Raw genomic sequence first — 56,497 nt, 5'->3', positions numbered from 1 at the left:
ATTGAGCAGCGGGCTGAGCACGAAATTGAACAGCAGCGAGACCGGAAAAAACGCCAGCCAGATCGCCACGGCCTGTTTCCAGCGCGGTGGGCGTTGGCCCACTGTGCCGAACCAGCCGTCGATCCCGCTGACCCGATGTTCCGAAGGTTGCGCAAAAAGACCGCTGCCGCGCACCAACCAGGAGCTTCGCGAGGCGGAATGCTCCCAGGCGTGCATGGTTTGCGCATTGGCGAAGCGGAAAATAATCTGGAATTCGTTATCGTCTGGCGGAGGCGCGAGGACACCCGAACCCAGGTAACCGGGAAAGTCGGTGGCCAGTTGTTCGCCTTCATGCAGCCAGGTCATGAGTTCCTGGTAGCGGCCATGGGCCACGCGACGAGCAACCATCAAGGTGACGGGGGTGGTAGACATTGTGTATCTCCGATAAACGAGTGAGATTCCCGGATAGGGAAGTCACATGACAGAGCGCCGGGATAGTGGGCTGCGTCAGCTTGGCGTTTTAGCAAGCAAGGATTATTCCTGAAATTCATGAATAAGCCATAGGGTTTCGTCTACATCAGTGCGAGTCGCAGGGTGTTTTAGCGAAAGACCGGTCCACAGGGGTACAATGCGCCCCACTGTTTCCATGCGATCCCTGTCATGACTGAATCCCTCACTGGCCGCCGCGATTCAAGCGGCCTCAAGCAAGATCTGAAGCAGGAAGAATTGTTCCCGATCCGTGAAGTGTCGCGCATGACCGGCATCAATCCGGTCACGTTGCGCGCGTGGGAGCGGCGCTACGGCCTGATTCAGCCGACCCGCACCGAGAGTGGTCATCGCCTGTATTCCCAGGCGGATATCGATGAGGTGCGCAGCATTCTGGGCTGGATCGAACGCGGCGTGGCGGTGAGCAAGGTCAGCAAGATCCTCGCCAAGACCCAGGCCGCGCGCATTCAGGCGGTGGCACCCGAGAGCGATATTGCGCTGGGCGAATGGGGCGAATGGCAGGCGCAAGTGCGACAGGCCGCCGGCTCTTTCGATGAGCGCCGCCTGGAACAACTCTACGGCCAGGTGTTTTCCAGCTATCCGATGACCGTGGTATTCCAGGACATCCTGCTGCCGGTCTGGCGTGAATTGTTGCTGCATCACGACCGTTTCGGCCAAGTCAGCGAATGGCTGTTTCTGGACAGCTTCCTGCGTGCCCGGACCTTGCAGCGCCAGCAGTTATCGAGCGGCTTGACCGATAGAAAGGTCCTGCTCGCGGGCGTGCCGGGGCAGTGTCGGGAGCTGGAACTGTGGGTTGCGGGATTATTGCTGGGCAGTCCTGACTTCGATATTCAGGTCCTGGCGCTGGGCCAGCCGCTGGAGGAACTGACGCTGGTATGCGGCAAGGTCCGTCCGCTGGCTGTCGTGCTATTCAGCAATCACCCGCCGACCCTTGATTTGCCGCGCCGACTCAAACGTCTGGCGTTGGCACTCGACTGCCCGCTGGTGCTGGCTGGAGAAGGCGCCGATCTGGCACAGGAAAGTCTTGATGGATCGCCGGTCGCGTGCATCGGCAGCGAAGGCAGTTTCATGCAGCGGCGCTTGCGGCAGTTTATCGAGGGGCATCTGGATACGTGATTGCGTGCGGGAGAGGAGTTGCGGCAGCGATCAACGATGCATGGTTGGATAAACGCGCTGGTGTTCCTGAAGAATGTACTGGCGCAGCCGTTCGGTTTCTTCCTTGTTGCGCTGGCTCAGACGATACGCCGCAAGCCCTGACTCGGTGAGGCGCTCGAAAGTCCCACGAAGTGAAATCGGCTCATGTCCGACAGGCACGAACCAGGCGGAGAAGTTTTTCGGCGGCTTGGTCGACCGGCGATTTTCCAGCAGCACGCCTTTGAACGAAACCTCATGAACCCATAACGACGTCGGAGTACCTTTTTCGGTCTCCAGCGGCATGGGCTCCTGCAGCGTCAGGCGCCACGGACGAATTCGCGGCCCTTCTTCGAAAATACTCGGCGCGCCCAGTTCAAGGTGCAGCGCGTGAAATTCGTCCTCCACCAGATGCAGCGGGAACGTCATCTGCTGGTTGGCGAATTGCGCCTGGATCGTCACCTGCTCATGAGCTGCCAGACGGGTGAGCAAATCCTGGATGTGTATCCCACCGTTCACCGTCAAGCTGCGTGTCGCATCGCGCACGTTCAGTTTGGGGTTGTGCTGCATGTTCTGGATAAATTCCAGCTCAGCCTGGGTGAGAAGGGTGTCGTGGGACATTACAGGGCTCGAAAAAACCGGTTATTGGGAAAGCAGACCATTAATTCCACATTATGTTGCATTTGGGTGTTTTTTTAACGCGGCGATCTCCTCTTTGGCAATAGCCAATTCAATTTCCAGTTCAACCACCCGCTGTTGGGCCTCCACCTGTTTGGTGACGTTTTTCTGAATGCCGATGAAATAAGTCAGCTGATCGGCCTCATTGAGCACCGGCGTTATCGACAATTCGTTCCAGAATGGCGTGCCGTCCTTTCGATAGTTACGCAGAATCTGGCGGCACGGCTGGCCGCTGTGGACCGCTTCGCGAATCGCTTTCAGCGCCGGCTGTTGCCGATCGTCGCCCTGCAGGAAGCGGCAATCCTGATAAAGGATGTCGTCCACCGGATAGCCGGTCAGCATTTCGAATGCCTTGTTCGCATAGATCAGAATATTGTCTTCACCTTCCTGCTCGGCGACGACAATGCCATCATTGGAAGCGTCCACCACCAGTTGCAGCAGTTTTGCATTGATCATGAAGAGAGTTCCGAAGCCGGGAGCAGAGACAGCATTCTAGGTCATGGGCTGGCTTGAGGCATAATGTCCGACGTTTTTCCGCTGATACAGGATGATTCATGAAAGTCGCCATTGTTTCCGGTTCTGTCTATGGATCGGCTGAAGAAGTCGCTCGACATGCCGGGAAAATCCTTCGCGACGCCGGTCTCGAAGTCTTGCAGGACCCGCGCGTGACCTTCGAAGGCTTGCAATCCTTCGCCCCGCAAGCTCTGTTGTTCGTGACGTCGACCACCGGCATGGGTGAACTGCCCGACAACATCCAGCCGGTCTACTCGCAGATCCGCGATGTTCTGCCGGCCGCCTGGCGCGGTTTGCCCGGCGGTGTCATTGGATTGGGCGATGCCAGTTACGGCGATACCTTCTGTGGCGGCGGCGAGCAGATCCGCGAGTTGTTCGCGGAACTGGGCGTCATCGAAGTCCAGGAGATGCTGCGCCTGGATGCCAGTGAAAGCGTCACGCCCGAGACCGACGCCGAGCCATGGCTCGCGCGGTTTGTCGAATTGTTGAAAAGCTGATTCAGGCGAATCAAGCGCGACTCGTTGGAGATTCTATGTCTGGGGGCAACCGCCAGGCGCCGCAGAGGTATTGTCTGAACCGACGCCTTCCCGGCTAAAGCCGGTCCCACTGGATCGCGCTGATTGTGTGGGACCGGATTTATCCGGGAAGACGGCATTCCAGTAGGCGCAAATACAGCGGCTGTACGTCCTATCGTGAATGTTGCGTAGATCCGTTGGAGGCTTGCCCGCGAAGAACAATAACGCGGTGGTGCTGATGCACCGAGGCGCCACATTCGCGGGCAAGCCTCGCCAACGGTTCGGTGTAGCTGCGCGACGAGCATCTCTGGCGCCGAATTGGCCTTTTAAGCCGTCAGAATGGCCGCCAGGTCCCCGACGGTTTTGCAGGGTGTGGCTAAACTTTGCATCCAGAGCACACTGAATGCCGAGGAGCCGCCGTGAACCCTACCCAAGTTCTGCACACCCCCGATGCGCCGCTGAATGTAAAAGATCAGGTCAGCCCTGCCGAATGGCAAACCCGCGTCGATCTCGCCGCCTGCTACCGTCTGGTCGCGCTGCATGGCTGGGACGATCTGATTTTTACCCACATCTCGGCCAAGGTGCCGGGCACCGAGGATTTCCTGATCAATCCCTACGGTTTGATGTTCCACGAGATCACGGCATCGAATCTGGTCAAGATCGATCAGGCCGGCAACAAGCTGATGGCCAGCCCCTACGAGATCAACCCCGCAGGCTTCACCATTCACAGCGCGATCCATGAGGTTCGCCATGACGTCGCTTGCGTGCTGCACACGCACACCGCTGCGGGCGTGGCGGTGTCGGCGCAGCAGCAGGGGATTTTGCCGATCAGTCAGCAATCGCTGTTTGTCCTGTCGAGCCTCTCTTACCATCCGTACGAAGGCGTTGCCCTCAATCATGAGGAAAAAGCCCGCCTGCAGTTCGATCTGGGCGAAACGAATTTTCTGATGCTGCAAAACCATGGTCTGTTGACCTGTTCGGCGAGCATCGCTGATACCTTCCTGATGATGTTCATCTTCCAGCGCGCCTGCGAAATCCAGGTCATGGCCCAAGGCGGCGGAGCGCAGTTGATTACCATCGACGGGCAGATTCTCGCGGGAGCGAAAGCCATGGTGGCCGGCGTGACCAGAAGCGCCCAGGGCATGGGCGGAGCGCTTGCCTGGCCAGCTTTGCTACGCAAGCTCGACCTGACCGATTCAGGTTACAAGCAATAATGCCGCTGACCGAGATACCGCTGCGTATCTGGCGCACCCGTGGACAGACGTTTGACTTCAAGGGCCATGCCATTCGTTATTGGACGGCGGGCGAGGGTGAGCCTTTGTTACTGATTCACGGTTTCCCGACCGCCAGCTGGGACTGGCATTTCCTTTGGCAACCCTTGGCGACGCGGTATCGGTTGATTGCCTGCGACATGCTCGGTTTCGGCGATTCAGCCAAACCGCCGCGCCACCTGTACAGCCTCATCCAGCAAGCTGAGCTGCAACAAGCCTTGTTGCAGCACCTGGATGAGACTCGGCCGATTCACGTTTTGGCCCATGATTACGGCGACAGCGTTGCCCAGGAACTGTTGGCGCGTCACCACGAGGGGCGCTTTGCGATGGCGAGCTGCGTATTCCTCAATGGCGGCCTGTTTCCGGAAACACATCGCAAGGTATTGGCGCAAAAACTGTTGCTGAGCCCGGCTGGCTGGATGTTCAGCAGATTGTTCAATCGTGGCCATCTGGACCAGAATTTCAGCAGGATCTTCGGCCCGGATACCGCCCCCAGTGAAAGTGAACTGGACGATCTGTGGAGCCTGATTAAGGCCAACAAAGGTGGGCGAATCCTGCATCGGCTGATTCGTTATATCCCGGAGCGTGTCGAGCAACGTGAGCGCTGGGTCGGGGCCATGCAGACGGAGGGCGTGCGGTTACGCGTGATTGATGGGGCGGTCGATCCTATTTCAGGCGCGCATATGGTCGAGCGCTACCGACAATTGATCCCCGACGCCGATACCGTGCTGCTGGAGGGTATCGGTCACTACCCGCAACTGGAAGCGCCATCGCTGGTGCTTCGCCACTATCTGGCGTTCCGGGCTGCCATCGAGAACGAAGGGGCGGAGACGACCCCAAACGAAGCGAATCCAGCTGCATTATCGAGCACTATTCAGCGAGGATTGGTTTGATTGTGACTGGAAGTCGGGTGGCCGACACTGATGCGAGCGCGTCGCTGCCGACCTTACCTGGAGCTAGTCATGAGTGAACCTGTCCATTTCGACGACAAAGTTGTGATTGTCACCGGTGCTGGCGGCGGATTGGGGCGCGCTCATGCGTTGCTGTTTGCCCGCCATGGCGCTCGCGTGGTGGTCAACGATCTTGGCGGTTCCGCCAGCGGGGAAGGTGCCAACGCCTCGGCGGCAGATCGAGTGGTCAGCGAGATTCGTGAAGCAGGCGGCACGGCGGTGGCTAATCATGATTCGGTCACCGATGGCGACAAGATCGTGCAGAACGCTCTGGACGCTTTCGGCCGCATTGACGTAGTAGTGAATAACGCCGGAATTCTGCGGGATAAATCCTTTGTCAAAATGGAAGACGCCGACTGGAATCTGGTTTATCGCGTGCACGTTGAGGGGGCTTACAAAGTGACGCATGCGGCCTGGCCGCACTTGCGCGAGCAGAACTATGGCCGCGTGATATTTACCTCATCGACTTCCGGTATCTACGGCAACTTCGGTCAGTCCAATTACGGTATGGCCAAGTTGGGACTTTATGGCCTGACACGCACCTTGGCTCTGGAAGGTCGCAAGAACAACATCCTGGTCAATGCCATTGCCCCAACCGGTGGCACGCGAATGACCGAAGGGCTCATCCCGCCCAATGTTTTCGAGTTGCTGAAGCCTGAACTGATCAGCCCTTTAGTTGTGTATCTGGGCAGCGAACAATGCCAGGACAGCGCCGGTTTATTCGAAGTGGGTGGCGGCTGGATCGGCAAAGTCCGCTGGGAGCGAAGCCTAGGAGCAGGCTTCGATCCTCATACAGGGTTCAGCCCGGAAGATGTCGCCGCACAATGGCAAACCATCAGCGATTTCAGCGACGCAGTGCATCCTCGGGATAACGTCGAAGCGCTGAAAGAAATGATGGCGAACCTGCAGAAGTATATGGGGTGAATCAAGTTGTCTGATTGCGCAGCTAACCGGCCGATAAATAGATTGATAATTAGGACGCTTCGCTGCTTGGCGTAAGAATATTCTATATACCAAGTAGTACCTGTCTGAATTTCGCCGGTCGGGTGTTCTGCCTATAAAGTCGCCCAGCCAGTTCCCGATATGTTCGATGAACACCTCATTCGACATAAAAGGAACAGCGCCATGGGAATGGTTGATCGTTATGCAAATATGCCGCCGGTCATTATCAAGCCAAGACTGGAGGACCCAACAATTAAACAAGCCAGTGCCAATACCAGTCGTATCTTGCTGGAGATCGGCGAGAATCCTGTTGCGCTCAATACCCTGTCAATGGAGCAAAACAAGCTTCGGCCATTGTTCAAAGACTTCGATGCAGAAAAGGTCAGCCCTGAAGAGTTGGGAAACTTTGGCAAACAGCTCCTGGCTTTCGGTCTGGTCGATAATCTGACTGCGGACCTGATGGGCCGCGCAGCGCTGGAGTTTGACAAAGACGGTAAAATCACACACCCGGATGTCAAAATAAATGCCCTGGAATTCTTCGCCAAACGTATCGATGAAATGCAGACCAAAATATTGATCGGAGACAAATATTCAAAGTTGCTGTTGCCGGACTACATCAAGACGGTTCATGTCATGAAAAATCTTCAGGTGTTTGCATCCACAGGGGATACCTATGGGACGATGGCCCTGAACAAACGTATAAAAAATGGAGACAAGATCAAGGAGGAACTCCTGCCAGCCAAGCTGAAATCGAAGGTGTGATGGCTTAAGGCCATAGTTTGGCGAGGGGCAAAAAAAAGCCGCTGTATTAACAGCGGCTAAACAAGACGTAGATCCAGGAGCTATAAAATCAACGTCGATACACTCTCAAGTCCGGTACGTCAGAGACGGCAACGTGCCAGCGCAAATCGATGGGATAAACAAGGCAAGTTAATTGAGCGGCCTGCTTAAAGTCCGGCAAGAATAGAGTGTTTAATTGCATTAGAAAACAGTGGTTTGCGACATTAACTGTTGCATGCACGGCAACAGTCGCAGCAGGGGCTCAGTGTATGGCTTTGCTCGACGGCAACTGGCTCAAGCGTTCGATGAGCCTGAGGCGCTGAAGTGGATCGTCGCTCAAGAGCAGGGCGTGTTCCAGATCAAATCGCTCGGCCTGTGGACATTCCAGGGCGTGGTACAGACCGGCCCGGATCAAATGGTCCCCAGTGGTTGCCTGGCCCAGTTCCACCACGCGGTCAGCATCTTTCAACGAGGCCAGCAGGTCATCGTTCAGTTGGTGCAGGTGCCGAAGATTGCGCGAAAGCCGTTGCAGCATGCTCAAGTCCGTGGCGCGAATCATGTGCGCCGAGCGAAGTTGCATGTCTGGCCCGAACTGGCGAACCAGCAATTCCCGGCAGTCTTGCGGGTAGAGCCGCCGTCCGCCACAAGGGTCGAGCAAATGGTCGGCGCCCGGAACCCGCAGCAGAAAGTGACCGGGGAAATTTACCCCCTCAAGTTTGATGTCCAGCCGTCTGGCGATTTCCAGGGCAATCAGCGCCAGGGCCAACGGCTGCCCGCGACGACGCAGCACCACTTTGTGCAACAGCGCCGATTCAGGTTTCGGTGGGTTCCAGTCGTCCTGGGCAAACCCCATCGCATTGAGTTGGCGCAACAAGGGTTGGGCCAGTTCGCAAGTCGGTAGCGAGGGCAGGGCGTTGTTCACCTGACGCTGCAATTGATCCATCTCTGCGCGCAGGTGCAGGGGAAGAAACTGCGGGTCATGTTCGGCCGAAACCCACAACGCAGCCTCGAACACATCACAAGGGCTTTGTTGCAGGCTAGACAGGCAATGCTGGCGTGGCGTCATCGACCCCTCCGCCCGAATCCGGGCAACTGGAATGTTGGCAGCGATGACTTGTTTTAGCCCCCGTCGCAGATTTCGTCCAGTGCCGAATGTACGTGCGGATGTGTTTTATCGGCATGCACCAGCGGTCAATCATTTTTCCCAGCAGCGCCTATAATCGCCTTAGAAAAAAAGTATTCCGGGAGCACTGCCGATGTTCGCTCTCATGCACAGTTCACGCATCGAATCACTGCATCTGGTCGTCGATCCCGAAACCGGCCTGAAGGCAGTGATCGCTATCGACAATTGCCAGCGCGGTCCTGCCTTGGGTGGATGTCGTTATCTTGCTTATCCAGATGAAAATAGCGCCATCGAGGATGCCATCCGTCTGGCTAGAAACATGAGCTACAAAGCGGTGCTCGCCGGTCTGCCGCAAGGTGGCGGCAAGGCGGTCATCATGCGTCCCGCGCATGTTCCTGATCGCGCCGCATTGTTCGAGGCTTTCGGACGCTTCATCGAGAGCCTTGACGGGCGCTACATCACCGCAGTGGACAGCGGAACCTCCAGCGCCGATATGGACTGCATTGCGCAACACACCCAGCACGTGACCAGCACCACCGAAGCCGGCGATCCTTCGGCGCATACCGCCATGGGCGTGTTTGCCGGGATTCGGACCACGGCCATGGCGCGTCTGGGCAGCGACAATCTGGAAGGGCTGCGCGTCGCTATCCAGGGCTTGGGGCATGTGGGTTACGCCCTGGCTGAACAACTTCATGCGGCCGGTGCCGATTTGCTGGTCAGCGATCTGGACAGCGGGCGCGTGCAGCTCGCCATGGAACAGTTCGGCGCCCATCCGATTGCCTGCGAAGCGCTGCTCAGCACGCCTTGTGACATCCTCGCGCCGTGCGGGCTGGGCGCGGTGCTCAACAGCAAGAGTGTTGCGCAGCTACGTTGCGCGGCGGTGGCGGGCGGGGCCAATAATCAATTGACCAGCCTGCAGGTCGCCGACCAGCTGGAGAATCGCGGCATTCTGTATGCCCCGGATTATGTGATCAATTCTGGCGGACTTATCTACGTCGCCCTGCAACATCGTGGGGAAACCCTCTCCACCATCACTGCCCACCTTGCCAAGATCGGACAACGATTGACTGAGGTCTACGCCCACGCACAAGCGGAAAAGCGCTCACCCGCGCGGGTCGCTGACATGCTGGCGGAGCACCTCTTGAACGTCGGCCCACGCCTTACCCGGTGATTGCCGACGCCTGAAAACCTCGCCGCCACAAGTGGTGAGTTTTTCGTATGGCACGCGTATCCCGCGTGTAAGGAGAAAACAATGCCCAACACCAGGCTCAATGTTGCGTATACCCGTTACCTTGCCCCGGATGGCCGTCTGACCGTCGAACTGCCGCCCTGGGCCGACGACTTCAATCTCCTGACCCGTCTCTACCGACAAATGGTCCTGACCCGGCTTTTCGACCAGAAAGCCGTCGCGCTGCAACGCACCGGGCGCATCGGCACCTATGCGCCGACCCTCGGCCAGGAAGCCATTGGCGTTGCCATCGGCAGCCTGATGCATCCTGAAGATGTGCTGATCCCGTATTACCGTGACACCGCCGTGCAGCTTATGCGCGGGGTGCGCATGGAAGAAATCCTCCTGTACTGGGGCGGTGACGAGCGCGGCAGCAACTTTGCCGAGCCGGCCGTCGCTGAGGATTTCCCGCTGTGCGTGCCGATTGCCACTCAGGCGCTGCATGCCTGCGGTGTCGCCAGCGCGTTCAAGATTCGCGGCGAGCATCGGGTCGCGGTGACGACCTGCGGCGACGGTGCGACCAGCAAGGGCGATTTTCTCGAAGCACTGAACGTGGCCGGCGCCTGGCAGCTGCCGGTGGTGTTCGTCATCAACAACAATCAATGGGCCATCTCCGTACCTCGGCGCATGCAATGCGGCGCGCCGACGCTGGCGCAGAAAGCCATTGGTGCCGGCTTCCATGGCGAGCAAGTCGACGGTAACGACATTCTCGCGGTCTACGATCGCATGCAGATTGCTCTGGAACGGGCGCGCAAAGGCAAAGGGCCGGTGCTGCTGGAATGCCTGAGCTATCGGCTCGGCGATCACACCACGGCGGATGACGCCACGCGTTACCGGGCGGCCGAAGAAGTGAAACAGGCCTGGCTGGAAGAGCCGATCAAACGCCTGCAATCGTTCATGGCCAGTCAGGGGATTTGGGACGAAGGCCGCGAACAGGCGCTCATCACGGAATGCCAGGCGCTGGTGCAGCGGGCGGTTGATGCGTTCGACGCAGCCGGTATTCAGCCGCCGGAATCGGTCATTGATCACGTCTACGCCAAATGGCCAGCGGCACTCGCCGAGCAGCGTGAATGGTTCCTTGAGCGGGCCGCACGCCGCGCCGGAGGTGAGCATCATGACCAGTGAAAAAGTCAGCCTGCTGGAAGCGGTGAACCTCGCCCTGCATCGGGCCATGGCCGAAGACGAGAACGTCGTGGTGCTGGGTGAAGACGTCGGCGTCAATGGCGGAGTATTTCGCGCCACTCAAGGCCTGCGCGACAGTTTTGGTTTCAAGCGGGTAATCGATTCGCCGCTGGCGGAAACCATGCTCGGCGGACTGGTCATCGGCATGGCGGCACAGGGTTTGAAACCGGTGGTGGAAATCCAGTTCATGGGCTTTATCTACGCCGCCATGGAGCACCTGGTTTCCCACGCCAGCCGCATGCGTAACCGGACACGCGGAAGGCTGAGTTGCCCGATGGTCATGCGCTCGCCCATGGGCGCCGGCATTCGCGCGCCAGAGCATCACAGCGAAAGCACCGAAGCCTTGTTCGCCCACATTCCCGGTTTGCGCGTGGTCATCCCGTCCTCGCCAGCGCGGGCTTACGGTTTGCTGCTGGCAGCCATCGACGATCCTGATCCGGTGATTTTCCTGGAGCCGACCCGGCTGTATCGCATGAACCCGCAACCGCTGCTCGACGACGGCAAGCGCCTGCCGCTGGACACCTGTTTCACCCTGCGCGAAGGCAGCGATATCACCTTGATCAGTTGGGGGGCGAGCGTCCACGAAACCTTGCAGGCTGCCGCAGCATTGAGTGAACAAGGCATCTCGGCGGAAGTGATCGATGTGGCCTGCGTCAAGCCGCTGGATCTGGACACCCTGGAAGCATCGGTGCGCAAGACCGGGCGCTGCGTCATTGTGCATGAAGCGCCGCGGTCCTGCGGCGTAGGTGCGGAGATCGCTGCCAGTCTTTACGAACGGGTCTTGCTGGATTTGCAGGCACCCATTGCCCGCGTCACGGCGCCGGATATTCCGCCGCCGCTGTATCGACTGGAGCAGCTGTACATTCCTGGCGTCGAAGACATTCTTCACGCCTGCGATCAAGTGCTCAACTTCGCCTGACGGCCCGGATTCAGGAGACTTGCGATGAAATATTTCAAACTGCCCGATCTGGGCGAAGGCTTGCAGGAAGCGGAAATCGTCGAATGGCATGTCAAGGCGGGCGATACGGTCAAGGCCGATCAACTGATGGTTTCAGTGGAAACCGCCAAGGCTATTGTCGATATTCCTGCTCCCTATGACGGCGTGGTCGCCAAGGTCTACGGCGGCGATGGCGACATCCTGCATGTGGGCGAACCCTTGATGGCATTCGAAGGCGAAGGCGATGCGGGAACCGTGGTCGGACGCCTCGAAGGCGGCGGCAGCCAGGATGACCAGTTCTTCGTCGGCGCCGCGCCTTCCACCCGCGAGCATCTGGCCGCCAGGGCGACACCGGCGGTCCGGCAACTGGCGCGGCAATTGGGCGTGGACATCGGCGCGTTGAGCGGTTCGGGCAATGACGGCCTGATCACCCGTGCCGATGTCGAGGGCGCAGCGCAGGCTGATCGCGACCGTTTTGGCGGCGAAAAACTGCGCGGGGTCAGACGCAGCATGGCGCTGAACATGGCCAGGTCCCACGCGGAAGTCGTGCCGGTGACGATCTATGGCGATGCCGATCTGCACCGCTGGTCGCAAGCCCGCGACCCATTGATCAGGCTCGGCAAAGCCATGGCTGCCGCGTGCAAAGTCGAGCCAGTACTCAACAGCTGGTTTGATGGCAAATCTCTGTCCATCAAGCAGCATCAACAGCTTGATCTGGGCATTGCCGTGGACACGCCGGACGGCTTGTTCGTGCCGGTTCTGCGCGATGTGGGCAATCGCGAATCCGCCGATCTCAAAGAAGGCATGAGCCGGCTGCGGGCGGATGTCCAGGCGCGGTCGATCCCACCGAAGGAAATGATGGGCGCGACGATTACGCTGTCCAATTTCGGCACCTTGTTCGGACGCTACGCCAGCCCGGTTGTGGTCCCGCCACAAGTCGCAATTATTGGTGCGGGGGCGATTCGCGATGAGCCGGTAGCAGTCAACGGCGAAGTGCTGGTACACCCGATTTTGCCGCTGTCACTGACTTTCGATCACCGGGCGGTTACCGGTGGCGAAGCGGCGCGGTTCTTCCGGGCGTTGGTGGATGAGCTGGAGAAAGCTGACTGAGCATAGTCACGCGACAAACACCGGCCTCCAACGGATCTACGCAACATTCGCGATAGGACGTACAGCCGATACATTTGCGTCTACTGGAATGCCGTCTTCCCGGATAAATCCGGTCCCACAAAATCAGCGCGATTCAGTGGGACCGGATTTATCCGGGAAGGCGTCGGTTCAGACAATACGTCTGCGGCGCCTGGCGGTTACCCCCAAACATAGAATCTCCAACGGATCTACCTGGACCGGGCCTACTCTGCACCTGGGCCGTTGAGCAACTCATTCAACGCATCCGGTTGGCTCTTGAATGCACGGGCAAAAATATCGCGATTCTTCGCCATATAAATACCCGCTTCTTCTACCTGCGCTTCGCTCAGGGAAGGCACTGCCTTGTTCAACACTGCTGCCAGCAACTCAGCGAGTTCGAGCATTTTGTCATGACGATCAGCTTCGGCTTTATCCATGAACAAACGCTCCAGATCTCGGCTGCTGCGGTATACCACTTCGACGGCCATTCACCACCTCACATGCCTTCACGATAGTTGTCTTCAACGACTACTGTATTTTTATACAGTGCCTAGCATAGGCGATTTTTTCCGCGCTGGATAGTGGCCTTCATGCATCTTTTTCAATCCTGGATGTGCCTTGCGACAACCCGCCACGCTCTCAACCATAGCTAATGGCCTCGTTCCTGCTTGGTATTCAGGCAAATCAAAGTGTCACGCGCGCGCAGCATCATTCAATCTGGAAGTGCTGTTTAATTTTTGTACAGGATGTGTTGGATATGTCAGAACTGAAATGGGCTGAAAAGCTGCGCAAGAACCTGCACGACCAGGCCGACTCGCTCGGCAATCTGTGTGTCGAAGCCTTTCACTATCTGGCGCTGTTCGGGATTGGCGCGATCACGGCCTACGCGGCGGTGACAACCTTTATCGGCATGCTGGAGAAAGGCAGCATCAGCGTCGACGATATCCTGTTGCTGTTTATCTACCTTGAGCTGGGTGCCATGACGGGCATTTATTTCAAGACCAATCACATGCCGATCCGCTTCCTGCTCTATGTGGCGATCACTGCCCTGACCCGGCTCTTGATCGGCGACGTATCGCATCACAACGCGCCTGACCTGGGGATCATTTATTTGTGTGGCGGGATATTGCTGCTGGCGTTTTCGATCCTGGTGGTTCGATACGCGTCGTCGAAATACCCATCGGTCAAGGACAAGGCCGAAAACTGACAGAGGTAATCGTCGGGAAGGTATTCAGGCCCGCTGAACATGCTCAGTGACAGGGCCTGAATCCGGCATCAGGTGGGTGTGGAGATATTGCGCAACATCACGACCGTGATGACACGCCATTAAACGCTTACCGCCAATCTCGGGCGATCGCGCAACCAGTTGCTGCGGATCGGTGGCGGGGCCAGTTGTTTGACGTCGCCGTCGGTCATGGCCGCGAGGATCTTGATGGCGCTGTGTCCTTGTTCGATCGCAATGCCGAATTGCACGCTCTCGATCAAACGCCGCAAGCGCTTGGGATCGTTGCGCTGTGCGGCGCTGATCAAGCGTTTGGCGACAACGCCGGATTCGTTGGACAGGGTCAGCATGATGCTGCCGTCGAGCCCTTGAATGCTCAGGTTCACCCGATAATCAGGGTGGAACGCGTCAGTGATCTGTTGAAAAGGGTTGTCCATTATCGGCTACCTGCTTTATGGGGCTGCATAAATTGACTGGGCTTTTGGCACTTTAGTTCTCGGCTGAAGTGGGTTGATCGGAAATTTCCTACGCTTGCTGTTAGGGCTGAAAACTGGCATCTTCCGCGTTAATGATAATTTTTCGTGTTTGAGAAGTATTGACACATGCACGACTTCTCCGCAGCTGATCGCGACCTGATCAGCCGCCAGCGGCAAATCTCCGAACTCTACGCCGACCATCACAGCTGGTTGCACGGCTGGCTGCGTAAAAAACTCGGTTGCTCGCAGCGTGCTGCCGATCTGGCCCATGACGCATTCATTCGGGTGCTGACCTTGGCTGAGCCGCAAAACCTCAAGGAGCCTCGCGCCTTCCTGACGACCACGGCCACGCGGTTGATGATCGACGCGGGACGGCGGCGCAAGATCGAGCGCGCTTACCTTGATGCTTTGGCGCTGCATGCCGATGAAGCCTCTATTCCAAGTCCGGAAGCCATTCACGCCGCCCTGCAGATTCTGGAAAAGATCGCCCAGATGCTGGAGGGTTTACCGGCCAAGCCGCGTCAGGCATTTTTGCTCAATCGCCTGGACGGCCTGACCTACAGCGAAATCGCCACGGTGTTAGATGTCTCCAGCAGCATGGTCAAGCAGTACATGGCCAGCGTGCTGGTGCATTGTTACAAAGCACTGCATGGTTCGGGCCACCTGGCATGAGCACCGAGTATGAACCGACCGAAGCGATGATCGGCCAGGCCGCGAGTTGGCTGGCGTTGCTGCACGACGATGGGGTCACTGCGGCTGATCGCCAGGCCTTCAATGCCTGGCGTCATGAAGATCCGCGACACTTCCTGGCGGTGGCGCGCATGCAATCCTTGTGGGGCAGCTTCGAGCAGTTGCCGACGGCTCCGGCACGGATGGCTTTGGACCAGGCTTTCGCGCGTTCACCGAGCAAGTCTTCCCGGCGCTATCTGCAAACAATTGCTTTGTGCGGCAGCCTGGCGCTGGCCTGGTTCAGCCTCGATCAGGCACCCATCTGGATGGCCGATCAGCGCACCCACGTTGGCGAACGACGCGAGATCGCCCTGGCTGACGGCAGCCATTTGCAGCTCAATAGCGACTCCGCGATAGACGTCGAATTCGACGAGCGGCGGCGGGTGATCGACTTGCATCGCGGTGAGGTGTGGGTCGAGGTCGCCAAGGATCCGCAACGACCGTTCGTGGTGCGCACCGATCAAGGCACCATTACAGCGCTGGGCACGCGGTTTCTGGTGCGTAGTGGGGCGGATGGCGCGGTTCAGGTCAGCGTGCTGGAATCCGCCATCGCCGCCAACGCCAACAGTTCCGTGGCGGTCCGGGTCAGCGCCGGTCAGCAGGCGACGCTCAAGGATGGTCTGGTGCAGACGCCGCAATCGATCGGCAGTGAAGATCCTGCGGCCTGGACGCGTGGTCTGCTCAAGGTCGATGACCAACCGCTTGCGCAGGTACTGGAAGCACTGGGGAGCTATCGACATGGGCTGTTGCAATTCGATGCGACGGCCCTGCAAGGGATGCGCGTGTCCGGCGTATTTCAGCTGGATGATACCGATGCTGCTTTGGCGACGCTGGCCGACAACTTGCCGATCAAGGTCGAGCACTTCACTGATTTGCTGGTCTGGGTCAAGCCGGCCGAGTAAGCGGGGCTTGAGGGGAACAGGGCACAACGAAAGAGGGCGGGGTCGTTTTGGCGACCCCGCCCTTCTTTATAGTGTTGCGGAATGGTTCAGCTAACGGTTCGGATCATCCCAGCAGGGCGGTGTCTTTAGCCTGCTCTTTTTCCAGAAATTCTTCTTGCAGCAGGGCGTCCGGGTTTACCGACTCCTGTTCTGCGTCATTGATCACGGGAGCGCCCGGACGTTTGGTACGCAGTTTGCCAAAAAGATGTTCAAGGGCGTGGTCGAGTTTTACAGCTGCGCCATCTACGGCCTGATCCAGCGTATCGGCCTTGTGGGTAACAGAAATAGGTTGATGACCTTTTGGTCGGGCTTCCATCTGGCAGCGCATGTCGTGCGGGCCGGGCTTGTCACCGTTTTCATCACGGATGTGAACTTCGATCCGAGTCAGATCTTCGTCATAGCGTTCGAGCGTGCTTTCAACGGTGGTACGTACCCACTCCTCCAGTCGAATACTGCTTTCGATGTGGTTATCGCAATTGACCTGGATTTGCATAGTTCTTCCCTTATAAGGCTTGCTCGTATGAGATCGGACGATACGACCGGTTAACTGGTTCATTTCGTCTGCGCTCATTCACAGTGTTGGCGCCGATGCAGGAACAATTCAACCCATTGAGAAAGAAATATTTCGCTGCAAAAAAATAATCGTCAGCTTTTGAATGTAAATCGCTCTCATTCGCTGTCTGTTTTTCCCGCATGTCCGTCATGGCTATGGAAAACCAAATTTCACAGTGAAGGATCGTTCATGTCACGCCCTGTTAATTCGTTGCATCCCCTGGCGCTTGCCGTGTTGCTGGCGTGTGCCATAACGCCTTTGCACGCTGCCGATTCCGCCGCTGGCCAGCCCGCCAGCGCGGCGCGCAGCTTCGCTATCCCGGCCGGTGATTTAAGCCAGGCGCTCAATGCCCTGGCCGAGCAGGCCAATCTGGTATTGGCATTCGACCCGGCCTTGACCCGAGGCAAGCGCAGCAACGGCTTGCAAGGCGCGTTCGGCACTGACGAAGCTCTCGCCAAATTGCTCGCGGGTAGCGGTTTGCGCGTAACGACTCTTTCGACCAATCGCTATCGAATCGAAGCTGCACCAGCTGCCGCCGAAAGCACCCTGGAGCTGCAAGCCACGGCCATCAACGGTGCGTACCAGAACGAAAGCCCGACCGGCCCGGTTTCCGGTTATGTGGCCACGCGCAGCCGGGTCGGGACCAAGACCGATTCGGCGTTGATCGAAACCCCGCAATCGATTTCCGTGGTCACCAAGGACCAGATGCGTGCGCAGGGTGCGCAGAGCCTCAATCAGATCCTGCGCTACACCGCTGCGGTGGTGCCGGAAACCCGTGGCTCTACCGCTTCGCGACTCGATCAGCTGACCATTCGCGGCTTTTCCCCGGCGACTTACCTCGATGGCCTGCGCATGCCAGGCAGCCGTGATGCGTCGCCGCAGAAGGACTCTTTCGATCTGGAACGCGTGGAAGTGCTGCGCGGTCCATCGTCGGTGCTGTATGGCCAGGCCAGTCCGAGTGGCGTGGTGAACATGGTCAGCAAGTTGCCGACGGAAACGCCGTTCCATGAAATCGGCCTGACCTACGGCACGTTCGACAAGAAGCGTACGACCTTTGATTTTGGCGGCCCGATTGACGATCAAGGCGTGTACTCCTATCGCCTTTCCGGTTTATACGACGATGCCGATGGGCAGCTCGAACACACCGAAACCCGTCGCCAATCCATCGCCTCGGCATTCACTTGGCGACCCAATGAAGACACTTCGCTGACGCTGCTGGCCAATTACCAGGCCGATCCCAAGGGCGCGTCCTACGGGTCGATCCCGGCCTATGGCTCGGTGTTGCACAGCCCGACCGGCCGAGACATCGACGTGGATTTTTATGACGGCGAGAAGAACTTCGAGAAGAGCGACCGCAAGTATTACGCGGTCGGTTACCTGTTCGAACATCATCTGAACGATGTCTGGACCTTGCGCCAGAACGCCCGTTATCTGCGCAGCGAAGGCATTTATCAAAGTATCTATAACGGCAGCGACGCCTTGCAGCCGGACTACCGCACCATGGGCCGCTACACCATCGGCAGCGATGTGAATCTGGATTCCTACACGCTGGATAACCAGGCCCAGGCCAAGTTCGACACCGGTCCTTTGCAACACACCGTGCTGTTCGGTGCTGACTACCAGAACACCAGCACCGATACCAAATCCGGCAACGGCAATGGCCCGTCGCTGGACCTGTTCGATCCGGTTTACGGGCGTCCTGTAACGCCCATCACGTACAGCACCGACGCCACGGCGCGCAGCCAGCAGAAAGGCCTGTATTTGCAGGAACAGCTGAAGTGGGACAAATGGGTGTTGCTGGCGGGTGGTCGTTACGACTGGGCGGACAGCACCAACAGTTCGCAGCGCCTGACCACTGGCGTGAAAAGCAAAAGTTCGACCGACAGCGAGGCGTTCACCGGCCGCCTGGGCCTGGTTTATCTGTTCGATAACGGTCTGGCGCCGTACATCAGCTATTCCGAATCCTTCGAGCCGCAATCGGGCACCGGTTTTGGCAATACGCCGTTTGACCCGACCGAGGGCAAGCAATATGAACTGGGGATCAAATATCAGCCGCCGGGCAGCAACAGTTTCATCACGGCGGCGATCTTCGACTTGCGGCGCAGCAATGTGCTGACCCAAGACCCGATCCCGACCAATCTGTGCAATGGCGCCCGTTGCCAGGTGCAGACTGGTGAGGTGCAATCCCGTGGTTTTGAACTCGAAGGCAAGGCAAGCCTGAGCGATAACCTGGATATCACTGCGGCTTATGCGTATCTGGATAATCAGGTCAGCAAATCCAACAGCACGGTGCGCGTGTCACCGGGCATTGTCGGCGTGGCCAATGGTCCAGCGCTGACGGCAGAAGGCACCACGCCGCCAGGCATTCCGAAACACACGGCGTCGGCGTGGGTCGATTACACCTTCCGTGACGGTCAGCTCAAAGGCGCGGGTGTCGGTGGCGGCGCGCGTTATGTCGGGTCGAGCTGGGGCGATGAAGCCAACTCGCTGAAAGTGCCGGGCTACACGCTATTCGATGCTGCAGCGCATTACGACATCCCGAACATCAACAGCCCGATGGATAACCTGCGCCTGGCACTGAACGTCACCAACCTGGCCAACAAGGAATACGTCGCCTCCTGCTATTACTATTCCTGGTGCTGGTATGGCTCGCAACGCACCGTGCAGGCGAGTGCTACGTATCGGTGGTGATTGTGCGCAGATACCAAGCTCGCTCCCACAGATCTGCATAAAACTGTGGGAGCGAGCTTGCTCGCGAATCGTTTGAACAGCGCGTGACGGTCAGAACGCCACGGAGGTTTGCAGGTAAAGCGTACGCGGTTCGCCAACGTATTTGCCTTTGTTGTTGTCGTCGAACGAGCGGGTGAAGTATTCGTGGTTGAGGAGGTTTTTCACCCCGACGGCGACGTTCAGGTCATTGAGTTGCGGACCAAAATCGTAGCCGGCGCGGGTGCTGAACAGCATGTAGCCGGGAATCTTGCCGGTACTGCCATCGACGCTTTCCGCCGAGGTGTTGGCATTGTCGGCGAACTGATCGCTCTGATACGAACTGTCCAGGTTCAGCTTCCACGGCCCCTCGGTATACGCCACGCCCAAGGTGCCTTTATGTTTGGACGAGAAGGGCACGCGGTTGCCCTTGTTCGGGCCGTCTTCGCGGATGCTGGCGTCGACATACGCGTAAGTGGCGTACACATCGAAACCGGCCAGCGCCGGGCTCAAACCATTCAGCGCATAGTTGATGCTGGTCTCGATGCCCTGATGACGGGTTTCGCCACGAGCAATCACCGTGTCGTTGGTCTGGTTGCTTTCATACTGATTGTCGAAGTTGATCAGGAACGCGCCGATCTCGGCGCGCAAGTTGCCGTTGTCATAGCGAGTACCGAGCTCCCAGGTGCGGGCTTTTTCCGGTTTCACTTCGCCACCGGCCACCCGGTTCGGCATCTGGCTGTACTGCACGCTGCCGAATGAACCTTCGGTATTGGCGTACAGATTCCAGCTGTCGGTGAGGTGATACAGCACGTTCAGTGCAGGCAGCGCGGTGTTGTAATCGCCCTGGTATTTGACGTTGGTGAGGTTGTTGGTTTGCGCTGAATCGATCATCTCGTAGCGAATGCCAGGGGTGAACGTCCACTTGCCGATATCAATACGGTCGTCGATGTAAATCGCGTGGGCCTCGGTCGCGCCGCGCGTATCCCGGTCGTTACGGCTGGCGGTGCTGGGCAGCTCGTTGGATGTGGTTGGCGTGCGGTAGCGCAACTCGTGGCCAGCTTCGTTGATATAGCGATAGCCGACGCCGACTTCGTTCCAGCTTTCACCCAGCGCAAAACCTTGGGAGAAGCGGGTTTCCAGGCCGCGCACCCAGTATTCGCGTGGCGAGAGGGAAACGAATGAACCCTGATCCAGATATCCGCTGCGCAAGGTCTTGGTGAAGAAGGTATTGGCGGTGAACACCCGCGCGTCCTGCTCGTAGCGATAGCCGAAATTGACCAGCGTGCGGCGGCCCCAGAACTTGTCCTTGGGGCGCGTCGATTGATACGGATCAGCCTTGTAATCGGCAACGTTGAGCCCGCCAGGCATGTCCGCTTCGCCTTCGTAGTACTGCGCCATGGCGTTGAGGCTGTTGGCGTCGTCGATCTGGTATTTGCCTTTGAGAATCAGGTCGTCGATCTGCGTGTCGCTGTGTTCACGCCAGTCGCCGCCGCGCACCCCGGAATACAGAATCGCGCCACCCAGGCCGTTGTCGGCGGTGCCGCCCGCCAGCAAGTTGCCGGTGGTCTTGAAGCCGTCGTGGCTGGACGACGGGCTGGTTTCAGTCTGGAAGCCGCCTTTGACCATGGGCGCATCGGGAATCGCGCGGGTCACGAAGTTGACGATTCCGCCGACGTTCTGCGGGCCATACCTTACGGCGCCGCCGCCACGCACCACGTCCACAGCATCCATGTTGCCCATGCTGATCGGCGCGAACGACAACTGCGGCTGGCCATAGGGCGCGAAGGGCACCGGGATGCCGTCCATCAATACCGTGGAGCGCGAGGCCAGGCGCGGATTGAGCCCGCGAATGCCGAAGTTCAGCGCCATGTCATGGCTGCCGGTGCCGTTGTTTTCCGGGGCGTTGACGCCGGGAATACGGTTGAGAACCTCGCGCGCAGTGCTGGCCCCGGAGCGTTCGATTTCTTCGCGCCGGATCACATCCCGCGCGCCGGGGTGCTCGAAGACATTGATCTGCTGCGCCTCGCCGAGCCAGTCGCCGACCACGGTCGACGCTTCCAGCTCGACCGGTGCATTGCCTTGCGCAGCGCTGACCGGTTGCAAGGTGAAACCATCCTGGCCATCGACCCGCGCCTGCAAGCCAGTGCCTTCGAGCAATACGGCCAGGCCTTGTTCCGGCGTGTATTGGCCTTCCAGACCGCGACTCTGCAAGCCGTTGGTGATCTGCGAGCCAAAGGAAATCAGCACGCCCGCTTCACGACCGAACTGATTCAGCGCGGTTTCCAGCGCGCTCGGCGCGATGTGATAAGGCTTGCTGGCAACTTCCGCCGCCTGCACCAGCGGCACAGCGCTCAGCGACAATCCAGCGCCGAACAGGATGTGACGCAGCGAACGGGCGAGGGGAGAAACAAGGCTGGGGCGGGCTGACATGCAGGAGTCCTTTGGCGAGACGATTAAGGTGCTTTTCCTGTTTGTCACGCGAGGTGGGCAAAACAGCTCACTGAGTTTGAAAAAAATCTGCAGCCGGTTGGAGATTCTATGTCTGGGGGCAACCGCAAGGCGCCGCAGACGTATTGTCTGAACCGACGCCTTCCCGGCTAAAGCCGGTCCCACTGGATGACCGTATTCCACCTGTGGGAGCTAGCTTGCTAGCGAAGGCGATATTTCAGGCGCCGAAGATGTGTCGGGTTTGCCGACCTTTTCGCGAGCAAGCTCGCTCCCACAAAAGTTGTCTCCTACGTTGATCGTGTGTGCTAAACCCGCGCCTCGACGGTTACCCAATACCGGGTAAAGCGCCTGACCCGAACCGGCAGGGCGACTTCCAGCAAATCCAGAATGCGTTCGCTGTCGGCCAGCGGGTAACTGCCGGAAATCAGCAGGTCGGCGACTTTGGCGTCGCAATTCAGATGGCCGCGTCGATAGCGGCTCAGTTCGGCGAGAAAGTCCTGCAAACGCATGTGCGCGGCGACCAGCATGCCGTCGGCCCAGGCGCCGCTGCTGGCGTCCAGAGGGCGGATCGCATCCCACGAGTTGTGGCCGAAGCTGACTTGCTGCGCCGCCTGCAACTGCAAGCCCGGTCCCGGAAAGTTGTCGGGCTTGAGCTGCACGGCGCCGCTGAATACGGCGATTTGGGTGCGATTGTCCAGTTGCCGCACGTCGAAGCGACTGCCCGCCAGGTTCGGCTGAATGCTGCCCTCGGCGGTGGTCAGTAGCAGCGGGCGCGGGTCGGCAGCGGCGGTGAGCAAGATCTCGCCTTGCAGCAGTTTGATCAGGCGTTGCCCGGGGTCAAAACGCACATCCACGGCGCTGGCGCTGTTCAAGTGCAATTGGCTGCCGTCGCTGAGTACAATTTTGCGGCGCTGGCCAACGCCATTGTGGAAATCCGCCAGCAACGGTTGCAGCACCGCCTGCTCGCGCAAACCCCAGCCAGCGGCAGAACCGGCGCCCAACAGCAGCAGCTTCAAGGCCTGACGCCGCCCGTTGGATTTCGGCGCATTGATCGCGGCGTGGGCCAGTGGCGAAGACACCCCGCTCAAACGCTGGTTGACCCGCTGGATATGCGCCCACGCGCGCTGATGTTCGGGATTGCTGTTCAGCCACGTTTGCCAGGCTTGCTGGCGGCGCGGTGCGAGGCTGCCGCTCTGCATTTCGATCAGCCAGCTCACCGCCTGCTCGGCGATTGCCGGAGAAATATCGGATTTGTTCAGGGATTCTGCGTTCTGGGTCATAGAGCGAAATAGCAGCGCAGGGCGGCCTTGTGCAGATGGCGTTTGACCGTGGCGATGGAAATGCCCAGTTGCGCGGCGATTTCCCCGTGGCTCAGACCGTCGATCTGCGCCAACAGAAAGGCGCGCTTGACCAATGTCGGCAAACCATCAAGCAATTGATCCAGCTCCAGCAGCGTTTCGAGAATGATCGCCCGCTCTTCCTCGGAAGGCGCGACACATTCCGGCATTTCCAGCAGCGTCTGGTAATAAGCGCGCTCCAGATCCTGGCGCCGGTAGTGATTGCACAACACGCGCTTGGCAATCGTGGTCAGGAATGCGCGCGGCTCGATGATCTGCGCCGTATCACGGGCCATCAGCACTTTGACGAAGGTGTCCTGCGCCAGATCCGCCGCGCTGTGCGGGCAGCCGAGTCGGCGCCGCAACCAGGTCGTCAGCCAGTTGTGATGGGCGTTATACAGGCCTTCGACGGTGTGATTGGGCGCGTAGTGGGCGATGGGCATGAGCGACTGCGGTCCGCGATGAATCAATAATTGCGCAGATTCTGTCAGACTCTTTTGCATATGAGAATATTTATCATTAATATTGCGATCTGCTCGTACAGCTGTTCGTGGCTCTTCCTATATCTGGCTACGAACCGTCGCACTCGATGATCCCGAATCAGGAACCCGCCATGCCGCTCCATGACCGCAGAGACCTTGTGTCGTGCCCGTTCCGGGTTGAGTTTCGTTGATGGACGGCGCAGCCATGGGGAATCAGCAGACCCGCACACAAAACAGCGCGCGAGCGAAGACCCGGCCGAGCAAAGGCGCGGCATTGTCGCTGGCGTATCGTCTGGCAGTGACCTCGCGGATTCTGGCGGCACTGTTTGGCGGCTATCTGGTCGCGGCACTGACCAGCGTTTGCGTCGGCCAATGGATGCCGATGTCCCGCGCTGACGCGGTGGTCACGGGCATGCTGCTGTCATTTCTCGCTTACCTGGTGGCGGTGCTCTGGTGCTTTGCCTGCCGTACCGCATGGCAGGCCTGGATCGGCGTTTTGCTGCCCAGCGCGCTTTTGGGTGCAGCGTTTGCCTGCGGGCGGTGGCTGATATGAAGGAAGGTTTACGGCAGACCATGGCCTGGCTGCACACCTGGATTGGTCTGCTGTTCGGCTGGTTGCTGTTCGCGATTTTCCTGACCGGAACGATGTCTTATTTCAAGACTGAAATCACCCGCTGGACCCAGCCGGAAATTCCTGTGCGCGCGCTCAATACCCAGGCCAGCACCGAGCTTGCCCAAACGTATCTGCAGCAAAATGCCGTGGGTGCGTCGCGCTGGTTCATCAACTTGCCGGACGGGCGCGATCCCAAGCTCGGGGTGATGTGGCAGGCGCCGAGCCAGCCGGGACAGCGCGGCACTTTCGTGCAGAAAAACCTCGATCCGCAAACCGGTGCCGAAGTGCAGGCGCGGGACAGCCGCGGCGGCGAGTTCTTCTACCGCTTCCACTTCCAATTGCAGATGCCGCACCCTTGGGGTCGCTGGCTATCTACGGCTGCGGCGATGTTGATGTTCATCACGCTGATCAGCGGGATCATCACCCACAAGAAAATCTTCAAGGAATTCTTCACTTTTCGCCCGCGCAAGGGCCAGCGCTCCTGGCTCGACGGGCATAACGCAATCGGCGTGCTGGCGTTGCCGTTTCATTTAATGATCACCTACAGCAGCCTGGTGATCTTCATGTCGATGGTCATGCCGGCGAGCATCGTCGCCAGCTACGGCAAAGATACCCAGGCGTTTTTTGCCGACCTGTTTCCCACCTCTGAGAACGTCAAGCCAGCGGGTGTTGCGGCACCGCTGGCGGCATTGCCGACCATGCTAAAAACAGCAGACCAGCAAATGCCGGGCGGGCATATCGGTCGGTTGACGGTGAACAATCCCGGTGACGCCAATGCCACGGTGGTGCTGTTTCCCAGTGGCGTGGACAGCATCGTTCACGATCCCGGCGCTGGCCTGACGTTCAACGGCATCACGGGCGCATTGCAATCGACTGCAATCGAGCGTTCTGCGCCCTTGCTGATTTCCGGCGGTTTCTACGGCTTGCACATGGGGCATTTCGCTGGGCCGCTGCTGCGCTGGATGTACTTCATTTTCGGCATTGCGAGCACCGCGATGATCGGCACCGGGCTGGTGATGTGGTTGAAGAAACGTCGGGTCAAACACGAGAAAACCGGCGTATTGCCGTTCGAATTGCGGCTGGTGGAAGTGCTGAATATCGCCGGCATGGGCGGCTTGATGATCGCCGTAGCGAGCTTCTTCTGGACCAATCGGCTGCTGCCGATGAGTTTCCCCGGACGCGGCGGTTGGGAGATCAATATGTTCTTCATCGCCTGGGGCCTGACGCTGCTGCACGCGGCATTGCGCAATGGGCGTAAGGCCTGGCGCGAACAGCTGGCGCTGGGGGCGTTTCTCTATGCAGGTTTGCCGTTGCTGGATATCGTGACCAGTGGCCGTTATCTACTGGACTCTCTGGCGCATGGCGATTGGGTGTTGCTCGGCTTCGACCTGACCGCATTGGCCACCGGGCTGTTCCTGGCCTGGGCCGCGGGCAAGTTTCGCCCGGCCACGCCGCTGCTCGCTGCCGATGAAACCGGGCACCCGTTGCAGCGCCGCGAGCGGCACAGCGTTGATGCGACGCATCTGGGAGGGGAGACGCGCTGATGCTGCTGGCGACCCTGCTGTGTTACCTGGGATTTAGCGGTTTGTGCCTGTCGATGACGCGGCATTACGGCGAGTTGCTGCACCGCAAACTCAGCATCACCCGAGGACGATCACTGCGCGTGGCGGGCTGGTTGGCGCTATTACTATCGTTGTGGGCGGCGGTGAGTTCGGCGGGCTGGGGGATCGGTCTGGTGCAGTGGTGTACAGCGTTGATGACCAGTGCCCTGATCCTGATTTTTCTTATCCCATATCGACCAAAACTGGTGTTGCTGCTGGCGGCGGCGGGGCTGTTGCTCACTCCGGTTTTGGCCGTCAGTCAGTTGTGGCGTTGAGTCAGTCTCGTCTCAAAACGCACCCCGATACTCTCCCGGCGTCGCTCCGACAACCTGCCTGAAACGGTTGTTGAAATGGCTGGCGCTGGCAAATCCGCAATCCAGGGCGATATCGCCGAACGCTATGCGCGTTGAGCGCAGCAGGTGCCGGGCGTGGGCGATGCGGCGGGCCAGCAGGTATTGATGGGGCGGCAAGCCGAAGCTTTCGCGGAACATCCGGGCGAAATGATATTCGGACAATGCACAGATCCCGGCCAGTTGCCCCAGGCTCAGCGGATCAGCAAGGTGCGCGTCGATGAACTCCACCAATTGCCGACGCAGATGCGCCGCCAATCCACCCTTGAGGCGCAAGCCTTCGCGCAGCCCGACCTGACCGAGAATCGCATGGCTGAGCATGTCGTGGGCCAGGCTGCTGGTGCGCAGACGCTCGCCGGGTTCGCTCCAGTCCAGCTGGATCAACTGGCGAAAGCGCCGCGCCTGTTCGGCGTCATCGATAAAAGTGCTTTCCCGCAGCTGCAACTCGCGAGGCTCACGGTCCAGCAAGGTGATGCAGCTCAGGGCGAACTGTTCCGGGCTTATATAAAGGTGCGCCAGACGAATCTCGCCGTTGATCACCCAGGCCGATTCGTGTCCGGCGGGCAGCGTGCAGAGTTTGTCCGGGCTGCCTTTCTGATCCGGCCGGTCGCGACGAAACGTGCCGGTGCCGCCGTCGATATAGCACGACAGGGTGTGGTGGCTGGGCGCGTGATATTCCTGGGCGTCGTGCCGGTTGTTCCACAACGCCGCGACCAAACCGTCGCCCAGCGCAGCGCTCTGCTCCAGGCGGGCATTGGGGGAACTTTTCAAGGCCTGGAAGACCTGGATGGATTCAATGGCGGGCATGACGTTTCCTCTACGCCTCGCATCCTACTCCGTGGCTCGGCTGCTGCCAGCCTTGTCCGCATCAAATGCGCAAGTTTATGCAAGTGGCGACACAGGCCGCGCCGCAGACTGACGGCTCAAACAGGAGTCGCGTCATGAACATTTCGCTGTATCTACTAACCGTGCTGATCTGGGGCACCACCTGGATCGCCTTGAAGCTGCAACTGGGCGATGTGGCGATTCCAGTGTCGATCGTCTATCGCTTCGGGTTGGCGGCGTTGGTGCTGTTCGCAATGTTGCTGCTCAGCGGTCGTCTGCAACCGGTCAATCGGCGCGGCCAGTTGATTTGCCTGGCCCAGGGCCTGTGCCTGTTCTGCATCAACTTCATGTGTTTCTACACCGCCAGTCAATGGATCCCCAGCGGTCTTATCGCCGTGGTGTTTTCCACCTCGACGCTGTGGAACGCCCTCAATGCGCGGATCTTCTTCAAACAGAAAGTCGCGCGTAATGTGCTGGCCGGTGGTGCGCTGGGCTTGATCGGTCTGGCGTGCCTGTTCTGGCCGGAATTGTCCGGACACACCGCCAGCCGCGAAACCCTGATCGGCCTGGGCCTGGCCTTGCTCGGTACGCTGTGTTTTTCCGCCGGTAACATGCTCTCCAGCCTGCAACAGAAAGCCGGCCTGCGCCCGCTGACCACCAATGCCTGGGGCATGTTGTACGGCGCGGCCATGCTCAGCCTGTATTGCCTGCTCAGCGGTACGCCGTTCACCTTCGAGTGGAACACGCGTTACATCGGCTCGTTGCTGTATCTGGTGATTCCCGGCTCAGTCATCGGCTTTACCGCTTATCTGACCCTGGTCGGCCGCATGGGCCCAGAACGCGCGGCGTATTGCACGGTGCTGTTCCCGATCGTGGCGCTGAACATCTCGGCCTTCGCCGAAGGCTACCAATGGACCACTCCGGCGCTGATGGGGCTGGTGTTGGTGATGTTGGGGAATGTGTTGGTGTTCAGGAAGCCGAAGGCGGTCCAGACCTGTGGGAGCGAGCTTGCTCGCGAATAGGCCAGCACCTCACTTGGCTGGAAAGCCGCCTTCGCAAGCAAGCTTGCTCCCACAGATGCCTGTTAACCCTTCCAGACCTGCGGATTGACCAGGTTCTGCGGCTTCTCGCCGAGCAGGGCGCTGCGCAGGTTGGTGTAGGCGAGATCGGCCATGGCCTGGCGGGTTTCGGTGGTGGCCGAGCCGATGTGCGGCAGGGTCACGGCGTTGCTCAGTTTGAACAGCGGCGAATCGCTCAGCGGTTCTTTTTCGTAGACGTCCAGGCCAGCGCCGCGGATCGTGCCGTTTTGCAGGGCTTCGACCAGCGCAGGTTCGTCGACGACAGGACCGCGAGCGATGTTGATCAGGATCGCGCTGGATTTCATCAGGCCCAGTTCGCGGGTGCTGATCAGGTGTTTGGTCTTTTCGCTTAACGGCACGACGAGGCAGACGAAGTCCGACTCAGCCAACAGCTGATCAAGGCTGCGGAATTGCGCGCCCAGTTCCTGTTCCAGTTCGGTCTTGCGACTGTTGCCGCTGTACAGGATTGGCATGTTGAAGCCCAACCGGCCACGACGGGCCACGGCAGCGCCGATGTTGCCCATGCCGACGATGCCCAGGGTCTTGCCATACACATCGGTGCCGAACTGCGCGGCTTCGACGCTACGCTTCCACTGGCCAGCCTTGGTCCAGGCGTCCAGTTCGGCGACACGGCGGGCGCTGCTCATGATCAACGAGAAACCCAGGTCGGCGGTGCTTTCGGTCAGCACGTCCGGGGTATTGGTCAGCATGATCCCGCGTTCATTGAAATAGCCGACGTCGTAGTTGTCGTAACCCACCGAAATACTCGACACCACTTCCAGTTGGGTCGCAGTGGCAAGTTGCTCGCGGCCCAATGCGCGACCGGCGCCGATCATGCCATGGCATTTGGGCAGCGCTTCGCTGAACTGGACATTCATGTCGCCCAGTTTCGGGTCGGGCACGATCACGTTGAAGTCTTGTTCGAGCCTTTCGGCCATTTCAGGAGATACGCGGCTGAAGGCAAGTACGGTCTTTTTCATCGGGGCAGTCACTCTCGCACGGTTCGAATGGATAGCACGCTAACATTCCTTTCGACCGCTGCCCATCCTTGGATTATCGGGTTGCCATGGGCCATCAAACACCGCCCAAGCATCTGAGCGATGAGGAATCCGTGGGACCGGCTTTAGCCGGGAAGGCGTCAGTCTTCACGCAGCAGATGTGGCGGGCGTGCTGACTTCTTCCCGGCTGAAGCCGGTCCCACATATATGGTGTTTGCCGGGCAACAGCGCGGTGTCAGCAATTCAAGCGATGGTTACCATTGCATGCTTTTGCAGGTCGGCTTCGTGGGCGGCGAGGATTTCCGGCAGGGAACCGCGCAGGTATTCGACCCAGGTTTTGATCTTCGCATCCAGGTACTGCCGCGAAGGGTAGATCGCGTACAGGTTCAGCTCCTGAGAGCGGTAATCGGACAGGACGCGCACCAGCGTGCCATTGCGCAGGCCTTCGATGGCGGAATAGATCGGCAGAATGCCCACGCCCATGCCGCTGGAGATCGCGGCTTTCATGGCGTCGGCCGAGTTGACCAGGAACGGCGAGGACGTGATCGTGACCATTTCCTGGCCTTCGGGGCCGTCGAACAGCCATTTTTCCAGCGGGAACACCGGGCTGACCAGGCGCAGGCACGCGTGATTGAGCAGGTCGGTGGGTTTGATCGGCACGCCGAAGCTTTTGACGTAGGCCGGGGAGGCGCAAACGATGCTGTAAGTGATCCCCAGGCGCTGGGACACGAAGCCCGAATCCGGCAGCTCGCTGGCGAGCACGATGGACACGTCATAGCCTTCTTCGAGCAGGTCCGGCACGCGGTTGCTCATGGTCAGGTCGAACGCGACGTCCGGATGATTGCGTCGATACCGGGCAATGGCATCAATCACATAATGCTGACCGACACCCGACATCGAATGCACCTTGAGCTGACCGGCGGGCCGCGCATGGGCGTCGCTGGCTTCGGCCTCGGCTTCCTCGACATAACCCAGGATCTGCTCGCAGCGCAGCAGGTAACGCTTGCCGGCCTCGGTCAGCGCGATGCGTCGGGTGGTGCGGTTGAGCAGACGAGTTTGCAAATGAGCTTCAAGATTTGAAACGGCACGCGACACGTTGGCGGTGGTGGTGTCCAGCTGCACGGCGGCAGCGGTGAAGCTTCCCGCTTGCGCGACGCAACTGAAAGCGCGCATGTTTTGCAGGGTATCCATGGGCAGTTCTCTGATGAGATAGCAAATTGTGACAGAAAGTTACTGATCCATGTCACCCATACCAAAGGATTATGCCCCGTTCGGTAATAAAGAATCGCAGTAATCCCGGCTTATCGATTGGCAAGGCGCCGCCTAGAATCGCTGTCTTAGCGCTATTTCATTAAAGTCGGGATTTGCAGCAGTGCCGCGTCGCATCATCAGAGGGCTCAAGCCCCTCAGTGTCTGGGCTTTATCGTTAGTCATCAGCGGCTGCATTGGAACCGGTGGAATCGCCCCTCAAGGCAGCTCGCTGCCGCCTGACAGTCTGGCCACCGACGCGGCGATTCAGAGCGCCGCGCAGGATGCCCATTGGCCCGTGGCCCAATGGTGGCAGGCCTACGGCGACGCGCAGCTCGATCGCTGGATCGAACTGGCCGCCAAGGGCAATCCAAGCCTGGCGATGGCCGCTGCTCGGGTGCGCGAGGCGCGGGCCATGGCCGGTATTGCCGAGTCGGCCGAGTCGCTGCACATCACCGGCGATTCTTCCCTGAAACGACATAATTGGGCCGCCGATCAGTTCTATGGACCTGGCGCGCTGGCCGGTACGACGACCTGGGACAACAGTGCCTCGCTGGGCTTGAGTTATTCCCTTGATCTGTGGGGGCGGGAAAGTAACGCCAGCGAACGTGCGCTGGACATGGCGCACATGAGCGCCGCCGAAGAACGTCAGGCGCAGCTGGAGTTGCAGGACAACATCGTGCGCGCCTACATCCAGCTGTCGCTGAACTACGCAAAACGCGACATCGTCGAAGCGACGCTCGCCCAGCAAAAACAGCTTCTGGATCTCGCCCAGCGTCGCCTGCAAGGCGGCATCGGTACGCATTTCGAAGTCAGCCAGGCCGAAACGCCGCTGCCGGAAACCCATCGCCAGATCGACTCCCTTGACGAGGCCATCGCCCTGAGCCGCAATCAACTGGCGGCGCTGGCGGGCAAAGGCCCCGGCGCGGGGGCACAATTGCAGCGCCCGACCCTGTCCCTGCAAACCGCTTTGAAGCTGCCATCGGTGTTGCCTGCGCAATTGCTCGGCCAGCGTCCCGACGTGGTTGCCAGTCGCTGGCGGGTGGCGGCCCAGGCGCGGGGCATTGATATCGCCCACGCTGGTTTCTATCCCAACGTCGATCTGGTAGGCAGCCTCGGCTATGTGGCCACCGGCGGCGGCATGCTGGAATTCCTCGCCGGCAAGAAATTCAATTACAACGTCGGACCGGCGGTGAGTCTGCCGATCTTCGATGGCGGGCGCCTGCGCTCGGAACTGGGCGAAGCCGCCGCTGGCTATGACGCCGCCGTGGCGCAGTACAACCAGACGCTGGTGATGGCCCTCAAGAGCATTTCCGATCAGCTGATCCGTCGCGAGTCCATGGACAAGCAGCAGGTATTCGCCAGCGAATCCGTGGCGTCGGCGCAGAAGACTTATGACATTGCGATGATTGCATTTCAGCGTGGCCTGACCGATTACCTCAACGTGCTCAATGCCCAGACCCTGCTGTTCCACCAGCAACAGATCCAGCAGCAGGTCCAGGCCGCACGCCTGAGCGCCCATGCTGAATTGGTGGTGGCGCTGGGCGGCGGTTTGGCGGCGGGAACCGATTCGCCCGCCGAAGAAACAACCCGCGCACCGAAAACGCCTGCGGTGTTGGCGGTGTTTGATAAATGAACATGACTGACACCGATCTACGGACGCGACGTAGCTTTCCAGAAAACGAAGGTTTCTGGGGGAGCGGACTTGTCCGCGAAGGCAATGGGGCGGGCACTGCGTCTGGTCCGTTCATCCTGAGGTGTCCTGGCCGGCCCCTTCGCGGACAAGTCCGCTCCCACCGGATTTCATTCCAAGTTCAGGCGTTCGGATGAATGCTCTGGTGAGCCGCATCACAGAACTGCCATGGCGCCGCGAATTCTTCAGCTGGGCGCGCAGCGACGGGGTGACCTGGATCTACATCTTCAAGGTGCTGATCGCCGCGTTCCTGACCTACTGGCTGGCCTTGCGCCTGGAACTGCCGCAGCCGCGCACGGCGATGATCACCGTGTTCATCGTCATGCAGCCGCAAAGCGGGCATGTGTTCGCCAAGAGCTTTTATCGCCTGCTCGGCACCTTGGCCGGCTCCACCATGATGGTGCTGCTGATGGCCTTGTTCGCGCAGAACTCCGAGCTGTTCCTCGGCAGCCTCGCGATCTGGGTCGGCATCTGTTCGGCGGGCGCGGCGCGTTATCGCAACTTTCGCGCCTATGGTTTCGTACTCGCCGGTTACACCGCCGCAATGGTCGGCCTGCCCGCGCTGGCGCACCCGGAAAGCTCGTTCATGGCGGCGGTGTGGCGGGTGCTGGAAATTTCCCTGGGCATTGTCTGTTCGACAGCGGTCACTGCAGCAATCCTGCCGCAGAGTTCCGCCGCCGCGATGCGCAACGCGCTTTACCAACGCTTCGGTGTGTTCGCGCGTTTTGTCGCCGATGGTCTGCGCGGCAGTCAGGAGCGGACCGCCTTCGAGACCGGCAATGTGCGCTTCATCGCCGAAGCCATCGGGCTGGAAGGTCTGCGCAGCGTGACGGTATTCGAAGACCCGCACATGCGTCGGCGCAACGGTCGGCTCAATCGCCTGAACAGCGAGTTCATGACCATCACCACGCGCTTCAACGCCTTGCATCAATTGCTTGAACGTCTGCGCGCCGAGGGCGTGACTCAAGTGGCGACGGCCACCAAGCCAGGCCTGAACTCGCTGGCCGAACTGCTTGAGCGTTTCGCCGACCGCGCCCTGACCACCGACGACGCGGCGCAGTTGGTCAGCCAGCTCGAACAGTTCAAGGCGGATTTGCCAGTCCAGGTGCGCAGCCAGCGCGCGGCTCTGGAGCAGACCGAGCCAAGCGAAGCCGACCTGCTGGATTTTCATACCGCTTACGAGTTGCTCTATCGTCTGGTCAACGACATGCATGATTACGCCCAGACCCATGCGTCACTGGCCGATCACAACCATGCGCGTGAACAGTGGCAAGAGTCGTTCCTGCCCAAGACCAGCTGGATGACGGCCCTGGCGGCGGGGCTGCGGGCGACGTTCATTCTGTCGATCATGAGCGCGTATTGGGTGGCGACCGCCTGGCCCAGCGGCGCCACGATGATTCTGGTTTCAGCAGCAACCGTCGCGCTGTCGGCGACCACCAACAATCCACGGCGCATGTCGTTCCAGATGGCCTGCGGTACGTTGCTCGGTGCGTTGCTGGGCTTCACCGAAACCTTCTTTATCTTCCCGTTCATCGACGGCTTCCCGCTGCTGTGCGTGTTTCTTGCGCCGGTGTTCATGCTCGGTGCATTTCTTGGCTCGCGTCCGCAATGGTCCGGCTACGGATTGGGTCTGTTGATTTTCTTCAGCATCGGCTCGGTGCCGGACAACCTGACGGTCTACAACCCGTATGCATATATCAACGACTACCTCGCCATGGTCATCGGCATGCTGCTGTGCGCGGCAGCCGGAGCAATCATTCTGCCGCCCAACAGCCGCTGGATGTGGCGTCGTCTGGAAGACGCGCTGCGCCGGCAAGTGGTGTTCGCCATCAGCGCACCATTGAGTCGCCTGGGGTCGAGTTTTGAAAGCCAGACTCGCGACCTGATGCATCAGGCCTACGGCCTGGCAGCGGGCAAGCCGCAGGTGCAGCGCGAATTACTGCGCTGGATGTTTGTGGTGCTGGAAGTCGGCCACGCGATCATCGAACTGCGCCGCGAGCAGGAGATTCTGCCGATTCACCCGGCCTATGCGCCGTGGCAATCGTGGCGGGTGGCGATTCGCGTGATGGGCCGCGCGTTGATTCGCCTGTTCATCCAGCCGGACCAAAGCAATCTGCAACGGGCGCTGGCCGCCGTCGATCATGCGATTGGTCGCGTCCAGGCTACCGATGAGCCGTTCGCGCCACACTTCGATACCTCAGCGCTGCGCCGGGTGAAAAGCTACCTGCATTTCATCCGTTCCTCGTTGCTCGACCCGCAATCACCCCTGGCCGCTTACGCCCACGGCGGCCGGCCGCAAGGACTCCTCAATGCCGCGTGAAATCGCCTTCCATGGCTTGTACATGCCCATCGTGACCGTGATGTTCCTGATTGCCGTCGTGCTGGCCTGGGCGCTGGATCGGGTGTTGTCCGGGTTCGATCTGTACCGCTTTTTCTGGCATCCGGCGCTGCTGCGCATGAGCCTGTTCGTTTGTATTTTCGGCGCGATGGCGCTGACTGTTTATCGTTGAGAACCCTTGATGAAAAAGCTCTTCAGTCTGATTGCCACGTTACTGGTGCTGGCCCTGGCCATCTGGATCGGTCGCACCTTGTGGGTCAATTACATGGACACGCCGTGGACCCGCGATGGCCGGGTTCGTGCTGACATCATCAACGTCGCGGCCGATGTCACCGGCACCGTGGTCGATGTGCCGGTACGCGACAACCAGCAGGTGAAGAAGGGCGACCTGCTGATGCAGATCGATCCCGAGCACTATCAAGTGGCGGTCAAACAGGCTCAGGCGCTGGTGGCTTCACGCAAGGCGACCTGGGAGATGCGCAAAGTCAACGCCAAACGCCGCGCTGACATGGATAACCTGGTGATCTCCACCGAAAGCCGTGACGACGCCAGCAACATCGCGACCTCGGCCCAGGCCGACTACCAACTGGCCCAGGCGCAACTGGAAGCGGCCGAATTGAACCTGCGGCGCACCCGCGTGCTGGCGGCGGTGGACGGCTACGTCACCAACCTCAACGTGCATCGCGGCGATTACGCACGCATGGGTGAGGCGAAGATGGCGGTGGTGGATATGAACTCGTTCTGGGTCTACGGCTTTTTCGAAGAAACCAAGCTGCCGCACATTCGTGTCGGTGATCCGGCCGATATGCAATTGATGAGCGGCCAGCTGCTCAAGGGCCACGTCGAAAGCATCGCCCGAGGCATCTACGACCGCGACAACCCGGAAAGCCGCGAACTGATCGCCGACGTCAACCCGACCTTCAACTGGGTCCGCCTGGCCCAACGCGTACCCGTGCGCATCCACCTGGATCAAGTGCCGGAAGACGTGATCTTGTCGGCGGGCACGACCTGTACGGTGATTGTGAATCCTGAGGTGCATTGATCCGTTGGAGCTCGGTCCTGAATATCCAACGACCTGTAGGAGATTCCCCGTCGTCCAGACGCCGCGCTGTCTCGCAGCAAACACCGGCACCCGTTGGAGCGAGGCTTGCCCGCGAAGGTAGTTGGAGCGCCGATAGGTGTGCTGAATGCACCGACCCCTTCGCGAGCAAGCCCGCTCCCACAGTGGTTTGCTTTTGCTAGACGTTCACAACTTCCGATTCAAGCCAAAGCGCTGTTTGAGTTTGTTATCCAGAAACGTTTTGGGCAGCAGCCATGCCATCAGCGGCATCGCCCGTGAGCCGTTGCCCAGACGCAGCAGGCGAGGCGGGTTGGGTTGTTGCACGGCGCGCAGCAGGTCGCGGGCGAAGTCGCTGGCCGGGGTGGGATTGCCTTGCGACGCCTTGGCTCGGGCGCGGATCGCATCGCGCAGCGGCCACCATGGCGATTGCTCACTGATCAACTGTTCGGCTTCGTGACTGGCATTCTTCGCGAAGCTCGACGCAATGGCGCCCGGCTGGACTTCCATCAGCTGAATGTCGAACGGCGCCAGCTCCAGGCGCAACGCTTCGCTCAGCGCATGCACGGCGGCTTTCGATGCGCAGTAAGCTCCGGCGAAGGGCGTAACCAACACCCCGGAAACACTGCCGATATTCACCACCAGTCCTTTGTTGCGCCGCAGCGCCGGAAACAACGCCCGCGTCACGCCAATCACGGCAAACACATTGGTCTCGAACTGGCGCTGCATGGCCTCGACGCCGCCATCGAGCAACGGCCCCATGGCGCCATACCCGGCGTTATTGATCAGCACATCCAGGCCGCCTTGCTGTTCGATTTCAACACCCAGACGTTCAAGCGCCGCGCTGTCGTTGACGTCCAGTTGCACGCCTGTGAAACCTGCCGCGTTCAAAACTGCTACGTCTTCAGCCTTGCGCGCGGTAGCCCAGACTTGATGCCCGGCAGTTTTAAAGGCGTCGGCCAGCGCGCGGCCAATGCCGCTGGAGCAACCGGTGATGAGAGCGGTGGGCATGCTGTTTTCCTTATTAGTCCGAGAAACTGCCTTGTAGATGTTCGGCGCGAAATTCCAGCGTCTGCGGGCGATAACCGGCGCGCAACGGTGGCATCGGCAAGCAATCCTGCCATTGACTGTCGGCCAGCAATTCGCCCGGGCCACGGTAGCGGGGTGAGCTGTAGTTTTCTTCAGCGAGGTTAATGTTTTCGCCTGGCGCGTACGCAGCGATTCGCCAGCGCAACTCGGTCAGCGGGACCTTATTGCCGTTGTTGATCAACACCAGCAACGGCTTGCCGACCGGGCATTGTTCCGGCGCGTAATTCAGGCGAACTTCCAGGCGCTCCAGCCTGCGGGTATCGCGACTGTCCTCCCAGATCACCCACGCTGCAACCAATCCCAGGCCCACTGCCGCCGCCAGGGAAACCGGCAACGCTTTGGCGGGGTAGCGCAATAACAGGATGAGCCAGGTCAGGATAAGCACCGCGCCGATCAGCATGGGAACGCCTCGTCAGGATTGATGAGGCATCGTACAGAAAGCGGGGTGGGGTTTGTTAATTCCAGAACGTGGGGTGAAAACGAAGAAGCTTCTATAAATGGAGTCGACGAGGTGAGTGGCTGGACCGTATCTGGCTATCACCCCGCCGACGTAGCAGGATGCTATACGACGGTATAAACCACTGACTGAGTGCTTAGGAACCAGACATCGTTCAGCCATATGTATGGGGCCACAGTAAACTTATCTCCAGGTTTAAACGGTGTCTTTATAAAATCTGCGGGCAGCGTGTATAGGGTCTCTGATCCAGCTGTAATCTCAACCAAGTCAATGCTGATTGCATAGTGGCCGCCTTCCGGATTAAAGAACATGAAGAATGTCCTCGTGTAGCTTGGGTTGCCAAGTATCGGCAAAACAATCGTAAAACCAGCGTTGGCGACGTTGGCCGGCAACGTGTCGTCGCCAATAGGTACGTTCCGGATATAAGGGGCGGGATTCTGCTTGGTCGCGTTCTTGTAAGACTCCAGTGACGCTGAGGTATCTGATCCAGGCTTGTTCATTTCCGTAATTCCTTTTAGTTGTTAATCCAATAACAAATTCCGCAGCGATGACGCTGTAGCGGGATCTGTGCAAACAAGGTTACAACCAGTTTAGTGAACACGATACTGTCACTTCTGACAGGTCGTGACGGACGGTATGGTGTGTATTCGAAGATGAATTCCAGGCAGCTGCATGGTGGCCTGATACTGCGATCCAGCGTCTTGCCCAGTCATAGATCGGAAACAACTGCACTGTATTTGCCAGCGCCGTGTCAGGCACCTAGGCTTTAATTGCCGCTCAGGGAAGATCGGAGAAATGAACGCACAACCCGCCGCGCTGCACTCACATACGCCGTTGCTCACTACCTTCGATCCTCGCGGATTGACGGTGCGGTCTGTTGCCTGGTGTCGCACACAGGCTGCTGATTCTGCCGAAGCACGCGTAACCCGCTCGGCCTTCAATGTCGCGGGACACTTGGTCAGCAGCTGGGATCCCAGATTGTGGGCCGATCAGGCGCAGGCCAATTTCACTAACGTTCACTCCCTGAGCGGCGAGGTGTTGTGCAGCGACAGTGTCGATGCCGGTTGGCGGGTTTCGTTGTCGGGCGAGGGTGGGGAATTGTTGGCGGGCTGGGATGGGCGAGGTACTGAGCGCTGGCTGGAATACGATGTGCTGCTCAGGCCGACCGCCATTTCCGAAAACGACCAGTGCCTTGAACGGCTGCAGTACGGCGATGCCGACGCGGCCGCTCAAAACCAGTGCGGCCAGTTGGTGCGTCATGACGATCCAGCAGGTACGCGCCGCAATATCGCGTTTGGTTTGACTGGCGCCGTGCTTGAGCAGACACAGTACTTTCTCGCGGACCTTGATGATCCCGACTGGCCTGCCCTGGAGTCCGAACGCGATGCCCTGCTAGAACCGGGCGCTGGCGCGAGCACGCATTGGGCTTACACGCCGCTGGGCGAGGTCATCAGGCAAACCGATGTGCTGGGCAATGTTCAGGCTTTTGCGTACACCGTCGCGGGTCAACTCAAAGCTGTTTCAGCGCAGCTCAAGGATCAGCCTGAGCAGGTGCTGGTCAGTGCCATCCGCTATGACGCGCAAGGCCGCGTGGAGTCTGACACAGCTGGCAATGGTGTGATCACCAGAGCCCGGTACCGTGACGAAGATGGTCGGCTGATCGAGCTAAACGCCACCCGCAACAACGGCGAGCATTTGCAGGATTCGCTTTACGACTACGATCCGGTGGGCAACGTCATTCGCATTGAAGACCGCGCCCAGCCGACGCGTTTTTTTGCCAATCAGCGCATCGAGCCGGTGTCGAATTATCAGTACGACACGCTCTATCAACTGATCGAAGCCACCGGCAGGGAAGCAGCCACGGTCAATCACGGGCCGGTTTTTCCGGAGTTCCAAAGCCCGGCCGACCCGACACAACTGGCCAATTACGCGCAAACCTACCGCTACGATGCAGGCGGCAATCTGCAGCAATTGACCCACGTTGGCGCGCAGGCTCATTCGCGGACGCTGGTCACGGCGCGTTGCAGCAATCGCAGTCTGCCGGTTGTAAATGATCAACCGCCGGATGAAGAAACCATCGCCGCCGCGTTCGACGCCAATGGCAACCTGCTGCAACTGCAAGCCGGACAAACCCTGAACTGGGACTGGCGCAATCAGTTGCAGCAGGTGCGACCGGTGGTTCGCGAAACGGCTGACGACGACAGCGAACACTATGTCTATGACGCCAGCGGCCAACGCCAGCGCAAGGTCCGCATTAGTCAGGCCAAAAACGTCAGCCACCAGGATGAAGTCCGTTATCTGCCGGGTCTGGAAATTCGCACCAATTCCGCCACGGGTGAAACCCTGCAAGTGATCTGCGCGCAAGCCGGGCGCAACGGTGTTCGGGTGCTGCACTGGCAAGCGGGAAAACCGGACGACCTCACCAATGATCAATACCGCTACACGCTCAATGACCATCTGGGCTCCGGCACGCTGGAACTGGATAACGACGCGCAAATCATCAGCCAGGAAAGTTACTACCCGTTCGGCGGCACTTCATGGTGGGCAGGGCGCAATACCATCGAAGCCAGCTATAAAACCGTGCGCTATTCCGGTAAGGAGCGGGATGCAACCGGGTTGTATTACTACGGGTTGAGGTATTACGCGCCGTGGTTGCAGCGCTGGATTAATCCGGATCCCTTTGCAGCCAGCGGCCTGAGCAAGTACGCATTTGTAGATAATCGGCCCGTCTGTCTTCTGGACTGTCTGGGGTTGGCTCCGGTCGGCTACGATTTTCTGGCGCGGGGTCTATCGACATTCCCTCCCGATTTACAGAGGAAAACGCGTGAAGCCATCGAGTTAACCAAGGAAATGCTCCAGTTCACGCTTGAACACATGGCCTCAAATGATGAGGTCCAGCCTATCGAAAGAGTTTTGACTGAAAGTTTTGGTGCTGAAAGGGCGCCTGACTTTCATGGAAAGTTGACGGAGCGAATGGGCGATATTCAACAGCTTATCAATGGTCTGGAGAGCGCTCAGTCTTCCAGGCTCGGGTTGGCAAAGTTACCCAAGGGTATCAGAGGGGAGGCGACCAAGGCTGCGCAAACCGGCGAGCGGGTAATAGTGTTATCTGAAGGTTTCATAAAAAAAGCGTGGACGCTGGACATAGCGAAAACGCTGATACATGAAGCCAGTCATGCTGTTCAGCATACTCATGATTTTGCTTACATCGGCTTGAACAAAACATTGCGAAAGGGGACAGGGCAGGCCATCGATAAGTATGTTCAATTCCTTCGCGTGGCTTCCAGAACTTTGCTGGCCGAAGGTCCCAATGAAGCCGAAATGAGCAATTGGAATAAGTTTCATTACCGGAAAGGATTGACGTCGTTCGTTGCTAACGCTGAAGACATTGCAGCTCGACAGGAGGCATTCAGCAAGAATCCCGAGGCCAGAAGTTACGTACTTTTGAACAATGCAGATTCAGTCGCAACGTTTGTGGTGATAGCGCATGGGGGAATACCTGCTTCCTCAGGGCAGGCAACTCATCAGGTACGTGGACAGTCACAGCTTCGTTCAGCCTGGCAACAGTTTCGAGCCCGTTTTAATTGAAAAACCCCCAACAACCCTCTGCGGATGGGGATACGCAGAAAGTCGTTGGGGGCGACTGCTCGTTAAAGCTGCAGGCTTCAAATGTGAAACCTGCCGCTCTTTTTAGCGTGCCAGGGTCTGGGTTTTCACACCCGTTTCCAGGTTGTTGGAGCGGCCGTAGACGTCTTCGAAACGTTCGATGTCGTCTTCACCCAGGTAGCTGCCCGATTGCACTTCGATGATTTCCAACGGGATCTTGCCTGGGTTTTTCAGGCGATGGACCGAGGCGATCGGGATGTAGGTGGACTGGTTTTCGGTGAGCAGGAACACGTTCTCATCGCAAGTAACCTGAGCCGTGCCTGATACCACGATCCAGTGTTCAGCGCGGTGGTGGTGCATTTGCAGCGAGAGGCTGGCGCCCGGCTTGACCGAGATGCGCTTGACCTGGAAGCGGCCGCCCATGTCCACCGAATCGTAGGAACCCCACGGACGATAGACTTCAAGGTGGTTCTGGGTTTCGCTGCGGCCCTGCTCATTGAGCGTGTTGACCATCTGCTTGACGCCTTGAACCTTGTCCTTGTGGACAATCATCATCGCGTCTTTGGTTTCCACGACCACGATGTTGTCCAGGCCGATCACCGAAACCAGCTTGCCGTTGCCGTGGATCATGCAGTTGCGGCTGTCTTGCAGGATCACGTCGCCTTTCGTGACGTTGCCGTTGCTGTCTTTGTCATGCACTTCCCACAACGATGCCCAGCAACCGACGTCATTCCAGCCAGCGGTCAGCGGCACGACGCAGGCGCGCTGGGTTTTTTCCATCACGGCGTAGTCGATGGAGTTGTCCGGGCAGCAGGCGAAGGTGGCTTCGTCGATGTCGATGGTGTCGCCTTCGCGCTTGCTGCGCTCCAGGGTCAGCATGCAGGTGTCGTAGATGTCCGGATCGTGCTTTTTCAGCTCTTCCAGATAACGGCTGGCGCGGAACAGGAACATGCCGCTGTTCCAGAAATAACCGCCGGCCTGGACGAATTCCGCAGCGCGTTTTTCGTCCGGTTTTTCGACGAATTGCGACACGCGGCTCACGCCTTCCGGCAGCAGCGCATCGGCAGTGGATTTGATGTAGCCATAACCGGTTTCCGGTTTGGTGGCCGGCACGCCGAACAAGACCATTTCACCGCGTTCTGCGGCGACGGTGGCCAGGGCCAGGGCGCGTTGCAGGGCTTTCTGGTCGTCGATCACGTGGTCGGCGGGCAGGATGAGCATCAGCTCGTCATTGCCTTCGGCCAGCAACATCATGGCGGTAATGGCAACCGCTGGGGCCGTGTTGCGGCCGAACGGTTCCATGATTACGGTCTGGGTTTCGAGTTTCAGGGCAGCCAGTTGCTCGTTGACGATGAAACGGTGGTCCTTGTTGCAGACCACGATTGGGTCCTGCATGCCGTCGAACACCAGGCGTTCGAGGGTTTGCTGGAACAAAGTATGTTCACCGGTCAATGCCAGGAACTGCTTAGGGAACTGTTTACGCGAAAGCGGCCAGAGTCGTGAACCGCTACCGCCTGACAAGATCACTGGAATCATTTTGTATCTCCAATAGCATTCGAAATAGGGCTGAACGTCGTTCTGTCTGTCGTTTCTGTCTTGTTCTTGTTCCGCGTCGGTCGGTCCGCTCATGCCGCTCTCAATGAAAGGGCTCGGACCGACTGACTAAATCCGCTTAGCGAGTGGCTACTGGAGGCTTGACCCAGACTGGCGACAGGCTGCTGCCGCTGCCAGTGATGTACAGCACGGCGGCTTCGCCACGCTCAAGGGCAATCGGCTTCAGGTCGCTGACTTTCTTGTCGCCGTCATACAGCGCCAGGGTGACTTTCACTGGATTGATTTCACGCTCGCCGGTGCCTTTGGCGGCAACGGTCTTGACCACATCGGTCTTGCCGTCGGCGGTTTTCAGAGTCAGCGCTTTGTCGCTGAGGTTCTGCACGCGCACCAGGGATTTCTGCTTGTTCTTGAACGGCGGCTCTTCAACCAGTTGCGGCTTGCCGCTGACGTTATTGACCAGGGTGTAGTAGTGATCACTGGCCAGTTTCACCGGAACCGTCTGGCTGCCGAGCTTGGCGCTGTAGTCGCCCTGGGGCATGAAGCTGAACGCGGTGCTGCCCAGCGGAGCCACTTCGTTCATGTTGGTGTTGCCAACGCTGGCGCTGATTTCAGCGCTGCTGGCGTTGTAGACACGCACGAAGGTCGAGCCTTTCGGAGCGGTCGGGCCGTAAAGCGCGGCGTCGCCAGCGAAAGCGTTCAGGGACATGAAGCCCAGGCCAGCGGCCAGTGCGCAGGTTTTGAAGAAACGGTTTTTGGTAGCAGTGTTTTTAGTTGCAGTGGTCATAGTGTTCTCAGCCAAAGTGTGTGGAGTGGTCTGTAAGGTCATTTGATTGGTCCTCTCAGTTTTGCGCCCGGTTGGGCGACTCGGATGTTTTGGCGTTAATGGCCAGATTTTGTTTATCGTCACGAGGCTTCTTGAGTTCAGCGATCCACTTCGGATCAAACTCGCCAAGGTCGTTGTGAGCAGGCAGATAACGTTCCGGGAATTCCCAGATCAGCACTTGTGGCGGGCTGTTTTTGAACGCATCTGTTTGCAGATACTTGAGCATTGGCAGAACCGGGCCGTGCCCGTCTTCCGCGTAATTCACGACATCGCTGTGAAGCGCCTGTTTAAGTGCTCCGAGGAAGTTCCAGTTAGGGTTGGCGCTGTAACTTGTGCCGACCAATCCAACTGCAACATCGCTGTCGGCAAATAACGCGTCATCACCCGAAGCCTGAGCTTCGACAAGATCCGTGCTCCTTTGTTGCAATTGATCTGGCTGCGGAAGCAAATTACTGAACAACGGATCCAGTGGCAGGAAGTTGGTCAGGTCGCCTTTATAAGCCGAAGTTTCTTTTGCCTGAGTAATGAACTTTGTCGGTTCACCGTTCAGCGGATTTTTTTGCGCAATGGCAGCGCCAAGTTGTTGGGCGACTACTTCGGCACCCATTGGCGTCCAGTGGGTGTCGGTGCGCAAAAATACCTGGCCGTTCTGCTTGGCGCCTTGCAGCGGTGCCAAAAGGTCCGGCGCAAATATACCGGCCTGAGCCGCCTGGGCATGGAATTGCTGATACAGATCGGTGTGCAACGAGGCCGGCTTGTTCGCGCCGATGTGCTCCGGATACAGACGGGTCTTGGCCGGAATGATCGCCAATACCAGTTCGGTGCCCTGGGCTTTCAGCGCGTCACGCACACCCTGGATGAGTGCCAGGTTGTCCGCTTCGTTCTGCTCGCCATTGACGACTGCATTGAACTCTTCGTCGGTGTACAGCCATTGGTCCTTGCCCAGCTCAACGCCGGGACGACCTTCGTTGAACAGCTTGTAATCCAGTGCCGCCCAGAGGTTGGTGCCAATGCGCTTGATCGGAAACTCTTCGTCGTAGTGAGTTTCCGCTGCCTTGGCCCAGCGACCATTGAGGACCGTGGTTTCCGCTGAAGTCGAGAAGCTGCTGAAACTGCGCAGCGACCAGATCCCCAGGGCCAACAGGATCCCCATGAACAGGGCGATGTAGAGGATTCGTAATGAACGGGTCATGTCAGGCTCCTCAGAACTGGAAGTAAAGGAACGGCGAGAAGCTTTGCGCCGAGAGTTTGAGAATCGATGCAACGAACAGCAGCAAAATCAAGGCGCGCATGGCGTAACGTGGCCAATCGGCAACCCAGTACGCAGGTTGCACCTGAGCTTCAACGCCCACGGTGTAGCCCGGCTGATGAATGCTGCCCGGGTTATCACCGGGAACGGCCTTGATGGTGCCGGCTACGGCGTTGGCCGGACCGTCTGCCTGAACGCCCAGATCCGGCGTGGGTTTGCTGGCAGCCTTGTCGGCAGGGCGATTCTTGTAGAAGTCGCGCAGGCCGAAGAACGCCAGGGTCACGTAAGCCACAATCAGCGTTGCCACTTGCAGACCGGTGAGGCTGGCCTGATTGAGTTCCGACAGCTGCCATTCACCGAAGCTGAACATGGCGCCGTACATGCGACCGGCGACGTGCAGGTTTTCCGAGCGGAAGATCACCCAGCCCATCACGACCAACAGGAAAGTCAGGGCCCAGCGAACCGGGTTGAAGCTGCGCGAGTTGGTGTTCAGGCCCAACGCTTTTTCAATCGCCAGCCACATGCCGTGCCAGGCGCCCCAGACGATGTAAGTGATGTTCGCGCCGTGCCACAGACCGCCGAGCAGCATGGTCAGGAACAGGTTGCGATAAGTGGTCAGCGTGCCGCCACGGTTACCGCCCAGCGTGATGTACAGATAGTCACGCAGCCAGGTGGAGAGGCTGATGTGCCAGCGACGCCAGAACTCGGTGATCGACTGGCTGATGTACGGCTGCTTGAAGTTTTCCATGAAGCGGAAACCCATCATCAAGCCCAGGCCGATGGCCATGTCGCTGTAACCGGAGAAGTCAAAATACAACTGCGCGGTGTAGGCCAGTGCGCCCAGCCAGGCATCGCCCGTGGTCGGGTTCTGCAAGGCGAAGCAATGGTCGGCAACCACCGCCAGGGTGTCGGCGATGAAGACCTTTTTGATGAAACCCTGCATGAACCGCGTGCAACCCTCGGAGAACTTATCCAGGGTGTGCGTGCGGTTGTTGAACTGATCGGCGAGGTCGCGAAAACGCAATACCGGGCCAGCGATCAGGTGCGGGAAAATCGCCACGAACGCCGCAAAGTCGATGAGGTTGCGGGTGGCCGGGGTATCACCGCGATACACGTCGATGATGTAGCTGATGGACTCGAAGATGTAGAACGAGATCCCGATCGGCAACAGCACGTGGGTCAGGATGAACGGCTCAAGCCCGACCGAAGTCATCATGGCGTTGATGCTGTCCACACCGAAGTTGGCGTACTTGAAGTAGCCCAGGATGCACAGGTCGACACCGACGCCGAGCAACAGCCAGCGTTGGGCCGGCTTGGTGCGCACGCCTGCGGCGCCTACCTTGAGGCCGATCCAGTAGTTCCACAACGTGACGGCGGCAAACAGCGCCAGGAAGTCCACTCGCCACCAGGCATAGAAGACGTAACTGGCAACCAGCAGCAGCAGGTTGCGGTAGCGTTGCCCGCTCAAGTAGTACAAGCCGAGGAAGATCGGCAAGAACAGGAACAGGAACACGTTGGATGAAAAAACCATCCTTATCTCTCCGTTTGTCCAACAGTCAAAGGCCGAAGCCCCCCCAAACCCCCCACCCGTAAATGGGGGTTAACGCAGTGCCTCTGTAGGAGCCAACCACAAGGTTTGCTCCAGCAGCCTTAGCTGCCTTTGTCACCCTTCTCATGGCTCGGGTCGAAGACCTTGGTCAGGTCGCCACCGAGGCGGAAGGTCTTGAACGGTTGCATCTTGTGTTTGTTTTCCAGCACTTCAGGCTTGCAGGTGTAGAGCGAGCAGTACGGTTCCAGCCAGGCAAACTTGCTGTCGATCTTCAGATCGGTCATGTCCTGCTTGTCGCCATTTTTCTGCTTGAAGCTGTCCGGATCCTTGACGCCGCTGAGTACGCGCTCGCCCAGACGCTGCAACGCGCCGTTGTTTTCCGGACGCACATCGACGCCGTTGGCCTGGGCGAAACTGGCAATCATGGTCAGCGGTGGCAGGGCGTAGTTGTGATACGCCAAGGCACGTTGATTACGCTTGAGTTCGTTAGGCAGGAAGCCGTCTTTGTCGACCTGATTGGCGCCGACTTTGAATTCCTTGACCGACCAGTCGAACAGGTCCTTGCGGTTGGTGGCGATGGACGTCGCCATCACCGACCAGGCAGACCAGTACGAGTGGTTGTTGGTTTTTTCCAGCGGCAGGTTGTCCCAGTCGCTGACCACTTGATCGGCCAGCTTGCTGAACCAGGCTTCGATGACTTTCGCCTGCTCCTGATGCGCCGCCAATGGATGCGAATCAGAGAACTTCAAGCGCAAGTAAGCCGAAGACATGCTGCCCAGAGCCCATTTGCGCATCGATTTGCCGGTGTGGTTGAAGTCCTTGGACTCCAGCGCATCGGCCTTGGCCCATGTGGTGAGCATGTTCAGTGCGCAATCGAGCTGTTCCGGACGGCCGTCACGCATGTACTGCATCACGACTTTGCTGATGCCGCGTTCCAGCGTGGTGATCGACTTGGTCGCCTCACGGAAAGCTTCTTCCGATTCCTCATTGAGGGTCGAGCGCGCCTTGTCGGAACCTTCGTACTTGCTGCGGAACACCAACTTGTCGGTGTACGGCTGCGGGATCGCGTCACAGGTGAAGTTGTTTTCGCCGGTCTTGAGTTTTTCGATTGGCGCGTAATACCCCTGCGGCGGCACAAGTGTGCTGGCGGCGCTGGCTGCTCCGGCAAACATCGCCAGAGACAGCAGGGTAGGGAGCATCAGTTTCGGAGTGTGCATAAGTAGCCTCATAACCCGGCTTGCGCGGTGTTCTGCGCAGCTCTCGGGAACACGTTACGTTTGCAAACCTTCGCCTCGATCTTCTGCGGTGCAGCACCCGCTTCCGGGCCCTGTACTTCCAGTGCGAGCAATTGCTGGTCAGCCCAGTCCTTGTCTTCGCGCAGTTCGAAGGAGAAGCGTCCGTCGGTATCGGATGTTTCCGGTTTTTCGATTTTCAGATCTTCGTGACGGCCGTTCATGTACCAGAGTTTGGCCTGAAGGACTTTCACCGACGGGTCGGCATAACGAATGTCGATCTGATTGCTGCCGTTGCGGATGTCCTTGATTCCGTTCTTGCCGTTGACCAACACTTCGTTGGTGCCCGGTTTGAGGGTGGTGCTGGCACTCATGATGGCTGGCTTGCCTTCACATCCGTTGTCCAGCAGGGACATCATCTGGCGGTAGATGGTTTCCTGATCCAGACGGTACAGCGGCGAGAATTCCCAGATCAGGACCTTCGGTGGACGCTTCTGGAAATCTTCACTGCCCAGGTACTGCAGCATCGAACCTTCAAGACCACCGCCAGGGAACGCGACGTTCAACACGTCAGCGCCAATGTATTCCTGCAGGAAGCCGGCAAAGTTGTAGTTCTTGCCGCTGTGGCTGGTACCGACCAGGGTGATTTCCGGGTTGCCGGAATCGCCGAACAGATCGCCATCCGCCGCTTCGCCTTTAGGCTCGGTGGTGAACTGATCCATGTACTGGACTGCATAGGTATTGCCGCACAACTGGGCAGCCATGTTGTGCAGGGTGCCGGTCTTGCCCATGCGGCCGGAGACATGGCTCTCGAATTCGCGCTTGGGAATGCCAGCGTAACCCGGAACTTTTTTCACGGTTTCGGCAACGATTTTCGCCGTGCGCTGCGCGCCGTATGGCGTCCAGTGTTGGTCACCGCGGAAGTAGAAATCATGCGCCTGCTGCTCGTTGGTCAACGGCGACAGATCAGGCACCCAATAGCCCATCTTGCTGAAGCGACCGAGCATGGCCTTGTAGTTGGTCAACGCTTTTTCGTAGTCGAACTTGTCGCGTTCGGCCGGGAACAGTTTGTTGCGATCCACCAGGCCGCGCGTCGGCTGGTACACCACCACCAGTTCCACACCCTTGCTCTTGAAAGCATCGTGCAGTTCTTTCATGCGACGGTAGCCTTCCGGCGTAGTGTCGAACTCGGTGCGCAAGTCTTCCTGAGTCCGGAACAGCCAGTCGCCTTGAGCCTGCACCAGCGTGGTGAAGTTCTGCTGATAGCGGGTCACGTAGTTCTTGGCATCGTGAGCTTCAGGGCACAGGTTGCAGCAAGGCTCGGCGGTGAACGTCGGCGCCGTTGTGTCGTCGGCGCGAGCGCCGCCACTGATAGCGATCAGGGCTGCGGTCAGGCCGGACAGACTGAGTAACTTGATCAAATGTGCGTGCATAAAAATATCTTCCTCAGTCCTGAAGTTCGGTCTGGCGCTCGACCGGGTCGATCAGCACGGCTTTCTTCTGGCGGACCAGCAAGTCGAGAATCTCGTCCTGGCGCTCGCCCAAGATGCCGTTGAAGCTGATGCCGTTGCTCTTGGTCGGTGCCAGCATCGCCACGCGATACAGCTCGATACTCAAGGGCGAGTCGATGGACAGCGGGCCGGAGTTGTTGCCGGTCAGCTCACCGCCGACGACGATCAGCGACACTTTGGTATCGAACGGGTCGAGGTCGATGTCGCGGTCGGTGTCGCTCAGATCCTTGATGTGGCCGTAGACGCCCATCAGGCCGTTGGCCATGGCGACGTTTTCGTACAGCTTGATGTTGACGCTGTTACGTACGCGGATGCCGTGACGACGGTTGGCGATCACGCGGTTGCCCCACAGCAGGTTGTCGCCGCTCTCGTACAAGGTGATGCCGTCAGAATGGTTCTGATAGACCTCGTTGTACGCGACCAGGTTGTTGCTGCTGTTACGGTCAAGGACCACGCCGGACAATTTGTTGTCGTGGCTCTTGTTGCGGAAAATGAAGCTGTCGTTCACCTCACGGGAAACGATGATCCCGTGCTTTTTCTTAGTGCCGTAGACGTCATTCTCGGCAATGATCAGCCCGTGGGAACGGTCATGGGGGTCAATGCCGTACACGATGTTGTCGCGATAGGTATTGCCCTTGACCACGAAGTCACGGGTTTCATAGCAGTAGAAGCCGTACCACATGTCGGCGAACTCGGAGCCGATGATCCAGCCGGTCGGTTCCGGCCGCTTCATGACCTTGGCCATGTTCGGCGTGTATTGGGAAATACTCACACCGTACGACTTACTCTTGGAGTAACCCAGGCTCGCCATCTTGCTGTTGACCACGTAAGTCTGCGAACCGCCCCAGGACAACAGGAACGGACGGAACTCGGTCGGCGAGCGGAACGAGGCCAGGCCTTTGTCCGCCTCGCGCCAGCCATTCAACTGGGCGTCAGACATGAACAGCTTGCCCTCGATCACCAGGAACGAACCGCCTTCTTGAGAAAGACGCAGTTCGTTCTTGGCGATTTCCAGGGTCGCATGCTCGGTCACCAGGATCGGCACCCGGGCCAGGAACACACCGGGCGAAACTTCGTTCAGGTATTGCTTGGGTACTTTTTTGGCCAGGTCTTGCAGGGTCGCGTAACCGTCTTCAACAACGATTGCCTGCGGGATGCCGTGCTGACGGGCAACCCATTCGGCCATCTTGTTATCGCCGCCGATGAATTCCTTCAGACCGTTTTCCGCCATCATCCGGCTCATGCGGACTTTCGCTGGCTTGCCGCGCACGATTTTTTTCGCAGCGGCCTCGGCGGTGTAGCCGGTCAGGTCCGGCAGCTTTGGCTTGTCCATCATAAGCGGCTCGACGGGCGGGCTGCTGATGGTGTAGGTCTTGGCCTGCTGCAACTCTTTGACGACTCCGGCCTTGTTAACAACTCCGGCCTTCGCTGGAGCGGTTACAGCCGGCGCACTGTTAGCCAGTGCCACCGTGCTGCCGAGCAACAGCACGCTGCTCAGCACTGCGCTTTCCAGCAGGGCTTGTGGCCAGGCCCGGGTTCGCAAGTTGCTTGCTTGACTGTTCATCTCTCGCACTCCTTTAGCGGCTCGCATCAGAAGCGCCAGATAACGTCGACGATGGCGCGGTGCATGTATTCATCCACGCCGCTGTGATAAGCGTCGCCCGGCTTGAAGACACCGGCACGCAAACGCACCAGCGCCGAAGGCTCGTCCATCGACTGGCTCAACGCCGCCGGCAACAGGCCTTGCTTGAAGTACTTGGTCACGACCAGGTCCATTTCCTGACCCAGATCCTTGCGACCGTCTTCCAGCGGCAACGAATCGAAGGTGTTGGTCGGGACGCCGTTTTCGTCGAAGTTCTCGCGATTCGGGTTCACGCCAGCGCCGCCAATACGGGCGTTGCCGTCGACACGACGAAACTTGTGGTAGATCAGCGACGCATCGTAGTCGTCACGCAGTTGCCAGGAGGCGAACAGCGAGCCGGTTTCCACGTTGGCCATTTCGCCCTGGAACGCTTCACCGAAGCGATGCACGCGCGAGCGGGTACCGGTCCAGTTGGAGCGGTTGCTTTCCAGGCCATTCTGTTCGTAATTCTTGCTGGCACGCGAGTACGCCGCGCCGACTTGCCATTGCGGGTCGAGACGGAAACGCAGGCCCAGATCAGTCGCCCAGCCATTGACGTTGCTGTTGGCCTTGTCGCCAGCCAGGTACTGATCAGTGGTGGTGTCGTAGCTGGTCGGGGTTTCGTCACGATCACCGGTCAGGTAAGTCAGGCTGCCCCAATAGTTGATCGGGTTGGTGTTGCGATAGTTGTAAGCATCGCTGTTGGCCTGCAGACCCAGCCAGGTCAGATCGCTCCGGGACGTCTTGTCCAGATCGTCGACGACTTCGTTCTTGTCTTTGAGGCTGCCGCCGTCATGACTGTGATGGGCGCGCACGCCAGCCCAATGGCCAGGGGTCCATTGGTAGGCCACGTCGCCGAACAGGTGCTGACGATCCTTGTCTTTCGGGTCCAGCTCGGTGAGGTCGGTGCGGTATTCGCTGAAGCGCTGGGTAACGCCGACATCGGCACGCAACAGCGTGGTGTCGAACGCCCAGTTCACCGCTTCGATGTTCACGTCATGCCATTGGCCGTCGTCGTTGCGCAGGCGCTGACGACCGACCTTGAGCATTTCGCCGGGGTACGGCGTGAAACCGCTGTAACCGATCCAGAATTCGCGCAAAGCCAGATAGCTCTTGTCGACTTCCCGCTCGCTGGCGTTGCCGCGAGCCGTTTGGGTGCCGGTGCCATCGCTGGTGGCTTGTTCCAGCGGGTCAGTCTGGATGGTGTCGGTGGCGGTCACCACCTGGCCCATGGCATAGCCGCTGAAGTTACCGCGCTCGCCGTAAATCCATGGACGCACGTCGAGGCCGATACCGTTGACGTCGCCGCCGGAGCGCGTGCCCAGGTCGCGGTCATCTTCGGCCTGGCCGGTGATTTTCACTTCCAGACCAAAGTTCTTGTCTTCAGTCATCGCGGCCAGGGTCGGGGTCGCCCACAGCAGGGTAAAGCCCAGGCCCATGCCGGCAGCCATCAGGGAATTCAGTTTCATAGGGGTGCGTCCTCGCCGTCTTCTTTTTGCAGGGCTTGCATGGCCAGCGCGTTCTGGCTGCTGGCGCCCCGGACTTTTTGCTCTTGTTCCAGCAACCGTTGGGCTGCGGCGAGCTTTTCAGGCGGTAGTGCGGCGCTCAGTTGCTGCGCCAGATCGGTGGCTTGCGGCGTACCTTGCTTCAGCGCCAATTGGCTGAAGACCCAAGCATTGACCGGGTTGGGCATCGTGCCCTTGCCTTGGGAGTAAAGCTGGGCAATGGCGTAGTCGGCGCTGTTCTGACCGCCACGAGCGGCGATCAGCAGTTCGTCTACAGCCTTCTGTGGATAGACCTGGCCGAGGTAGCCCCGACGATAGATCTGCCCCAGGTAGTAATGCGCGGCGAGTTCGGTGCCGACGGCTTTCTTGAGATGCTCTTCGGCTTTTTTCGAATCGGCCGGCACCCATTTGCCTTCGTAGTACAGCTTGCCCAGCAGCAGTTCGGCGCGGGGTTGATCCGCAGCGCGACCGTTGTCCAGGTATTCCATCATCTTGTCGACATCACCCAGATCGGGGAAGTCGTACAGCAATTTGGCCAGGGTGACCCAGGAAATCGGGTAGCCCGGCGCGACTTGTTCCAGCAATTGCTGGGCAGTCTTTTCATCCGGCGTGCCGATCTCGGCATCGCCGAGCACGCGAGCGACGCTGTCCACGCGCTGGGCGCCGACAGTGCCGATCGCATAAGCGCTTTGCAGCTGCTTGATCAGCGCTGCCTGCTGTTCGGTCTGGCCGCGTTTCTGGTACACGGTGGCCAGCTCGACATAGCAGATGTCAGTGGTGTTCAGCGCGGTCTTGCAGATGGTTTCGACTTCATCCAGATGCTGATCGTAAGTGCCCTGGATGCGGTAGAGCATCACTTGAGCCAGACCTGCTTCCGGATAACCGGCTGCGCGCCATTCGCTGATTTTCTGCTGCGCGTTCACGTTGGGGAACGTGTGCGGGTATTGCAGATAGAGCATGGCCAGCGGCGTCAACGAAGCCGTATCGCCATTGGCGAACGCCTTTTTCAGCAGCTGCTCGGCTTCTTTGTGTTCGGCTTCGGTCGCGTACGGTTTAGCAGCCAGCAGGCGGCCCAGACGCGATTGCGCCCGAGGCGAAGTTTCTGCTGCGGCGCGGTAGGTCGCCTCGGCCTGCTTGAGCAGGGCCGGATCGCGGCTTTCAACCTGAATATCGGCCAGACCGACCTGTGCATCGCTGTAGCCCAGGTCCGCCAGTTGCCGATAGTTCTGCTCTGCCAGGGCGGTGTCGCCATTTTTCAGGGCTTCATTGGCCAGGCGTTGATCGGGCAGACCGGCACAACCGGTCAGCGCGAAAGCAATCGCCAGGCTCAATAGCGTTGGGGTCGACAAGGTTCGTAGTGGGCTAGCCATGTTAGAGACCCGCGGCCATGGCTTTGTCGATCAGCCAGTTCATCGAAGGGCCACGATCACTGGTGACTTCTACAGGACGACCGGAGAGCGAGCTGTCCAGAACTTCGTCAGGCTTGATCTGTACGCGGATGTCGGTGGACAGGTCGGCGTCGCTCAGGTTGGTGCTGCTGACGATCTGACCGGTACGGACCTTGTCTTCGCCTGCAACCTGGAAGTTCACGTGAGTGCCGGGTTTGACATCGTTGAACTGGCGATAGGTGAAGCGCGCTTCGACGTTGGCAGCCGTGTTACGCGGCACCAGCTGGAAGATCACCTGACCTTTGGACGCGAACTGACCGTCCGACACCAATTGCTTGGCAACCACGCAGTCACATGGGCTGGTCAAAGTGCCGGCCATTTGCTTGCCGTACAGCTCTTCGATTTTCGCAGGTTGCAGGTCGTCGCCGTTCAGGCTGCCCTTGAGCATTTCCAGCATGCTGGTGCTGAAAGAAGCGAGCGGGGCGCCTTTGGCAATCGGGCCGTTGACCTGAGCCAGGCTCTGCACGGTGCCTTCACGCGGCATGGTCACATCCATCGACGGCAAGGTAACCAGACCGGCCGATGCGTGGCTGACAAAGTACAGGCCGTAGACGGTCTTGAAGATGAAACCGAATGCCGCCAGGCCGACGATGAAAATGCCGAGGCTGAAGGTCACCGCGCGCATCCGCGCGAGAGCGCTCATGCCGCTGCCTTCGCCTTTGTTCTTGCGCGCCTTGGTGAAATTGTCGCGCTGCAAGGTGGCAAGCACTTCGCCCATGCTGACGATGTCGCCGCTCAGGTGCGAGGTGATCAGGTGGCGCAGGGTCGCGATGTCTTGTTGTTCCAGGTTCTGGAACTGGCAACCCACGCGGCCGGTGGAAGAGTCCACCGAACGGATCTGCATTTCGATGTCCATGGCCAGGCCAAGGTTGTCGATCAGAAACTGCAGGCGGCCCTTGATAACTTCACCTGCGGACAGGCGCAGATTGTTCGGGGCAACGAAACTCAAGCCACCGGCGGACAAGTCTTCGACCTGTACCAGAGGGGCGTTGGGCTGGCCATTGAGCAGGCGCAGCTTGGCGGGAATCCGGATCCGGGCGTGCTGACGCTGGGCTTCGGATTCATGGACGACGTTCGCATTCACGGCTGTATTCATGGTTAATATTTCCTACTTAAGCGATTAATCCGTGGGTCTGGTCAAACCATCGTCAACAGCACTGCGACGAAGATGGTGCCAGCCGAGAAAGTCATGGTCCGGGACGACCATGTGTTGAACCAGCCCTGGAAACTGGCCATGTCACGGCTGAGTTTTGTGTCCTGACGAGTCCAGGACTGTCGGTCCAGGCGGAAGAAGACGTAGATCTTCATCAGCGCACCGACGATCTGGTTGTAATAAAGAATGATCGGATAGGCAGGCCCGATCGTGTGTCCCGACAAGGACAGCATCAACGTGAGAATCAGGCGGGTGATGCCGATCCATAGCAGGTACATCAGGATGAACGTCACCCCATACTTCATGCTGGCGATGATCGCGACCGTCAGGCCGAGGATCGACGTCCACATGGAGACCCGCTGATCGAACAGCACGACGCTGGTGAACAGACCCAGGCGACCCATGCCCAGGCCAAGTGCCCGGGAGTTCTGCCGCAGGTTGTTGCCGTACCAGCGGTACATCAGTTTGCGGCTGGCCTTGATGAAGCTTTTTTCCGGCGGGTGCTCCACGGTGTTGATCGCGGCATCCGGGACATAAAACGTGTCGTAGCCCAGGCGCATCAGGCTGAACCAGCTGGACTTGTCATCGCCGGTCAGAAACTTGAACTTGCCCAGACGCCAGTGAGTCAGCGAATCGCTCTCGACGTCGGCAATGAACGCCGGGTCAGTCACGACCGAAGCCCGAAACACCGACATACGGCCGGTCATGGTCAGCACGCGCTTGGACAGCGCCATCGAGCACATGTTGATGTGACGCTGGGCGAAACGCAGCTTGTGCCATTCGCTCATGATGTAGCCGCCGCGCACTTCGCAGAACTCGTTGGTGGTCAGGCCGCCGACATTGCCGAACAGCTGGAACCAGGGCACGGTCTTGCGCACGACGCCTTCGCTGAGCACGGTGTCGCCATCGATCACGGCAACCACCGCGCGGTCATCCGGCAGGTGCCGGGAAATGGCGCGGAAGCCGAAAGCCAGGCCGTCACGCTTGCCGGTACCGGCGATCCGCACGAAGTCCAGCTTCACATGCGCGGGCGGATTGGCCTTTTCCCACATCGCCTTGACCAGCAGCTCATCGGACATCTCTACCAACGAACAGACGATGGTGGTCGGGAAACCGCAGTCAATGGCTTCGCGAATCACCGAGCTGTAGACCTGGGCCGTGGTCAGCGCATCGATACGAAAGCTGGTGACCATCAGGAACACATGGGACGGGTCCGCGGATTTACCGAGCTTGCGAACCTTGCGGCGCAAGTGCGGGTAAACCACGTACAGAAACAGCATGCCGCGCAGGAAGTGCGTGGCACCCATCGAGTAGCGCCAGATACCCACGGCGCCAATCAGGAAAATAAAGTTCTTCGACTCGGCGTCAAAGATACTTGTAGGCAACGCCAGAGCGAGGCCCATCAATAAACTCAGGTAGAACAGCCAACCGGCGGCCTGTAAAAGGCCGGTCTTTAGCCTGTGCATAATCGGTATCCCAAAGTCAGTTGCAAGCCTCAAGCCCCAGGCTTAAAGCGTGGGGCTGGACAGAGAACCGTTGGAGCGAGGCTTGCCCGCGAATGAAAGTTGCGCGGTATGAAGCCCGTCCGCGTCGTTCCCTTCGCGGGCAAGCCTCGCTCCTACAGCTTGCGGCTGATTTACCAGCAGATACCTTCGGTACGGTCGCTTTCGCTGGTAGCGTTGGTCATGAAGCCGACCAGATCGACCACGTGCTTGCCAGCTGGCGCATTGTTGGCCAGGGCGCGGAAGCGCTCGTCGCGGTTACCCAGGATGATCACGTCAGCGCCGCCAACCACGGTGTCGAAGTCCGAGTTCAGCAAGGACGAAACGTGCGGGATTTTCGACTCGATGTACTCTTTGTTGGCGCCGTGGACGCGAGCGTATTCGACGTTGGCGTCGTAGATGCTCAGGTCAAAGCCTTTACCGATCAGCATTTCGGCCAGCTCTACCAGCGGGCTTTCGCGCAGATCGTCGGTGCCGGCCTTGAAGCTCAGACCCAACAGGGCGACTTTGCGAGTGTCGTGGCTGGAGATGATGTCGAAGGCGTTCTGGACCTGGGACACGTTGCTGCGCATCAACGAGTTGAGCAGCGGTGCTTCCACGTCCAGGGTGCTGGCGCGGTAGGTCAGGGCGCGAAC

General features: G+C 59.0%; 51 protein-coding genes (2 of these 51 only partly in view). 23 read left to right on the top strand and 28 right to left on the bottom strand.

What is annotated here, in order from left to right; genetic code table 11:
- Positions 1 to 411, bottom strand: the 5' portion of a protein-coding gene (locus ACP7E4_RS05865) for an antibiotic biosynthesis monooxygenase (protein WP_426112511.1). 156 nt of this gene lie to the left of the window's left edge; 411 of the gene's 567 nt are visible here — the first part of the coding sequence; its start codon is at positions 409 to 411; the stop codon falls past the left edge of the window.
- Positions 412 to 639: 228 nt separating this feature from the next.
- Here ACP7E4_RS05865 and ACP7E4_RS05860 point away from each other — a divergent pair, with 228 nt between their 5' ends.
- Positions 640 to 1,602, top strand: coding sequence for a MerR family transcriptional regulator (locus tag ACP7E4_RS05860; protein WP_426112509.1), 963 nt, complete (start codon positions 640 to 642; stop codon positions 1,600 to 1,602).
- A gap of 30 nt (positions 1,603 to 1,632) precedes the next feature.
- Here the strand turns inward: ACP7E4_RS05860 and ACP7E4_RS05855 are convergent, their stop codons facing one another.
- The gene (locus ACP7E4_RS05855; protein WP_426112507.1) at positions 1,633 to 2,238 is read right to left on the bottom strand and encodes a hypothetical protein; all 606 of its coding nucleotides are present in this window, start codon (positions 2,236 to 2,238) and stop codon (positions 1,633 to 1,635) included.
- Positions 2,239 to 2,289: 51 nt separating this feature from the next.
- Positions 2,290 to 2,751, bottom strand: a complete 462-nt coding sequence (locus ACP7E4_RS05850) for a PAS domain-containing protein (protein ID WP_426112505.1) — start codon at positions 2,749 to 2,751, stop codon at positions 2,290 to 2,292.
- Between the two features lie 98 nt (positions 2,752 to 2,849).
- On the opposite strand from ACP7E4_RS05850, the gene ACP7E4_RS05845 reads away from it, so the two are divergent.
- The 5 genes from ACP7E4_RS05845 to ACP7E4_RS05825 all read left to right on the top strand — a co-directional run bounded on the left by ACP7E4_RS05845 (position 2,850) and on the right by ACP7E4_RS05825 (position 7,248).
- Positions 2,850 to 3,305 carry a flavodoxin gene (locus ACP7E4_RS05845; RefSeq protein WP_426112503.1) on the top strand — a complete coding sequence of 152 codons (456 nt, stop codon included), beginning with the start codon at positions 2,850 to 2,852 and terminating at the stop codon, positions 3,303 to 3,305.
- Positions 3,306 to 3,760: 455 nt separating this feature from the next.
- On the top strand, positions 3,761 to 4,537 hold the full coding sequence (locus ACP7E4_RS05840; protein ID WP_426112561.1) for a class II aldolase/adducin family protein: 777 nt from the start codon (positions 3,761 to 3,763) through the stop codon (positions 4,535 to 4,537).
- Complete coding sequence (locus ACP7E4_RS05835; protein ID WP_426112501.1) at positions 4,537 to 5,487, top strand: alpha/beta fold hydrolase; 951 nt, start codon at positions 4,537 to 4,539, stop codon at positions 5,485 to 5,487. Before ACP7E4_RS05840 ends, ACP7E4_RS05835 begins: the two co-directional genes overlap by 1 nt.
- Positions 5,488 to 5,556: 69 nt before the next feature.
- The gene (locus ACP7E4_RS05830) at positions 5,557 to 6,468 is read left to right on the top strand and encodes an SDR family oxidoreductase (RefSeq protein WP_426112499.1); all 912 of its coding nucleotides are present in this window, start codon (positions 5,557 to 5,559) and stop codon (positions 6,466 to 6,468) included.
- 201 nt (positions 6,469 to 6,669) lie between these two features.
- The gene (locus ACP7E4_RS05825) at positions 6,670 to 7,248 is read left to right on the top strand and encodes a hypothetical protein (protein WP_426112497.1); all 579 of its coding nucleotides are present in this window, start codon (positions 6,670 to 6,672) and stop codon (positions 7,246 to 7,248) included.
- Positions 7,249 to 7,528: 280 nt separating this feature from the next.
- Here ACP7E4_RS05825 and ACP7E4_RS05820 read toward each other — a convergent pair whose 3' ends face one another.
- Positions 7,529 to 8,332 (bottom strand): SirB1 family protein, encoded by an 804-nt coding sequence (locus ACP7E4_RS05820; RefSeq protein WP_426112495.1) that lies wholly within the window; start codon positions 8,330 to 8,332, stop codon positions 7,529 to 7,531.
- A gap of 190 nt (positions 8,333 to 8,522) precedes the next feature.
- Between ACP7E4_RS05820 and ACP7E4_RS05815 the strand changes: the two genes are divergently transcribed.
- The 4 genes from ACP7E4_RS05815 to ACP7E4_RS05800 all read left to right on the top strand — a co-directional run bounded on the left by ACP7E4_RS05815 (position 8,523) and on the right by ACP7E4_RS05800 (position 12,846).
- Entirely contained in the window at positions 8,523 to 9,560 is a 1,038-nt protein-coding gene (locus ACP7E4_RS05815; protein ID WP_426112493.1) for a Glu/Leu/Phe/Val dehydrogenase dimerization domain-containing protein, read from the top strand.
- A gap of 81 nt (positions 9,561 to 9,641) precedes the next feature.
- Positions 9,642 to 10,742 carry a pyruvate dehydrogenase (acetyl-transferring) E1 component subunit alpha gene (gene pdhA, locus ACP7E4_RS05810; RefSeq protein ID WP_426112491.1) on the top strand — a complete coding sequence of 367 codons (1,101 nt, stop codon included), beginning with the start codon at positions 9,642 to 9,644 and terminating at the stop codon, positions 10,740 to 10,742.
- Positions 10,732 to 11,718, top strand: a complete 987-nt coding sequence (locus tag ACP7E4_RS05805; RefSeq protein ID WP_426112489.1) for an alpha-ketoacid dehydrogenase subunit beta — start codon at positions 10,732 to 10,734, stop codon at positions 11,716 to 11,718. Before pdhA ends, ACP7E4_RS05805 begins: the two co-directional genes overlap by 11 nt.
- Before the next feature lie 24 nt (positions 11,719 to 11,742).
- Positions 11,743 to 12,846 carry a dihydrolipoamide acetyltransferase family protein gene (locus ACP7E4_RS05800; protein WP_426112487.1) on the top strand — a complete coding sequence of 368 codons (1,104 nt, stop codon included), beginning with the start codon at positions 11,743 to 11,745 and terminating at the stop codon, positions 12,844 to 12,846.
- Positions 12,847 to 13,088: 242 nt separating this feature from the next.
- Here the strand turns inward: ACP7E4_RS05800 and ACP7E4_RS05795 are convergent, their stop codons facing one another.
- On the bottom strand, positions 13,089 to 13,352 hold the full coding sequence (locus tag ACP7E4_RS05795) for a YebG family protein (protein ID WP_331151905.1): 264 nt from the start codon (positions 13,350 to 13,352) through the stop codon (positions 13,089 to 13,091).
- A gap of 269 nt (positions 13,353 to 13,621) precedes the next feature.
- Between ACP7E4_RS05795 and ACP7E4_RS05790 the strand changes: the two genes are divergently transcribed.
- Positions 13,622 to 14,071, top strand: a complete 450-nt coding sequence (locus tag ACP7E4_RS05790; protein ID WP_020294415.1) for a phosphate-starvation-inducible protein PsiE — start codon at positions 13,622 to 13,624, stop codon at positions 14,069 to 14,071.
- A 119-nt stretch (positions 14,072 to 14,190) separates the two neighbouring features.
- On the opposite strand, the gene ACP7E4_RS05785 is transcribed toward ACP7E4_RS05790, so the two are convergent.
- Positions 14,191 to 14,523, bottom strand: a complete 333-nt coding sequence (locus ACP7E4_RS05785) for a DUF3509 domain-containing protein (RefSeq protein ID WP_426112484.1) — start codon at positions 14,521 to 14,523, stop codon at positions 14,191 to 14,193.
- Positions 14,524 to 14,688: 165 nt separating this feature from the next.
- Between ACP7E4_RS05785 and ACP7E4_RS05780 the strand changes: the two genes are divergently transcribed.
- Positions 14,689 to 15,234 carry a sigma-70 family RNA polymerase sigma factor gene (locus ACP7E4_RS05780; protein ID WP_426112482.1) on the top strand — a complete coding sequence of 182 codons (546 nt, stop codon included), beginning with the start codon at positions 14,689 to 14,691 and terminating at the stop codon, positions 15,232 to 15,234.
- On the top strand, positions 15,231 to 16,193 hold the full coding sequence (locus ACP7E4_RS05775; protein WP_426112480.1) for a FecR family protein: 963 nt from the start codon (positions 15,231 to 15,233) through the stop codon (positions 16,191 to 16,193). Before ACP7E4_RS05780 ends, ACP7E4_RS05775 begins: the two co-directional genes overlap by 4 nt.
- A gap of 103 nt (positions 16,194 to 16,296) precedes the next feature.
- Here the strand turns inward: ACP7E4_RS05775 and ACP7E4_RS05770 are convergent, their stop codons facing one another.
- On the bottom strand, positions 16,297 to 16,725 hold the full coding sequence (locus tag ACP7E4_RS05770) for an HPF/RaiA family ribosome-associated protein (protein ID WP_020294411.1): 429 nt from the start codon (positions 16,723 to 16,725) through the stop codon (positions 16,297 to 16,299).
- 249 nt (positions 16,726 to 16,974) lie between these two features.
- Here ACP7E4_RS05770 and ACP7E4_RS05765 point away from each other — a divergent pair, with 249 nt between their 5' ends.
- Complete coding sequence (locus ACP7E4_RS05765) at positions 16,975 to 19,476, top strand: TonB-dependent siderophore receptor (RefSeq protein WP_426112478.1); 2,502 nt, start codon at positions 16,975 to 16,977, stop codon at positions 19,474 to 19,476.
- 90 nt (positions 19,477 to 19,566) lie between these two features.
- Here the strand turns inward: ACP7E4_RS05765 and fecA are convergent, their stop codons facing one another.
- The 3 genes from fecA to ACP7E4_RS05750 form a co-directional block, all read right to left on the bottom strand.
- Positions 19,567 to 21,924, bottom strand: coding sequence for a TonB-dependent Fe(3+) dicitrate receptor FecA (fecA, locus tag ACP7E4_RS05760; RefSeq protein ID WP_426112476.1), 2,358 nt, complete (start codon positions 21,922 to 21,924; stop codon positions 19,567 to 19,569).
- A 323-nt stretch (positions 21,925 to 22,247) separates the two neighbouring features.
- Positions 22,248 to 23,222, bottom strand: a complete 975-nt coding sequence (locus ACP7E4_RS05755; RefSeq protein WP_426112474.1) for a FecR domain-containing protein — start codon at positions 23,220 to 23,222, stop codon at positions 22,248 to 22,250.
- Positions 23,219 to 23,722: a sigma-70 family RNA polymerase sigma factor gene (locus tag ACP7E4_RS05750; protein ID WP_426112472.1), complete on the bottom strand. Its 504-nt coding sequence runs from the start codon at positions 23,720 to 23,722 to the stop codon at positions 23,219 to 23,221. The genes ACP7E4_RS05755 and ACP7E4_RS05750 overlap by 4 nt, the downstream gene beginning before the upstream one ends.
- Before the next feature lie 229 nt (positions 23,723 to 23,951).
- Between ACP7E4_RS05750 and ACP7E4_RS05745 the strand changes: the two genes are divergently transcribed.
- From ACP7E4_RS05745 to ACP7E4_RS05735, 3 genes are read left to right on the top strand one after another with little or no spacing between them, the layout of a single operon-like run.
- A complete protein-coding gene (locus ACP7E4_RS05745; RefSeq protein ID WP_426112470.1) occupies positions 23,952 to 24,314 on the top strand; it encodes a DUF3649 domain-containing protein in 363 nt (120 codons plus the stop codon).
- Complete coding sequence (locus ACP7E4_RS05740) at positions 24,311 to 25,918, top strand: PepSY-associated TM helix domain-containing protein (RefSeq protein WP_426112468.1); 1,608 nt, start codon at positions 24,311 to 24,313, stop codon at positions 25,916 to 25,918. The genes ACP7E4_RS05745 and ACP7E4_RS05740 overlap by 4 nt, the downstream gene beginning before the upstream one ends.
- Complete coding sequence (locus ACP7E4_RS05735; RefSeq protein WP_426112466.1) at positions 25,918 to 26,250, top strand: DUF3325 domain-containing protein; 333 nt, start codon at positions 25,918 to 25,920, stop codon at positions 26,248 to 26,250. The genes ACP7E4_RS05740 and ACP7E4_RS05735 overlap by 1 nt, the downstream gene beginning before the upstream one ends.
- Before the next feature lie 12 nt (positions 26,251 to 26,262).
- Here ACP7E4_RS05735 and ACP7E4_RS05730 read toward each other — a convergent pair whose 3' ends face one another.
- Complete coding sequence (locus ACP7E4_RS05730; protein WP_426112464.1) at positions 26,263 to 27,132, bottom strand: helix-turn-helix domain-containing protein; 870 nt, start codon at positions 27,130 to 27,132, stop codon at positions 26,263 to 26,265.
- Between the two features lie 134 nt (positions 27,133 to 27,266).
- On the opposite strand from ACP7E4_RS05730, the gene ACP7E4_RS05725 reads away from it, so the two are divergent.
- The gene (locus ACP7E4_RS05725; RefSeq protein WP_426112462.1) at positions 27,267 to 28,172 is read left to right on the top strand and encodes a DMT family transporter; all 906 of its coding nucleotides are present in this window, start codon (positions 27,267 to 27,269) and stop codon (positions 28,170 to 28,172) included.
- A 62-nt stretch (positions 28,173 to 28,234) separates the two neighbouring features.
- Here ACP7E4_RS05725 and ACP7E4_RS05720 read toward each other — a convergent pair whose 3' ends face one another.
- Positions 28,235 to 29,209 carry a 2-hydroxyacid dehydrogenase gene (locus tag ACP7E4_RS05720; protein WP_426112460.1) on the bottom strand — a complete coding sequence of 325 codons (975 nt, stop codon included), beginning with the start codon at positions 29,207 to 29,209 and terminating at the stop codon, positions 28,235 to 28,237.
- A 261-nt stretch (positions 29,210 to 29,470) separates the two neighbouring features.
- The gene (locus ACP7E4_RS05715; protein WP_426112458.1) at positions 29,471 to 30,418 is read right to left on the bottom strand and encodes a LysR family transcriptional regulator; all 948 of its coding nucleotides are present in this window, start codon (positions 30,416 to 30,418) and stop codon (positions 29,471 to 29,473) included.
- Positions 30,419 to 30,599: 181 nt separating this feature from the next.
- Between ACP7E4_RS05715 and ACP7E4_RS05710 the strand changes: the two genes are divergently transcribed.
- The 4 genes from ACP7E4_RS05710 (at position 30,600) to ACP7E4_RS05695 (ending at position 35,548) form a co-directional block, all read left to right on the top strand.
- Positions 30,600 to 32,111 (top strand): efflux transporter outer membrane subunit, encoded by a 1,512-nt coding sequence (locus ACP7E4_RS05710; RefSeq protein ID WP_426112456.1) that lies wholly within the window; start codon positions 30,600 to 30,602, stop codon positions 32,109 to 32,111.
- 190 nt (positions 32,112 to 32,301) lie between these two features.
- Positions 32,302 to 34,488, top strand: coding sequence for an FUSC family protein (locus tag ACP7E4_RS05705; RefSeq protein ID WP_426112454.1), 2,187 nt, complete (start codon positions 32,302 to 32,304; stop codon positions 34,486 to 34,488).
- On the top strand, positions 34,478 to 34,678 hold the full coding sequence (locus ACP7E4_RS05700) for a DUF1656 domain-containing protein (protein ID WP_426112452.1): 201 nt from the start codon (positions 34,478 to 34,480) through the stop codon (positions 34,676 to 34,678). Before ACP7E4_RS05705 ends, ACP7E4_RS05700 begins: the two co-directional genes overlap by 11 nt.
- 9 nt (positions 34,679 to 34,687) lie before the next feature.
- A complete protein-coding gene (locus tag ACP7E4_RS05695) occupies positions 34,688 to 35,548 on the top strand; it encodes an efflux RND transporter periplasmic adaptor subunit (RefSeq protein WP_426112450.1) in 861 nt (286 codons plus the stop codon).
- Between the two features lie 204 nt (positions 35,549 to 35,752).
- On the opposite strand, the gene ACP7E4_RS05690 is transcribed toward ACP7E4_RS05695, so the two are convergent.
- The 3 genes from ACP7E4_RS05690 to ACP7E4_RS05680 form a co-directional block, all read right to left on the bottom strand.
- On the bottom strand, positions 35,753 to 36,574 hold the full coding sequence (locus tag ACP7E4_RS05690; RefSeq protein WP_426112448.1) for an SDR family oxidoreductase: 822 nt from the start codon (positions 36,572 to 36,574) through the stop codon (positions 35,753 to 35,755).
- 13 nt (positions 36,575 to 36,587) lie between these two features.
- A complete protein-coding gene (locus ACP7E4_RS05685) occupies positions 36,588 to 37,052 on the bottom strand; it encodes a multidrug transporter (protein WP_426112446.1) in 465 nt (154 codons plus the stop codon).
- Between the two features lie 161 nt (positions 37,053 to 37,213).
- The gene (locus ACP7E4_RS05680; RefSeq protein ID WP_426112444.1) at positions 37,214 to 37,609 is read right to left on the bottom strand and encodes a hypothetical protein; all 396 of its coding nucleotides are present in this window, start codon (positions 37,607 to 37,609) and stop codon (positions 37,214 to 37,216) included.
- A 598-nt stretch (positions 37,610 to 38,207) separates the two neighbouring features.
- On the opposite strand from ACP7E4_RS05680, the gene ACP7E4_RS05675 reads away from it, so the two are divergent.
- Positions 38,208 to 40,697, top strand: coding sequence for an RHS repeat domain-containing protein (locus ACP7E4_RS05675; RefSeq protein WP_426112442.1), 2,490 nt, complete (start codon positions 38,208 to 38,210; stop codon positions 40,695 to 40,697).
- Positions 40,698 to 40,799: 102 nt separating this feature from the next.
- Here ACP7E4_RS05675 and ACP7E4_RS05670 read toward each other — a convergent pair whose 3' ends face one another.
- From ACP7E4_RS05670 to ACP7E4_RS05615, 12 genes are all read right to left on the bottom strand, one after another.
- A complete protein-coding gene (locus ACP7E4_RS05670) occupies positions 40,800 to 42,251 on the bottom strand; it encodes a mannose-1-phosphate guanylyltransferase/mannose-6-phosphate isomerase (RefSeq protein ID WP_426112440.1) in 1,452 nt (483 codons plus the stop codon).
- Positions 42,252 to 42,387: 136 nt separating this feature from the next.
- Entirely contained in the window at positions 42,388 to 43,053 is a 666-nt protein-coding gene (locus ACP7E4_RS05665) for an alginate O-acetyltransferase AlgF (RefSeq protein WP_426112438.1), read from the bottom strand.
- Positions 43,054 to 43,108: 55 nt separating this feature from the next.
- Positions 43,109 to 44,284, bottom strand: coding sequence for an alginate O-acetyltransferase (locus tag ACP7E4_RS05660; RefSeq protein ID WP_426112436.1), 1,176 nt, complete (start codon positions 44,282 to 44,284; stop codon positions 43,109 to 43,111).
- 10 nt (positions 44,285 to 44,294) lie between these two features.
- Complete coding sequence (locus ACP7E4_RS05655) at positions 44,295 to 45,872, bottom strand: MBOAT family O-acyltransferase (RefSeq protein WP_426112434.1); 1,578 nt, start codon at positions 45,870 to 45,872, stop codon at positions 44,295 to 44,297.
- Positions 45,873 to 45,991: 119 nt separating this feature from the next.
- Positions 45,992 to 47,107: a mannuronate-specific alginate lyase gene (locus ACP7E4_RS05650; protein WP_426112433.1), complete on the bottom strand. Its 1,116-nt coding sequence runs from the start codon at positions 47,105 to 47,107 to the stop codon at positions 45,992 to 45,994.
- Between the two features lie 8 nt (positions 47,108 to 47,115).
- Positions 47,116 to 48,555, bottom strand: coding sequence for an alginate O-acetyltransferase AlgX-related protein (locus ACP7E4_RS05645; RefSeq protein WP_426112432.1), 1,440 nt, complete (start codon positions 48,553 to 48,555; stop codon positions 47,116 to 47,118).
- 13 nt (positions 48,556 to 48,568) lie between these two features.
- Positions 48,569 to 50,197, bottom strand: a complete 1,629-nt coding sequence (gene algG / locus ACP7E4_RS05640; RefSeq protein WP_426112430.1) for a mannuronan 5-epimerase AlgG — start codon at positions 50,195 to 50,197, stop codon at positions 48,569 to 48,571.
- Positions 50,198 to 50,223: 26 nt separating this feature from the next.
- Positions 50,224 to 51,723 carry an alginate export family protein gene (locus ACP7E4_RS05635; protein WP_426112428.1) on the bottom strand — a complete coding sequence of 500 codons (1,500 nt, stop codon included), beginning with the start codon at positions 51,721 to 51,723 and terminating at the stop codon, positions 50,224 to 50,226.
- A complete protein-coding gene (gene algK / locus ACP7E4_RS05630; protein WP_426112426.1) occupies positions 51,720 to 53,129 on the bottom strand; it encodes an alginate biosynthesis TPR repeat lipoprotein AlgK in 1,410 nt (469 codons plus the stop codon). The genes ACP7E4_RS05635 and algK overlap by 4 nt, the downstream gene beginning before the upstream one ends.
- Position 53,130: 1 nt before the next feature.
- Positions 53,131 to 54,303 carry a PilZ domain-containing protein gene (locus tag ACP7E4_RS05625; RefSeq protein WP_426112424.1) on the bottom strand — a complete coding sequence of 391 codons (1,173 nt, stop codon included), beginning with the start codon at positions 54,301 to 54,303 and terminating at the stop codon, positions 53,131 to 53,133.
- Between the two features lie 41 nt (positions 54,304 to 54,344).
- Positions 54,345 to 55,826 carry a mannuronan synthase gene (gene alg8, locus ACP7E4_RS05620; RefSeq protein WP_426112422.1) on the bottom strand — a complete coding sequence of 494 codons (1,482 nt, stop codon included), beginning with the start codon at positions 55,824 to 55,826 and terminating at the stop codon, positions 54,345 to 54,347.
- A 170-nt stretch (positions 55,827 to 55,996) separates the two neighbouring features.
- Positions 55,997 to 56,497: the final stretch of a nucleotide sugar dehydrogenase gene (locus ACP7E4_RS05615; RefSeq protein ID WP_426112421.1), read on the bottom strand. 816 nt of this gene lie beyond the right edge of the window; 501 of the gene's 1,317 nt are visible here — the last part of the coding sequence; the start codon falls outside the window, past its right edge; the stop codon is at positions 55,997 to 55,999.

The organism is Pseudomonas sp. DSP3-2-3 (genome assembly GCF_049898225.1).
GTDB lineage: Bacteria > Pseudomonadota > Gammaproteobacteria > Pseudomonadales > Pseudomonadaceae > Aquipseudomonas.
This window is presented reverse-complemented; position numbering and strand designations above follow the sequence as displayed.

Bases quoted from the DNA above. Each gene is read 5' to 3' on its own strand.
- ACP7E4_RS05625 (WP_426112424.1), bottom strand. From the start codon at position 54,303: ATGAATACAGCCGTGAATGCGAACGTCGTCCATGAATCCGAAGCCCAG.
- ACP7E4_RS05740 (WP_426112468.1), top strand. From the start codon at position 24,311: ATGAAGGAAGGTTTACGGCAGACCATGGCCTGGCTGCACACCTGGATT.
- ACP7E4_RS05785 (WP_426112484.1), bottom strand. From the start codon at position 14,523: ATGGACAACCCTTTTCAACAGATCACTGACGCGTTCCACCCTGATTAT.
- ACP7E4_RS05645 (WP_426112432.1), bottom strand. From the start codon at position 48,555: ATGCACGCACATTTGATCAAGTTACTCAGTCTGTCCGGCCTGACCGCA.
- ACP7E4_RS05790 (WP_020294415.1), top strand. From the start codon at position 13,622: ATGTCAGAACTGAAATGGGCTGAAAAGCTGCGCAAGAACCTGCACGAC.
- ACP7E4_RS05780 (WP_426112482.1), top strand. From the start codon at position 14,689: ATGCACGACTTCTCCGCAGCTGATCGCGACCTGATCAGCCGCCAGCGG.
- ACP7E4_RS05670 (WP_426112440.1), bottom strand. From the start codon at position 42,251: ATGATTCCAGTGATCTTGTCAGGCGGTAGCGGTTCACGACTCTGGCCG.
- ACP7E4_RS05770 (WP_020294411.1), bottom strand. From the start codon at position 16,725: ATGCAAATCCAGGTCAATTGCGATAACCACATCGAAAGCAGTATTCGA.
- ACP7E4_RS05855 (WP_426112507.1), bottom strand. From the start codon at position 2,238: ATGTCCCACGACACCCTTCTCACCCAGGCTGAGCTGGAATTTATCCAG.
- ACP7E4_RS05680 (WP_426112444.1), bottom strand. From the start codon at position 37,609: ATGAACAAGCCTGGATCAGATACCTCAGCGTCACTGGAGTCTTACAAG.
- ACP7E4_RS05815 (WP_426112493.1), top strand. From the start codon at position 8,523: ATGTTCGCTCTCATGCACAGTTCACGCATCGAATCACTGCATCTGGTC.
- ACP7E4_RS05725 (WP_426112462.1), top strand. From the start codon at position 27,267: ATGAACATTTCGCTGTATCTACTAACCGTGCTGATCTGGGGCACCACC.
- ACP7E4_RS05650 (WP_426112433.1), bottom strand. From the start codon at position 47,107: ATGCACACTCCGAAACTGATGCTCCCTACCCTGCTGTCTCTGGCGATG.
- ACP7E4_RS05765 (WP_426112478.1), top strand. From the start codon at position 16,975: ATGTCACGCCCTGTTAATTCGTTGCATCCCCTGGCGCTTGCCGTGTTG.
- ACP7E4_RS05800 (WP_426112487.1), top strand. From the start codon at position 11,743: ATGAAATATTTCAAACTGCCCGATCTGGGCGAAGGCTTGCAGGAAGCG.
- alg8 (WP_426112422.1), bottom strand. From the start codon at position 55,826: ATGCACAGGCTAAAGACCGGCCTTTTACAGGCCGCCGGTTGGCTGTTC.
- ACP7E4_RS05655 (WP_426112434.1), bottom strand. From the start codon at position 45,872: ATGGTTTTTTCATCCAACGTGTTCCTGTTCCTGTTCTTGCCGATCTTC.
- ACP7E4_RS05850 (WP_426112505.1), bottom strand. From the start codon at position 2,751: ATGATCAATGCAAAACTGCTGCAACTGGTGGTGGACGCTTCCAATGAT.
- ACP7E4_RS05720 (WP_426112460.1), bottom strand. From the start codon at position 29,209: ATGAAAAAGACCGTACTTGCCTTCAGCCGCGTATCTCCTGAAATGGCC.
- ACP7E4_RS05820 (WP_426112495.1), bottom strand. From the start codon at position 8,332: ATGACGCCACGCCAGCATTGCCTGTCTAGCCTGCAACAAAGCCCTTGT.
- ACP7E4_RS05835 (WP_426112501.1), top strand. From the start codon at position 4,537: ATGCCGCTGACCGAGATACCGCTGCGTATCTGGCGCACCCGTGGACAG.
- ACP7E4_RS05665 (WP_426112438.1), bottom strand. From the start codon at position 43,053: ATGACCACTGCAACTAAAAACACTGCTACCAAAAACCGTTTCTTCAAA.
- ACP7E4_RS05685 (WP_426112446.1), bottom strand. From the start codon at position 37,052: ATGCTGATCGGCGCGGTGCTTATCCTGACCTGGCTCATCCTGTTATTG.
- ACP7E4_RS05695 (WP_426112450.1), top strand. From the start codon at position 34,688: ATGAAAAAGCTCTTCAGTCTGATTGCCACGTTACTGGTGCTGGCCCTG.
- ACP7E4_RS05690 (WP_426112448.1), bottom strand. From the start codon at position 36,574: ATGCCCACCGCTCTCATCACCGGTTGCTCCAGCGGCATTGGCCGCGCG.
- ACP7E4_RS05795 (WP_331151905.1), bottom strand. From the start codon at position 13,352: ATGGCCGTCGAAGTGGTATACCGCAGCAGCCGAGATCTGGAGCGTTTG.
- ACP7E4_RS05775 (WP_426112480.1), top strand. From the start codon at position 15,231: ATGAGCACCGAGTATGAACCGACCGAAGCGATGATCGGCCAGGCCGCG.
- ACP7E4_RS05700 (WP_426112452.1), top strand. From the start codon at position 34,478: ATGCCGCGTGAAATCGCCTTCCATGGCTTGTACATGCCCATCGTGACC.
- ACP7E4_RS05830 (WP_426112499.1), top strand. From the start codon at position 5,557: ATGAGTGAACCTGTCCATTTCGACGACAAAGTTGTGATTGTCACCGGT.
- ACP7E4_RS05755 (WP_426112474.1), bottom strand. From the start codon at position 23,222: ATGACCCAGAACGCAGAATCCCTGAACAAATCCGATATTTCTCCGGCA.
- fecA (WP_426112476.1), bottom strand. From the start codon at position 21,924: ATGTCAGCCCGCCCCAGCCTTGTTTCTCCCCTCGCCCGTTCGCTGCGT.
- ACP7E4_RS05705 (WP_426112454.1), top strand. From the start codon at position 32,302: ATGAATGCTCTGGTGAGCCGCATCACAGAACTGCCATGGCGCCGCGAA.
- ACP7E4_RS05715 (WP_426112458.1), bottom strand. From the start codon at position 30,418: ATGGATACCCTGCAAAACATGCGCGCTTTCAGTTGCGTCGCGCAAGCG.
- algK (WP_426112426.1), bottom strand. From the start codon at position 53,129: ATGGCTAGCCCACTACGAACCTTGTCGACCCCAACGCTATTGAGCCTG.
- pdhA (WP_426112491.1), top strand. From the start codon at position 9,642: ATGCCCAACACCAGGCTCAATGTTGCGTATACCCGTTACCTTGCCCCG.
- ACP7E4_RS05750 (WP_426112472.1), bottom strand. From the start codon at position 23,722: ATGCCCATCGCCCACTACGCGCCCAATCACACCGTCGAAGGCCTGTAT.
- ACP7E4_RS05845 (WP_426112503.1), top strand. From the start codon at position 2,850: ATGAAAGTCGCCATTGTTTCCGGTTCTGTCTATGGATCGGCTGAAGAA.
- ACP7E4_RS05735 (WP_426112466.1), top strand. From the start codon at position 25,918: ATGCTGCTGGCGACCCTGCTGTGTTACCTGGGATTTAGCGGTTTGTGC.
- ACP7E4_RS05825 (WP_426112497.1), top strand. From the start codon at position 6,670: ATGGGAATGGTTGATCGTTATGCAAATATGCCGCCGGTCATTATCAAG.
- algG (WP_426112430.1), bottom strand. From the start codon at position 50,197: ATGAACAGTCAAGCAAGCAACTTGCGAACCCGGGCCTGGCCACAAGCC.
- ACP7E4_RS05730 (WP_426112464.1), bottom strand. From the start codon at position 27,132: ATGCCCGCCATTGAATCCATCCAGGTCTTCCAGGCCTTGAAAAGTTCC.
- ACP7E4_RS05660 (WP_426112436.1), bottom strand. From the start codon at position 44,284: ATGACCCGTTCATTACGAATCCTCTACATCGCCCTGTTCATGGGGATC.
- ACP7E4_RS05805 (WP_426112489.1), top strand. From the start codon at position 10,732: ATGACCAGTGAAAAAGTCAGCCTGCTGGAAGCGGTGAACCTCGCCCTG.
- ACP7E4_RS05860 (WP_426112509.1), top strand. From the start codon at position 640: ATGACTGAATCCCTCACTGGCCGCCGCGATTCAAGCGGCCTCAAGCAA.
- ACP7E4_RS05635 (WP_426112428.1), bottom strand. From the start codon at position 51,723: ATGAAACTGAATTCCCTGATGGCTGCCGGCATGGGCCTGGGCTTTACC.
- ACP7E4_RS05745 (WP_426112470.1), top strand. From the start codon at position 23,952: ATGGACGGCGCAGCCATGGGGAATCAGCAGACCCGCACACAAAACAGC.